This window comes from Rahnella rivi (assembly GCF_019049655.1).
In the GTDB taxonomy this organism is placed as follows: Bacteria; Pseudomonadota; Gammaproteobacteria; order Enterobacterales; family Enterobacteriaceae; genus Rahnella; species Rahnella rivi.
The window spans coordinates 459,264-510,635 of the sequence record NZ_JAFMOX010000067.1; the positions used below are offsets into that span (position 1 = coordinate 459,264).

The following is a 51,372-nucleotide window of genomic DNA, read 5'->3' on the forward strand; positions in this document are numbered from 1 at the left end:
AATAGGTGTCGGTGTGCGCATCGAAATGCACCAGCGCCATTTTGCCAAAGTGTTTGGCGTGTGCGCGCAGCAGTGGCAGGGTCACGAAGTGGTCGCCGCCGAAAGAGAGCATACGCTTGCCGGATGCCAGCACTTTTTCTGCATGCTGTTGCAGTTTGTCTGTCAAATCCTGTGCATCACCGAAGTTAAACACCAGATCACCGCAGTCGATGACATTCAGACGATCGCGCAGATCGAAATCCCACGGCCAGCGCTGACCTTCCCAGGCCAGATTTACAGAAACCTGACGGATAGCCGCAGGGCCAAGGCGTGCGCCTGAGCGACCAGATGTGGCCATATCGAAAGGAATACCGGTGATGACCCAGTCAGCTTCCGCAGTGTACGGCTGGAAGTTCAGCGGAAAACGCAGAAAACCAAATGCGTTGGAAACCAGAGAGTTATCAGGCTGATTGCCTAAGGTGCTCACTAATTTGCTCATAAACAATGTCCTCTTTTAACATCGTTGTGACGCCTGCTGCGACACAACGTGATGAAGTATAGATGAAAAAAAATCCCCATCGCGTCGTTAGCCCGACGAGAAAGGGATTTATGGAATTCATGCTGCGCAGCAAAAGACGCCCGTTGGCGCGAATTTTACCTTAATCCGGCTTAGCTTCAAGCCGGCTTACTTTCAAATCTGATGAGTGCGCACGCTTACTCGTCTTCTTCCAGATACGTGTAACCGTATAAACCGGCCTCAAACTCTTCAACAAACTGCGCCTGCAAATCGGCATCCAGATCGGTTTCTTTCACCTGATCGCGGAAACGGGCCAGCAGAACGTTCGGATCCAGCTGAACGTATTCCAGCATGTCGGCAACGGTATCGCCCTCATCGGACTGCTGCACCTCAATGCTGCCGTCAGGGAAGACGAACACGTCCACCGCGGCGGTATCACCGAACAGGTTGTGCATGTTGCCGAGAATTTCCTGATAAGCACCGACCATAAAGAAGCCGAGCACTGGCGGATTTTCCGGGTCATACGGAGGCATCGGCATGGTGGTCGCCACGCCGTCGCCATCGATGTAGTGATCGATAGTCCCGTCGGAGTCACAGGTGATGTCGAGCAGTACAGCGCGACCCACCGGCGGTTTATCCAGACCTTCCAGCGGCAGAACCGGGAACAGCTGATCGATACCCCACGCATCCGGCATTGACTGGAACAGCGAGAAGTTGACGTACAGTTTGTCCGCCATACGTTCCTGCAATTCGTCGATGATCGGACGGTGTGCACGGTTGCTCGGATCCAGCTGATCCTGAATTTTGTTGCAGATATTCAGGTAGATGTCTTCCGCCCAGGCGCGCTGCGTCAGATCCAAAATCCCGTGCGCATATTGCGAATGAACATCGTGCAGATCCATCTGGCTGTCATGCAGCCATTCACGCAGCGAACGACGGTTTTCCGGATCGTGCATTTCATTCCAGGTATCCCACATGCTGCTGAGCGCACGTGGCGCATCAGCTTCAGGCTGAACCGGATCTTTAAACTCGTTGCGCTCAACGCCGATGATGTTCGACACCAGCACGGTGTGGTGCGCGGTGACGGCACGGCCAGACTCGGTGATGACCGTCGGATGCGGCAGGCCGTGTTCATTACAGGCATCGCCGATCCCCCAGATCACGTTGTTGGCATATTCGTTCAGGCCGTAGTTCACCGAGCAGTCAGACTGCGAGCGGGTCCCTTCGTAATCCACACCCAAACCGCCGCCAACGTCGAAGCACTGAATGTTGACGCCCAGTTTGTGCAGTTCCACATAGAAACGCGCAGATTCACGCACGCCGGTGGAAATATCACGGATATTCGCCAGCTGAGAACCCAGGTGGAAGTGCAGCAGTTGCAGGCTTTCCAGACGCCCTGCGTCACGCAACATTTCAACTAGTTGCAGAACCTGAGAAGCCGCCAGACCGAATTTGGATTTCTCGCCGCCGCTGGACTGCCATTTGCCCGAACCTTGCGAAGACAGACGCGCACGCACGCCCAGACGCGGGATGACGTTCAGACGTTCAGCTTCTTCCAGCACCAGCTTAATCTCAGTCATCTTCTCGATAACCAGATACACCTTGTGGCCGAGCTTCTCGCCGATCAGCGCCAGACGAATGTATTCACGGTCTTTATAGCCGTTACAAACAATCACCGAACGGGTCATGCCCGCATGGGCCAGAACCGCCATCAGTTCAGCTTTCGAACCGGCTTCCAGACCCAGCGGTTCGCCGGATTCCACCAGAGATTCGATCACGCGGCGATGCTGGTTAACCTTGATCGGGTAAACCAGGAAGTAGTCACCCTCATAGCCGAACGATTCACGGGCGCGTTTAAACGCTGCGTTAATCGAACGCAGACGGTGCTGCAAAATTTGTGGGAAACAGAACAGCGCTGGCAGACGTTGGCCGTCCTGCTCGCGCATGTCTTTCACCAGTTGCGCCAGATCCACGCGTGCGGAAGGGACGTCCGGATCCGGGCAAACACTGATGTGGCCCAGTTCGTTGACGTCATAATAATTGTTACCCCAATAGGCAACGTTGTAAGTGCGCAGCATCTTGCTGGCATCACGATCGTTCACGGCAACCTCCTGCATGGAGCGCAAAGAAACGGTATCGCCCGCATGTGACGGACGGTGGGACTGGATGTCATCAGACATAGGTAAATCCTCTTTCTACACTGACAACATGGCCAGCCACTATCGCAGTAACAACAGGTGAGAACAACCCGCAAGGCTGGCTTTCAGACAGGATAAAAACCTGCGCGCCAGGGTTCGCAAACTGTTTTTCACTCATGTGATTATAGAATTCATCATTAGACTCCGTGGAACGGGTCAGAAGAAACCAATAGGAATAATGCCCCTAAGGTTGCAGGCTACGTCAGTTTTTATGGGGGAAGCGGCTGTTAACCGGCCCGATTTGGCTGAGTAGCGTCCGGATGTCGCAAACTGAGCTGTCTGTAGTCAGGCTGCATAAACGCGGCTGTCCGGCGGACAGAGTGTTTATAACATCGGATTGATGACAGAAATTTTTCAGAAAGGCGTGCAGCAGCAATGAACAGTGTCTGCCGGGGATGCTGTTGAAATGTAACAATCGGTAAAAAGTGGGTCATTAACCTAACCACCTCCACACGTGCCACGCATCACCCGCGGGCATTCGAGCTGAGAAAACAGTAATTACTGGGATACGCTGGCGTCGAGAAAGTGCCGGGCGCGCGCCGTTTATACCGGCAACCTGCTGTAAATGCAAAATGAAAATGCGGCCGGGATGGTTTCAGCACGTGAATATCACTGCCATGGCGCACAAAAACGCCATCTTCATCACAAAAATGACTGGCTTTCAGAACACCTGCTATCCTAAAATAGCCGTCCAGATGTTAATCCGTCCGTAACACCCCCCGACCATTCGCATTACAGGGGATCAAGGATTGACCGTCAAACTGCTTCAAGGCTTTGCCTTATGGGGACATGCAGGACGCATTGCGACAATGGCGAGCATAGCTCCTCATCTGCCAGTCTCCCCAGTGCTATGCAGTGATATCTAACCCGTCGTATGAAGGTAAAGAACATAATGGCTAAACACCTCTTCACGTCCGAATCAGTTTCCGAAGGACATCCAGATAAAATTGCTGACCAGATTTCCGATGCCGTACTGGACGCGATTTTAGAACAAGACCCGAAAGCACGTGTTGCATGTGAAACTTATGTCAAGACCGGCATGGTCCTGGTGGGCGGTGAAATCACCACTTCCGCCTGGGTCGACGTAGAGGAAATCACCCGTCAGACCATCCGTGAAATTGGCTACGTCAATTCTCAGATGGGCTTCGATGCCAATTCCTGTGCCGTACTGAGCGCTATCGGTAAGCAATCGCCGGACATCAACCAGGGCGTTGACCGTCAGGACCCGCTGGAACAAGGCGCGGGCGACCAGGGTCTGATGTTTGGTTATGCCACCAACGAAACCGACGTGCTGATGCCAGCACCGATCACTTACGCACACCGTCTGGTGCAGCGTCAGGCTGAAGTCCGTAAATCCGGCACCTTGCCATGGCTGCGCCCTGATGCGAAAAGCCAGGTCACTTTCCAGTATGACGAAGGAAAAATTGTCGGTATCGATGCGGTTGTGCTGTCCACTCAGCACTCTGAAGACATCGCGCTGAAAGATTTGCAGGAAGCGGTGATGGAAGAAATCATCAAACCTGTTCTTCCGGCAGAATGGCTGAACGCGGGCACCAAATACCACATCAACCCGACTGGCCGTTTCGTTATCGGCGGCCCTATGGGTGACTGCGGTCTGACCGGTCGTAAAATCATCGTTGATACCTACGGCGGTATGGCCCGTCACGGTGGCGGTGCGTTCTCAGGTAAAGATCCGTCTAAAGTTGACCGTTCAGCGGCTTACGCTGCGCGTTACGTTGCGAAAAACATCGTGGCTGCGGGTCTGGCCGATCGTTGTGAAATCCAGGTGTCTTACGCCATCGGCGTGGCGGAACCGACTTCCATCATGGTGGAAACTTTCGGTACCGGTAAAATTTCCAACGAGCAACTGACCTTACTGGTGCGCGAGTTCTTCGATCTGCGTCCATACGGTCTGATCCAGATGATGGATCTGCTGCACCCAATCTACAAAGAAACCGCTGCATACGGTCACTTTGGTCGCGAACATTTCCCTTGGGAAAAAACCGACCGTGCCGCTCAGTTGCGTGACGCTGCAGGTCTGTAATTCCCTTTTCAGACAATTCTGCCTGCCTGACCCTGCCCTTGTGGCAGGGTTTTTTATTGCTCTTTTTCCGGTAAAAAGTCTGAAAAAATCACCCACGCCCTGTTCAATGAAAACGGTTACAGATAATAATTCGTTATTAACCAATGCATTATTTCAATAGGTAAAAGTTTGAAACAGAATTTTGATTGATATATATCAATTTATGCACTATTAATTGGTCTGCTTAACCCCTTCCTGCTTTGCATCTCTTTGAATCCCTTCCAAAACAACAATCCTGAACATCGCCATTAGTGTAAACGATTACAACACTGTGACCGGGTTCACGTTAAGCTGGGAGCAGGGTTAATAACATAACAGCCTAAGCATTATTACAAACACTAAACGATTGCACTATTTTGGAGACCGGATGAACAACTCAACGTCGACCAAAGGAAAACGCTCAAACAAAAGCGTGACTTTCTTTGTCTGTTTTCTCGCTGCACTGGCCGGGCTTTTGTTCGGTCTGGATATTGGTGTCATCGCTGGCGCATTGCCCTTTATCAGCCATGATTTTCAGATCACTAACCATCAGCAGGAGTGGGTGGTCAGCTCAATGATGTTTGGTGCTGCGGTCGGTGCGGTCGGCAGTGGCTGGCTCAACTTCCGTCTGGGGCGTAAATACAGCCTGATGATCGGCGCAGTGCTGTTCGTTGTCGGTTCACTGTGTTCCGCCTTCGCGCCAAACACTGAAGTGCTGATCGTCGCCCGCGTGCTGCTGGGTCTGGCGGTGGGTGTCGCGTCTTACACCGCGCCTATTTACCTGTCAGAAATCGCTCCCGAGAAAATCCGTGGCAGCATGATTTCCATGTACCAGCTGATGATTACCATCGGTATTCTGGCGGCGTACCTGTCCGATACCGCTTTCAGCTACACCGGCGCATGGCGCTGGATGCTGGGCGTGATCACCATCCCTGCCCTGCTGTTGCTGGTGGGCGTGTTCTTCCTGCCGGACAGCCCGCGCTGGCTCGCCGCACGTGGCAATGACGACAAAGCCCGCCGCGTACTGGAAAAACTGCGTGACTCCACGGCGCAGGCAAAAAGCGAACTGGATGAAATCCGTGAAAGCCTGAAAGTTAAACAGAGCGGCTGGGGTTTGTTCATCAATAACAAAAACTTCCGTCGTGCGGTCTACCTCGGGATTTTGTTGCAGGTGATGCAGCAGTTCACCGGTATGAACGTCATCATGTATTACGCTCCGAAAATCTTCGGCATTGCCGGTTTCGCCAGTACCTCGCAGCAGATGTGGGGCACGGTGATCGTCGGTCTGGTCAACGTTCTGGCGACCTTCATTGCCATTGGTCTGGTTGACCGCTGGGGTCGTAAACCTACGCTGAAACTGGGCTTCCTGGTAATGGCTGTGGGCATGGGTATTCTGGGGACAATGCTGCATATCGGCGTGGAATCAGACTTTGCGAAATATTTCTCCATCGCGATGCTGCTGATGTTCATCGTGGGCTTCGCCATGAGTGCCGGTCCGTTGATCTGGGTACTGTGTTCTGAAATTCAGCCGCTGAAAGGCCGTGATTTTGGTATCACTGTCTCTACTGCGACCAACTGGATTGCCAATATGATCGTCGGTGCCACCTTCCTGACCATGCTGGAAAGCCTGGGCAACGCCAACACCTTCTGGGTGTACGCCGCGCTGAACGTGGTCTTCATCTTCATCACCATTGCGTTGATCCCTGAGACGAAGAACGTGTCTCTGGAACACATCGAACGCAATCTGATGAAAGGCGAAGCACTGCGCGACATCGGTAAGTAAGCGTCAAATTCCTCCCCTGCAAAGGGGAGGAATTCCATATTGCATCTCTCCCCCTGCAGATTTATCCTTCGCCAGATGAAAACCTCACGTCTCCCCATCGCCCTGCAACAAGCGGTTATGCGCTGCCTGCGGGAAAAACTCCTGATGGCAAATCAGTTTTTTGGCACCGACTATACGGAACCGGAAATCACCTACCAGCAACGCGGCACCAGCGCGGGCAGCGCGTACCTGCAACACTGGCAAATCCGGCTGAATCCGGTGTTATTACAGGAAAATCAGCAGCCTTTTATTGATGAAGTGGTGCCGCACGAACTGGCGCATCTTCTGGTTTATCGCCGGTTTGGCCGCGCGCCGGCCCCGCATGGCAAGGAGTGGCGCTGGATGATGGAGCATGTGCTTGGCGTCAGCGCCAGCCGCACGCACAAATTCGAAGTGGCGTCCGTACAGAGTAAAACCTATCCGTATTTATGCGCCTGTCGCGATCACCACCTGACCGTGCGCCGCCACAATAAAGTGATGCGTAAAGAGTCGGAATATCGCTGCCGTCATTGCGGCGAGCTGTTACATTTCAATGCTAAAGGCACCACTAATGGCTGAAATTTCAATCACTCAATAGCATCAATGTCCGATTGTCACGCCGCGCCGCATCCGTTACCCTTCCGACCTTTTCACATCAGGTCATTCAGAAACATGTTTCGCAAAACACTTTCAGCCTTTCTGTTTATCGCAGTACTCGCACCGGTCAGCGCCCTCAGCCAGTCCGGCAACGCCATCAATAATTTCAGCCAGGCCAAAGCCGCTGCGGTGAAAATCAATCAGGGTGCCCCCTCTTTTTATTGCGGCTGCGACATCAGCTGGCAGGGCAAAAAAGGCACGCCTGATCTCAAATCCTGCGGGTACGCGGTGCGCAAAAGCGAACAACGCGCCAGCCGGATCGAGTGGGAGCACGTGATGCCCGCATGGCAGTTTGGCCACCAGATGCAATGCTGGCAGGATGGCGGTCGTAAAAATTGTGCGAAAAACGCCGATTACCGTCAGATAGAAACTGACCTGCACAACCTGGAACCGGCGATCGGCGAAGTGAACGGCGACCGCAATAACTTCATGTACAGCCAGTGGAACGGCGGCGAAGGCCAGTACGGGCGCTGCGAGATGAAAGTCGATTTCAAAGCCAAGGCAGCTGAGCCGCCAGCCCGCGCCCGTGGCGCCATCGCCCGCACCTATTTCTATATGCGTGATCAGTACAAACTGAATCTTTCCCGCCAGCAAACCCAGCTGTTCACCGCGTGGGCCCGTCAGTATCCGGTGACGGCCTGGGAATGTGAGCGCGATAACCGTATCGCCCGTGTGCAGGGAAATCATAACCCGTACGTTCAGCAGGCTTGCGCTGAGCGAAAAGGCTAACTTAGTATTAAACACATCATCAGGGCACATTAGCTCGCGACAATGCGGGCTAATCACGACAAAATAGCCCGCTCAAACACGTTAAGGACAGCTGCCACACATGCGCATCCCCCGCATTTATCACCCGGAAACATTGACCGCCCACAGCGATATTGCGCTGTGCGAAGACGCCGCTAACCACGTCGGACGCGTTCTGCGTATGCAGCCCGGTCAGGCGATTCAATTATTTGACGGCAGCAATCAGGTCTTCGAGGCCAGCATTACGCAGGTGGATAAGAAGAGTGTGCGCGTCAGCCTGAGTGAAGGTGTGTTGTCGGACAACGAATCACCGCTGAATCTGCATCTCGGACAGGTGATTTCGCGCGGCGACAAAATGGAATTCACCATTCAGAAATCCATTGAGCTGGGTGCGAACACCATTACGCCGCTGTTCTCGGAACGTTGCGGCGTCAAACTGGACGGCGAGCGTCTGGAGAAAAAATTGCAGCAGTGGCAGAAAATCGCCATTGCCGCCTGCGAGCAATGTGGCCGCAACCGCATCCCGGAAATTCGCCCGGCGATGCAGCTCGAAGCCTGGTGTGCCGAGCAGGATGACAGCCTGAAGCTGAACCTGCATCCGCGCGCCAGTCACAGCATTAATACCCTGCCGCTGCCGGTGAAACATGTTCGCCTGCTGATTGGCCCGGAAGGCGGTTTATCCGCCGACGAAATTGCAATGACCTCCGGCTACGGATTTACTGATATCCTGCTGGGACCCCGCGTTCTGCGTACAGAAACCACAGCACTCACCGCGATAACGGCCTTACAGGTTCGTTTCGGCGATCTGGGTTAAGAGGAGACCAAATGATTAAGCTTGGCATCGTGATGGACCCGATTTCATCCATCAACATCAAAAAAGACACCAGTTTCGCTATGTTGCTGGACGCGCAGAGTCGTGGTTACGAACTGCACTACATGGAAATGAATTCCCTGTATCTGCGCGGCGGCGAAGGCCGTGCGACCACCAAAAAGCTTAGCGTGAAGCAGGATTACGACGGCTGGTATGAGTTTGGTACTGAGCAGGATATCGCCCTGCAGGAACTGGACGTGATCCTGATGCGTAAGGATCCGCCATTCGATACCGAATTCATTTATGCGACTTATATCCTCGAACGCGCGGAAGAAAAAGGCACGCTCATCGTCAACAAACCGCAGAGCCTGCGGGACTGTAACGAAAAGCTTTTCACCGCATGGTTCCCGGAACTGACGCCGGATACGCTGGTGACCCGCAACTCGGCCCAGCTGAAAGCCTTCCACAAAGAACACACTGACGTGATCCTCAAGCCGCTCGACGGCATGGGCGGCGCGTCTATTTTCCGTCTGAAACCGGAAGACGCGAACGTCTCTGTGGTGATCGAAACCCTGACCGAACACGGCAGCCGTTTCTGTATGGCGCAAAACTACCTGCCAGCGATCAAAGACGGTGACAAACGCGTGCTGGTGGTCGATGGCGAACCGGTGCCTTACTGTCTGGCACGTATTCCTGCGCAGGGCGAAACCCGTGGCAATCTGGCCGCCGGTGGCCGTGGTGAAGCGCGTCCGCTGAGCGAAAGTGACTGGGCGATTGCCCGCACCGTCGCGCCAATCCTTAAGCAGAAAGGCCTGATCTTTGTCGGTCTGGATATCATCGGCGATCGTCTGACCGAGATTAACGTCACCAGCCCAACCTGTGCGCGTGAAATCGAAGCCGCCTTCCCGATCTCGGTGACCGGCATGCTGATGGATGCCATTGAAAAGCGTCTGGCTGCGCGCTAACGTTCTTTGCTACACGATGGCGCGGCTGGCTGCGCCATCATTTTCCTGAGGTTAACCATCCTGCATACCATGAATCTACAACATCACTTTCTTATTGCGATGCCCGGGCTGGATGAACCCCAGTTCAAACGTTCTGTTGTCTATATCTGCGAACACAATGAAGATGGCGCAATGGGTCTGGTGATCAACAAGCTGGTCGATGATTTCACCATTGAAAATGTCCTCGATAAGCTGGATATCAGCCCGGAACCCCGCGACCCGACTATCCGCCTCGATCGTCCGGTGTTTTCCGGCGGCCCGCTGGCCGACGATCGCGGTTTTATCCTGCATACGCCGCGCGAAGGTTTTGGCTCCAGCATTCGCATCTCTGACAGCACCATGATCACCACCTCCAAAGACGTGCTGGAAACACTGGGTACGCCGGACCAGCCAAAAGATGTGCTGGTGGCGCTCGGTTACGCCGCATGGGAACAGGGACAGCTGGAAAAAGAACTGCTGGATAATGCCTGGCTGACCATTGAAGCCAGCAGCGATATTCTGTTTCGCACACCGATTGCCGACCGCTGGCGTGAAGCCGCAAAAATGATCGGCATTGATGTGAGCCAGCTCGCCACCCACGCAGGGCACGCATAATGGCTAACCGCACGGTTTTTGCCTTCGACTTTGGTACCAAAAGCATCGGCCTGGCCATTGGTCAGGAAGTCACGGGCACCGCACGTCCGCTGACCTCGTTTAAAGCGCAGGACGGCACACCCGACTGGCAGAAGATTGAAAAACTGCTGAAAGAGTGGCTGCCGGATGTCGTGGTGGTTGGCCTGCCGCTGAACATGGACGGCACCGAACAGCCGCTGACCGCCCGCGCGCGCAAATTTGCTAACCGTCTGCATGGCCGGTTTGGCGTCCAGGTAGAGCTGCACGACGAACGCCTGAGCACCGTGGAAGCACGCGCCGATTTGTTCGACCGTGGCGGTTTTCGCGCACTCGACAAAGGCAGCGTCGATGCCGCTTCTGCGGTGATCATTCTGGAAAGCTGGTTTGAAAAGCAATGGAGTCAGTCCTGATCTTGCGCCAGTAATCCGGCACTCTGCCGCTGCTGGCGGCTTTGTGCAAAAGTCTGCATTCCGGCCTGTGCGCCGGTTTGCAGGATGTCGGCCAGCTGATGCGTTTTCCCCTCCCGGATCAAATTGCACACCGCTGGCGTCGATGTCAGCACCTCAAATAACGCCACCCTGCCCGCTTTTTTATCTTCGCCGGCCTTTGTCAGCACCAGTTTCTGCGCAACCACCGCCCGCAAACTGCCCGCCAGCTGCGCCCGCACAAACGCTTTTTCTTCAGCCGGGAACACGTCAACCATCCGGTCGATAGCCTGCGTCGCATTGCGCGTATGTAAGGTCGCCAGTACCAGATGCCCGGTTTCCGCCGCCGTCAGCGCCAGCCGGATACTGTCGCTGTCCCGCAGTTCGCCGAGTAACAGCACATCCGGATCTTCACGCAGCGCACCCCGCACGGCTTCGCCGAAGGAACGCGTATGCAGCCCGAGTTCGCGCTGCTGGATCAGACATTGCCTGCTGGTGTGAATGAGCTCGATAGGATCTTCCAGCGTAATGATATGGCGCTTTACATGGCTGTTCAGATGATCAATCAACGCCGCCAGCGTGGTGGATTTACCGCTTCCCGTGGCACCGGTGACCAGAATCAGGCCATCCTCCTGCAAGATGATTTGCTGCAAGATTTCAGGCGCCAGCAGCATGTGCAGATCGGGGCAACGGGCGGGGATTGGCCGCAGCGCGGCAGACAGCCCGTGCCATTGGCGGAAAACGTTGAGCCGCATCCGTACGCCACCGCCCAGCGTCAGGGCTTTATCGACCTGTCCGGCCTGTTGCAGCGTCTCCTGTTGCGCGTCGTCCAGCCACTGGCCACTGAGCGCCTGCATCTGCGAAGCCTTAAGCACCGGCATGTCGTCGCAGCAACATAATTCGCCATCAATGCGCAACATCGGCGGATAGCCGGTACAAAGGTGCAGATCGGAGGCATTTTGCTTTACACTACGCACCACTAATCCATCAATATCCATGTTGAAATCCTCCTGAGTCCCTATGAGCCTTAGTCAGCAAAACGCTATTGCGCAGAATTTACAGAATGTCCGCGAGAAAATCGCAGCCGCTGCACAGCTTTGCGGCAGGCCTTCAGAAGAAATTACCTTGCTTGCAGTGAGCAAAACCAAACCTGCGAGCGCTGTCGAAGAAGCGATCGCTGCCGGTCAGTATGTGTTTGGTGAAAACTACGTGCAGGAAGGGGTGGATAAAATTGCCCACTTCGCCGGGCATCAGCCTGCGCTGACCTGGCACTTTATTGGCCCTCTGCAGTCGAACAAAAGCCGTTTAGTGGCGGAAAACTTCGACTGGTGCCACACCATTGATCGGCTGAAAATCGCCCAGCGCCTCAACGATCAGCGCCCGGCGGGCTTGCCGCCGTTACAGGTATTGATTCAGGTGAACATCAGCGATGAGGCCAGCAAATCCGGCATTCGCGTGGGTGAAATCACCGAACTGGCGACGCAAATCATGTCGATGCCCAACCTGACGCTGCGCGGTCTGATGGCGATCCCTGCCGCAGAAACCGATTATGCACGGCAAACCGAAGTCTTCGGTCAGATGCGCGACGCGCTGAACACCTTACAGGCTGTCTGCCCGCAGGCCGATACGCTGTCCATGGGCATGACCGATGATATGCCCGCCGCGATTGCCGCAGGCAGCACCCTGGTTCGTATCGGTACCGCCATTTTTGGGGCCCGTGATTACAGCGAAAAGCAATCACCGGCCTGAGGCGGTTTACTGCTTTACTCTTGAATGGCTCAATGAAGTCCCCATAAAACGAGGAGCACTTATGCAACACCGTAAACTCTGTTTCATCGGCGCAGGTAACATGGCTGGTGCGATCATTTCGGGTCTGGTCGAAAGTGGTTATCCGGCGACGCTTATCAGCGTCTGTGCCCCGTCGACCACACATCGCGATGCGCTGGCTGAAAAGTACGGCGTGAAGAGCAGCAGCGATAACAGTGGCTGCGCCAAAGAAGCGGATGTCATTGTGCTCTCAGTCAAACCACAAATGATGGCTGACGTGTGTAAAGCACTGCAAAAAGACGTGGATTTTAGCGGCAAACTGGTACTGTCGATTGCCGCAGGCGTCAGCGTCGCTCGTTTTTGTGAGTTGCTGGGAGAGGATCTGAACATTGTGCGCATCATGCCGAACACGCCATCCCTTGTCGGGAAAGGCATGAGCGGGCTTTACGCACCGGAACAGGTTTCACAGGCAGACCGCGATTACAGCGGTGAACTGATGACCGCGGTCGGCAAAATCTGCTGGGTCGATACCGAAGAAGGTATCAACCACATTATTGCCGCCGCAGGCAGCGCCCCGGCCTATTTCTTCCTGTTTATGGAAGCAATGCAGGCTGAAGCGCAGCGTTTAGGTTTCAGCGCAGATGCCGCACGGATGCTGGTTGAACAGGCCGCCAGCGGCGCGACCGCGTTAGTGGCTGCCAGCCCGGACACGCCATTGTCACAACTGCGTGAGAATGTGACCTCCAAAGGCGGCACCACCTTTGAAGCACTGAAAGTTTTCAACGATCGCAAATTACCGGAGATTGTCTCCGTGGCCATGCAGGCCGCCATTACCCGCGCGCAGGAAATGGAAAAACTGTTTTAATTTACATATCAAAGGTAACGCATGTTAACGCTGACTTTCCTGGTCAACACATTGATTGACCTCTACGTCATGGTTTTACTGCTGCGCATCTGGATGCAGTGGGCTCGTACTGATTTTTATAATCCGTTTTCTCAGTTTGTGGTGAAGATTACACAACCGGTCATCCGGCCATTGCGTCGGATTCTTCCACCGCTTGGGCCAATTGACAGCGCGAGCTTGTTGCTGGCTTTCATCATTACCACGCTGAAATTACCGTTATTTTTCCTGATCAAGTACGGGGTTTTCCCGTTAGAACCCATCATGTTACTTGTGGGTCTGATTAGCCTGGTGAAGGCTGCCGGGTTATTGGTCTTCTGGTTGATTATTATCCGCTCACTGATGAGTTGGGTAAGCCAGGGGCGCGGACCAATGGATTTTCTGCTGATGCAGCTTACTGAACCCCTGATGGCACCCATCCGCCGCGTTTTGCCGGCCATGGGCGGGATTGATTTTTCAGCGATGATTGTGATTTTGATTCTCTACATGCTGAACTATCTCGGTATGGATCTGCTCGGCGGGCTTTGGACGCAGGATTTCTTCACCTCGAATGCCCTGCTCGCTCAATGACATCAGGCCTCTCCCCGGTTTACTGGCAGTCAGACGACCTGGTTTTGCGGCTGGTTATCCAGCCCAAAGCCAGCCGTGACAGCCTGGTCGGTTTGCATGGCGACGAACTTAAAGTCGCCATCACCGCACCGCCGGTTGACGGACAGGCGAATACGCACTTGGTGAAATTTCTCGCCAAACAGTTTAAAGTCGCCAAAAGTCAGGTCAGTATTGAAAAGGGCGAGCTGGGCCGCCATAAACAAGTCCGCATTATCCATCCGCAAAATATCCCGACTGAGGTCGCGGTACTGCTCGCAGAATAACGTTTACGTCAGGACTCTCCCATGCAGAAAGTCGTATTAGCTACCGGCAACGCCGGTAAAGTGCGTGAGCTCGCACATCTTCTGGCCGATTTCGGGCTGGACGTGGTCGCGCAAACTGAACTCGGTGTTGAATCGGCAGAAGAAACCGGTCTGACGTTCATTGAGAACGCCATCCTGAAAGCCCGTCACGCCGCAGCCGAAACCGGTTTACCGGCGATTGCCGATGACTCCGGTCTGGCCGTGGATTTTCTGGGAGGCGCGCCGGGGATTTACTCCGCCCGCTACGCAGGAATCGATGCCAGCGATCAGCAAAACCTCGATAAGCTGTTAGTGGCGCTCAAAGACGTGCCGCAGGGCCAGCGCAATGCGCAGTTCCACTGCGTACTGGTTTACATGCGCCACGCAGAAGACCCTACGCCGCTGGTGTGCCACGGCAGTTGGGCTGGTGAGATTACTTTTGCCGAAGCAGGCGCGGGCGGTTTTGGTTATGATCCGATTTTCTACGTTCCTGAGCTGGGCAAAACCGCAGCGGAACTGACGCGCGAAGAAAAGAGCGCGGTATCTCACCGTGGTCAGGCGCTGAAACTGCTGCTTGCCGCGATGAAAGAGGCTGTCCAAAAGAATGCGTAAGTTACCGCCGCTGAGTCTCTACATTCATATCCCGTGGTGCGTGCAAAAGTGCCCTTACTGCGATTTCAACTCGCACGCGTTAAAGGGCGAAGTGCCGCACGACGATTATGTCGCACATCTGCTGGCCGATCTGGATGCCGATCTGCCTCTGGTGGGCGATCGCAGCGTAGGGACAATTTTTATCGGCGGCGGAACACCAAGCCTGCTGAGCAGCGAAGCGATGCAAAACCTGCTCGACGGCGTACGGGCGCGTTTACCCCTCGATGCCGATGCCGAAATCACTATGGAAGCCAACCCTGGTACCGTTGAAGCAGACCGTTTCAGCGCGTATCAGCGCGCCGGGGTGAACCGTATCTCGATTGGTGTGCAAAGTTTCGATGCCCTCAAGCTGGAGCGTCTGGGGCGCATTCATGGCCCGGAAGAAGCGCGGCGCGCGGCGCATCTCGCCACCGGCCTGAACCTGCGCAGTTTCAATTTGGATCTGATGCACGGCTTGCCGGATCAGACCCTGGAAGAGGCGCTGGATGATTTACGCCAGGCCATCGCGCTCAACCCACCGCATTTGTCGTGGTATCAGCTGACAATCGAGCCCAACACCCTGTACGCCTCACGTCCGCCAAAACTGCCGGATGACGACGCGCTGTGGGACATTTTCGAGCAAGGCGACAAGCTGCTCACCGCAGCCGGTTATCAGCAGTATGAAACCTCGGCGTATGCCAAACCGGGCTATCAGTGCCAGCACAACCTCAACTACTGGCGTTTCGGGGATTACCTCGGCATCGGTTGTGGCGCGCACGGCAAACTGACGCAGCCTGACGGGCAAATCCTGCGAACCGTGAAAACGAAACACCCGCGCGGTTACATGCAGGGGCGTTACATGGACAAACAGCATCAGGTTGAAACCGACGATTTGCCGTTTGAATTTTTCATGAACCGTTTTCGCCTGCTGGAAGCGGCTCCGCGTGAAGAGTTTGGGTTTTATACCGGACTTGATGAATCGGTGATCCGCGCGCAGCTGGATGAAGCGATCGCCAAAGAATATCTGGTGGAAACCGACACGCACTGGCAGATCACCCGCAAAGGCAAACTGTTCCTGAATTCGCTGCTTGAGCTGTTTTTGGCCGGGTAATTGATTCCGAATATTTATGATTAACATTAAAAAAGGTGAAGTCACTGATCTGACTTCACCTTTTTTTATGTTCAGGTACAAACAAAAATAAGCCTCTGTCCGCTGATAAGGGGCACATTTCATTAATACTTCCATACACTACGAATCATTTTGTCACCACCCTCTGTTTATATTGAAATTTTCCTTTCTCTGATATTTCCACTCTTTTATTTAAAAGAACTTCCGCCTGAAGGGCAATCAGTGAAACAGGGTAAAAATAAACAATTCAATATTTTAATATTAACCTCATGAAATTCATCCTTGCTAAAAATTACCGCCAACTTACTAATATAAATAACAAATGTGCTTGGTACTAATTTCAAATGTTATTATTATAATCAGAATTAGTAGTCGGCTAATCTTCTTAGGGGTTTTAGATCCTTAACAAATAAAACAGCTTCAATTAATTTAAGTGCCGCAATAAATGCAATTATCAATTTTGTTAAGGAATCAAATGAAAATATCAAAAATTGCGCTGGCACTGGCGCTGACAATCAGCAGTTACTCTGTCTTTTCTGTTGAATTACCAAAGGATGCCAGCTCATATACCAAAGCCTTAAATCAGGCAGTCTATAAGGGGTTGCCTTTTTCTGACCAGACGGATTTTCAGAACGCCAGTAAAGGTTTTATAGCAACACTGACGCCAACAGTGATTAAAGATTCTGCGGGAGGAATATCGTGGAATATGGAAAGCTATGGTTTTATTAAAGGTGATGCACCTGACACGGTTAACCCCAGCCTGTGGCGTATCGCTAAATTAAACTTACTCAACGGTTTATTTAAAGTTACCGACTCCGTATATCAGATCAGAGGGTTTGATCTTTCGGATATGACCATTATTGAGGCTGAAAAAGGCATTATTATCATTGATCCTCTGGTCACCACCGAGGTTGCCCGTGCCGGATTAAAACTCTACTACGCGCACCGTCCTTTTAAACCCGTCATCGCGGTCATTTATACGCACAGCCACGCGGATCATTATGGCGGCGTACGTGGTGTGGTGGATGAAAAAGATCTCGCGGCGGGTAAAGTCAGTATTATTGCCCCGGAAGGATTCATGAAAGAAGCCGTCAGTGAGAATGTCCTGGCGGGAAATGCCATGAGCAGAAGAACGCTGTATCAATATGGGGCGATGTTACCGCGCAGTGCTCACGGTCAGGTTGATGCCGGTTTAGGAAAAACCACGTCAATTGGAACATTTACGCTGATCCCTCCCACCGACACCGTCAGTAAAACCGGGGAAACGCGGGACATTGGCGGGATTAAGATGCAATTCCAGATGGCCGAAGATACCGAGGCGCCCACGGAAATGCTCATCTGGTTCCCGCAATTCAAGATGCTGGATACCGCCGAAGATGCCACCCATACCTTGCATAATCTCTACACGTTACGCGGGGCGCAGGTACGGGATGCAAGTGCCTGGTGGAAGGTTCTGAATTTTGCCATTAATGAACACAGGACTGACGTTGAGATCGTCATTGCTCAACACCAGTGGCCGACCTGGGGAAATCAGAACATCATAAAATACCTGTCTGATCAGCGGGATCTGTTTAAATTCATTCATGACCGGACGCTCAATCTGGTGAATAAAGGTCTGACGATGAATGAAATTGCTGAGACGCTGACCCTGCCACCCGGCTTGTCACAGGAATGGTATAACCGGGGTTACTATGGCTCCGTCAGCCACAATTCTAAAGCTGTGTACCAGCGATATATGGGGTGGTATGACAGTAATCCGGCTGACCTTGATCCTTTACCTCCCGTTGAAGTGGCGAAAAAATATGTCGAATTCATGGGCGGAGAAGATCAGGTACTGACCAACGCCAAAAAGTCGATCGCCGCCGGAGAATATCGTTGGGCTGCTGAAGTTTTAAAACACGTGGTCTTTGCCGATCCGAAAAATCAAACCGCACGTGACCTGCAGGCAGATGCTTTCGAGCAGTTGGGTTATCAGTCAGAAAATGCAACATGGAGAAATGAGTATCTGATGGGGGCCTATGAATTGCGTCATGGCATTCCCAATAATCCTCCGATCAGTACGGCCAGCGTAGATATGGTGGAGGCAATGGATCCTGAACTTATTTTAGATTATATGGGTGTTCGCCTGAACACGGATAAAGCACTCAATAAAAACATACATATAAACTGGAAACTGCCAAATGGTACTGAATATAGCATAGAACTGAGAAACTCAGTGATCATCTATAACATGAATAAATCGACGGCACCTGCGGACGCTGTATTAATGGCAGATAAAATGAGTTTTTCACGGTTATTCATGCAGGGTGAGCCACTGAAAAATGTGATGGCCAGTTCAGCAATGAAAATTTCCGGTGACCCGGAAAAAATCAAAGAACTTCAGGATATGCTGGATGTGTTCCCGGGAATGTTCAATATTGTTACGCCATAACTCTCTGTGAAATAGATTTTTCTGGTTAATTTCATCGCACAGAGGGGAATAAAAATGCGATATAAGTGGCAGTTAAATACCAAAGGGATTTTTTTAATTTTCTCTATTGTCTTACCTTGCAGCAGTTACGCAGATAACGCCCGTGACTGGCAGAACGTTCCTGATGATATTAATATTTTATTCGGCTACTACGAGAACATAAACAGTAATACATCTCTCGACTCTTCCTTGCCTGTCGATAATGCGTCAGTGGATGCCGATCTTTATATCATACGTTATGCGCGGTCTTTTGATCTCGGCGGGCACACTGCAGGTATTCAGTTGATTCAGCCCGTCGCGCACCTGCGGGCATCACTGGATGGTTCGCCTGTGCTGGATGATACGCATACGAATCAGGGGATGGGCGATTCACAACTCGCGCTGATCTATAACCTGTTTGGCGCACCCGCGCTTAATTCTCAGGAGTTCCGGCTCTGGACACCGGAGATGTTTTTGACCTCGGCGATATGGGTCACTGCGCCCACCGGGGATTACGATAAAACGAAAGCGCTCAATATCGGGGGAAACCGTTGGGTGATTAAACCGGAATTAGCTTTCGGTTACCCTGTCGGCCCTTTCTGGGTTGAAGTTAACCCGATGGTGACATTCTATCAGGACAATGATGACTATCTCGGTAGCCACCATCTGGCACAAAGACCGCTTTATGCTGCCGAAGGACATTTCAGCTTTACGTTCAATCCGGCGCTGTGGATATCGCTGGACAGCACCTTCAGTCAAGGCGGCGAGACGCGTATTGATGGCAGTCTGCAAGATAATAAGCAGCAGAACGTTGCTCTGGGGGCTTCGCTGGGATTTATGTTAACGCCTCAATTTGGCGGGGCTGTCGCTTATACCGATACCACCCACGAGGAGTCCGGCTCACCTGATATTTCAACCTGGATGTTCAGAATGCAATATGCCTGGTAATACAGAGTAATTGCTGTTTACTCGCACAGGGAGCTTAGCTCCCTTTCTTATCATATGATCCCGATGTATCAATGATTGCACTCTCAATCGCCTCTCCGGGGATCCGAAAAGGCGATGATTGTCAGAGCTTACTTCAAATCCGCCAGCAATGTTTTGTGCTGAGTGTCGAGCGCAGTTACACGTTTACAGACATCATCGCCAAAGGCTTTGAACTCTTTTTCCTGTTTGCTCCACTCATCCTGAACCGCCTGTTGCAGACCGCCCAGATTGCCCATCATCGCCTGCAACGGATTGCCGCCACTGGCCGCCTGTTTCAGGCCCATTTCATTGATGCTGTCCTGCATCACGCCGCCCATGGTTTGTTCCATCAGCTTCTGACCATTCTGCTTCACCTGATCAACCGCTTTGTGATGGAACGTCAGACCATCGGTGCGGTGTTCGATAATCAGATTCATCTGCTGCTTGAGCTGCTTGTCGAGGGTGACCAGACGGTTGCGCACGTTGCTGCTGCTGCCCAGTTTATCGACGATCACGCGGTCAACGGCCACACGGCCTTTTTCCAGATGCGCGGTAGCACCCTGATCGATCCAGGGCAGATCGCGACGCAGCGAGGCCTGATAATCAATGGCTTCCTGACGCTGTTTTGCGCTCAGGGTGATCTCTTTGCCGTTGAGTGTCACATTGCCGTTAGGTGTGATCAGCAAATCGCCGCTGTTACCCACAACCTGCACGGTTTGCGGCTTGATGATCACGTCATCTTTTGGCTGGACGGCGCATTCATAATCCGCCTGCGCGCTCCACGCACTCAGCGCCAGCAAGGCAGCAAGTCCGGTTTTTACCACTCCACTTTTTACAAACATGTACTCTCCCTAAAACAGCAAATTCAAAAAATTGAACGGCCAATACGTTGCGCCAGTAATTCTAAGGCAGCAATACCGGCCAAAGAGTTCCCTGCCGCGTCAAGTTCCGGTGACCACACCGCAATGCACATCTCTCCGGGCACCACGGCCAGAATGCCGCCGCCAACACCGGATTTTCCCGGCATGCCTACGCGATAGGCAAATTCACCGGCACCGTCATACATGCCGCTGGTCACCATCATGGCGTTAATCTGTCGCGCCTGACGGGCATCAATCAGCGGCTGTTCGCTGCCCAGCGGATGGCCCTTGTTCGCCAGATACACAAAGGTTCGCGCCAGTTCTTCACAGCTCATACGCAACGCGCAGTAATGAAAATAGGTATGCAACACCGTGATGACGTCATTCTCGAAATTGCCGAAAGACTTCATCAGGTACGCAATCGCAGCGTTGCGATCAGAATGATCGAATTCTGAACGTGCAACGTGCCGATCGTAGTTGAGATCTGCCGATCCGGCCAGCTGGCGCACCACTTCCAGCATTCTTTGCTTGGGCGCAGTCAGACGGGTTTGCAGCATATCGCAGACGACCAGCGCGCCCGGATTGATGAACGGATTGCGCGGTTTGCCCTGCTCCAGCTCCAGCTGCACCAGCGAATTGAAGGGCTGACCAGAAGGTTCTTTACCGACACGCTGCCAGATTTCACTTTCCTGATAACGGGTCAGCGCCAGCGTGAGGCTGAGCACTTTGGAGATCGACTGAATAGAGAATCGGGTATTGGCATCACCGGCACGAAAGATCTCTCCTTTCGTGGTACACACGGCGATTCCTAAATGATCGGGGCTGACTTCTGCCAGCGCAGGAATATAGTCGGCGACTTTGCCACGGCCAATAAGCGGCCTGACCTGCTGAAGAATATCGTCCAGCAAACTGTTATCAAGTTCGGTGCCCAACGTCCTGCCTCCAGATGTAACAAAGGTGCCGGAAGGCACCTTTCAAAGATTCAGAATTCATCTGACCGGCAGAATCAATCCCACCAGATATCGAATAACTCTGAAACTTCCACGTCTTCCATTTTATGGTCTTCTAACCATTTTTTGATTTGCGCGCGGTGTTCATCAGTGCAATGACCGATGTCCTGACGGCAAACCAGACCTTCCCACTGCAGATAACCACTGCCATCGAAGGCCAGTTTGTTTGGCTCGATCACACCTTCAATAAATTGATCCAGTGATTCGTCGATGGTTTCTACCGCGGTACCTTCCGGGAAACGCCATTTTACAGAGAAGCCCAGTTCCTGGAACTCGGCAATGTGTAACTTCTTACGTAAACGACGACTGCGATTTGTAGCCATTATTGCTTCCTCTCAAACATCAGATCCCATACGCCGTGGCCTAAACGCTGGCCACGCATTTCGAACTTGGTGACCGGGCGCGATTCCGGGCGCGGTACATAGTTGTTTTCCTGCGAGAGGTTTTTCCAGTTTTCTAAGCTGGTCATCACCTCAAGCATGTGTTCGGCATACGGCTCCCAGTCGGTTGCCATGTGGAATACGCCGCCCACTTTCAGTTTACTGCGCAGCAGTTCAACGAATGCTGGCTGGACAATCCGGCGCTTATTATGACGCGCTTTGTGCCACGGGTCAGGAAAGAATAGCTGCACCATGTCGAGCGAGCCATCCGGGATCATTTTTTCCAGCACTTCCACCGCATCGTGACACATCACGCGCAGGTTGCTGACGCCCTCTTCGTGCGCGGTAGCCAGGCAGGCACCGACGCCCGGCGAGTGCACTTCAATGCCGATAAAGTTCTGCTGCGGGTTGTTCTGCGCCATGGTCACCAGCGACGTGCCCATGCCAAAACCGATTTCCAGCACAACAGGCGCTGCGCGGCCAAACAGGGTAGCAATGTCCAGCGGTTCTGCCTGATATTCCACGCCCATCACCGGCCAGAAGTTGTCCAGCGCGTGTTGCTGACCTTTGGTCAGACGGCCCTGACGGCGGACAAAACTACGGATACGGCGCATAGCGCGACCGTTCTCGTCGAACTCCGGTGAAATGACGTCGTTTTTCATGGTGTTTCCACTCCGTTAGGCAAGACAGGGTATTCGGTCGCTGCGGTAATTTGGTCATTAACTATGAAGAATGGCGCATTATCCAAACTTACTCCCGATAAGCAAGGTTTGCGGACAGGAAATACGTCAATACAGTCCGGAAAGTTCCGGTTTACAGCCACTCGGCAACTGTGATGTGATCAGCCCCGTCTTTTAACCCTGCCGGACTGTAATTCACCCATGATGAAAGCCCCTGGTTTCCTGGAAGCCAACCGTTTCTCGCCCCTGGTACTCGACTGGTATCAGCGCTATGGCCGCAAAACACTGCCGTGGCAAATCGAAAAAACGCCTTACAAAGTCTGGCTTTCAGAAGTGATGTTGCAACAAACCCAGGTTGCGACGGTGATCCCTTATTTTGAACGCTTTATGCAGCGTTTCCCGACGGTTTCCGATCTCGCGGCCGCGCCGCTGGATGAAGTACTGCATCTGTGGACCGGCCTCGGGTATTACGCCCGCGCGCGCAACTTACATAAGGCCGCGCAGACCATCGCCAGCCAGCACGGCGGCGTGTTCCCGACGACCTTCGACGCGATCCTCGCCCTGCCCGGCATTGGCCGCTCAACGGCAGGAGCAGTGTTATCGCTGGCGCTGAATCAGCACTATCCCATTTTAGACGGTAATGTGAAGCGCGTGCTGGCCCGTTGCTACGCCGTGGACGGCTGGCCGGGCGAGAAGAAAACCGAGAACCGTTTGTGGGCGATAAGTGAAGACGTCACACCGGCTAAAAACGTTGCCCAGTTTAATCAGGCGATGATGGATCTCGGGGCGATGGTCTGCACGCGCAGCAAACCGAAGTGTGAGTTGTGCCCGGTGAAATCGGGCTGCGAAGCCTACGCGCACAACAGCTGGGCAAAATATCCCGGCAAAAAACCCAAGAAAACCCTGCCGGAAAGAACCGCGTTTATGCTGATGATTCAGCAGGAAGACAAAGTCTGGCTGGAGCAACGTCCGCCCGTTGGCCTGTGGGGCGGCTTGTTCTGCTTCCCGCAATTTGCCACGCAAGAGGAACTGGCGCAGGGGCTGAAAAAATACGGCGTGACGCAAAATCAGTTGCAGCAGCAAACCTCTTTTCGCCACACGTTCAGCCATTTCCATCTGGATATCGTCCCGATGTGGTTAAATCTGCGAACATCTGCGGGTTGCATGGATGAAGGTGCGGGTCTCTGGTATAACTTAGCGCAACCACAATTCGTCGGGCTGGCCGCGCCGGTTGAGCGTTTGCTGACTCAGCTGGCAAAAGAACCGTCCCCAAAAACGATCAATAAGGAATCAGTATGAGCAGAACCATTTTTTGCACTTTCCTGAAGCAGGATGCCGAAGGGCAGGATTTCCAGCTGTACCCTGGTGAGATTGGTAAACGCATTTATAACGAGATTTCGAAAGAAGCCTGGTCACGCTGGATGAGCAAACAGACCATGCTGATCAATGAGAAAAAACTCAGCATGATGAATCCGGAAGACCGCAAACTGCTGGAACAGGAAATGGTGAATTTCCTGTTTGAGGGCCAGGATGTGCACATTGAAGGCTATACGCCGCCTTCAAACTGATCACTGAGCATCATCAATAACAATAAAGCCGTCGCTTTCGGGTGGCGGCTTCTTTCACCAGAAATGGTTTCAAGATGAAGAAAATTTTAGCTTTGCTGGTTATCGCGCCAATGCTGATCTCCTGCTCCGGCAGTAAGAAAGACCAGTTCAACGAAGCTTACGTAAAAGACACCAATGGATTCGATATTTTGATGGGCCAGTTTGCGCACAATATCGAGAACATCTGGGGCATGAATGAAGTGCTGATCGCCGGCCCGAAAGACTACGTGAAGTATAGCGATCAGTATTACACCCGCAGCCACATCAACTTTGATGCGGGTACCATCACCCTTGAAACGATTTCCGGCACCGATCCGGCTGCCAGCCTGCGTCAGGCGATCATCAGCACCTTACTGGTGGGTGAAGATCCGGGCAACGTCGACCTCTATTCCGATGTCAACGACATTGAGATCAGCCGTGAACCGATGCTGTACGGGCAGGTGCTCGACAACACCGGTAAACCGATCCGCTGGGAAGGCCGTGCCGCCAGCTTTGCCGATTATCTGATTCAAAACAAACTGATGCGCCGCCAGTCCGGCCTGCACGTCATCTATTCCGTCACCATCCAGATGGTGCCGAACCACCTGAATCAGCGTGCGCATAAATACCTGCCAATGATCCGCGAAGCTTCGGCCAAATACGGCGTCGATCAGTCGCTGATTCTGGCGATCATGCAAACCGAATCCGCCTTTAACCCGTATGCGGTGAGCCATGCCGATGCGCTCGGGCTGATGCAGGTTGTGCAGCACACTGCGGGCGTGGATGTGTTTAAGTCCGAAGGAAAATGGGGCAAGCCTAGCCGCAGCTATCTGTTTGATCCGCAAAATAATATCAATACCGGTACTGCTTATCTGGCGATATTGCAGAAGGTGTATCTGAGTAACATTAACGACCCGACGGCACGCCGCTATGCGGTGATCACCGCCTATAACGGCGGAGCCGGCAGCGTGTTACGCGTCTTCTCCCGGGATAAAACGCAGGCCTTTAACATCATCAACAATATGTCAGCCGGTGATGTGTACGACACACTGACCACCAAACACCCGTCTGCGGAATCACGCCGTTATCTCTACAAAGTGAACAACACGCAACGCGGTTATCGTCGTATTGATTAAAATTCAGCGCATTAAGCATGAAAACGGAGATTCTCTGAGTCTCCGTTTTTTTTAGCTTAACGAACACTTTTCAGTCTTTGGCGAGAGCGCTTCATTTATTGCGTTCAGATAACGGCTGATAATGATGTGCTCGTCAAACTCACGCACCATTTTCTGCCTGCTCTTCGCCCCCATATCGAGCCGCTCGGCATGCGTAAGATTAATCATTTTTTCCATGCAGGCGACCAGGCTGTCCGTACTTTGCGGTGTGCACAGATACCCGTTAACTCCTTCGTCCACCGTTTCGCGGCATCCGATATTATCTGTGGTAATAATCGGTTTTCCGGCCGCCCCCGCTTCCAGCAAAGATTTCGGAACCCCCTCACGATAAAACGAGGGCAGTACCACGCAGTCAATCTGTCTCAGCTCATTTTCGACGTTGTCGGAAATACCCAAATAATGAATCATGCCCTCGGCAATCCACGACGTCATTCTCTCGGTTTTCACCGCCGCCGGATTGTTGCCATCGAGAAAACCCAGCAAACGGAATTCACACCGGTCGCCGTAAATTCTCTTCAGTCTGCGGGCTGCATCAACATAATGTTCCACGCCCTTTGAATAGAGCATCCGCGCAATCAGGATAAAACGCACCACGCCATCATCAGCCGCGGGCATCATCTCAAAGCGGGCCAGATCAACCCCCGATCCCGGAAGGCGCTCGGTACGCGAATAGCCAGGAATAATTTCCGTCAGAAACAGGGTGCGGTCGTCTTCATTCTGAAAGAATATTCTGGCCGCACTACGCTGACTGAATTTATACAGCAAACGGCAAATAACACAGACCGCCCCGCCGTTGATGAAAACATTTCCAAGACCTGCGACATTATTTATTACCGGTTTACGAAACAGCCACGCCACCAGAGAAAAATAGATATTATTTTTCGGGGTGAAATTCAAAACAAGATCACACTTCATCCTGAGAAATATGAAGAAAATTGACATTATCGTCAGCGAATCCTTGAATGGATTTATTCCTCCCGAATCGATGGATAAAGGGATAAATTTGCATCCCAGCGAAGAAAGCACACCGGAATAGCCGTCTTCCGGTGCTAATGCGATGACGTCGTAACCTTGTTCAAGCATCGCCTTAATGGTGTTCTTTCTGAAGTTGTAAAGATACCAACTACTATTAGCGGTAATAGCGATACGTTTAGCCGGGATTTTCTTCATAAACATTCCTTGTTTTCAATGATTACTGTGTTTTCTTCAAAATATAATTCAGGGAGAATTGTTTTACTGTCAGTTTCTCGGTGGTAAATTCCACCTGAAATGGGCTGGTTCTGCTGCTGTTTAAAAAACCAGGCCAGAATGTCTTTGCCAGACAGGTTATCGGGTTTTTATAAATACCTTGTTTAATGCTGCACGACGCATCCAGATAAAAATACTTATCCACCATCGTTTTCTCGAGGAAGGGTAATTTAAAGGCATAATTCAGGGACTCTGCCAGTAAGTATTTCTGCATTTCTCTGGCGGGTAATATTCTGAACATAAAAAGGTAGCGAATCACGAGATGGAAATCGTCAAGGTTTTTACTGAGTTCAGCGAGTTCACTCTCCAGATATTGTATAACTTCATTATCCGCCGGCAATATTATCGCGGTATCTTCTGCTAATGACTGAATTAACATCGCCGCAGGCGTGGGGGCGGCCAGACATTTCAACACTTTCGTGGCCCGGTAGATTTTTCTGCCCAGATGACTGCTCTTATTTTTCCATACGGGCAAAAACGTGCCGAATGTCGACAGCGCCCGGACTCCCCGGCGGCGATAGAGATCGTACAATTTATCGTGCGGAAGCCCGCAGAACAGGGAATCAGCCCCCTGCCCGTCGAGGACTGCAAGGCCGGTTTCGGCTTTTGCCGACGTGACCAGCGCCGGGATCACCAGTGCAATTTTGTCGGCAACAGGTTCAAGCGTCAGACGAATAAAATCACCGGCGACGGCACTCAGATCGCTTTCGACCGAAACGTGTTTAAATACTGTCGCCGTGTCTGCACACATTTTTTTCGCTTTGGTTGTTTCTTGCGGCATAGACGCCATAAAACAATGGATGGCACAGCGGGTTTTATTCAGCTGATTAGAAATCCCCAGTAACAGCGAGGAATCCAGCCCACCGCTAAATAAGACCTGATAATCAGATTCATTTTGCGCGAGCGAATGTTGCAGATCCGCCAGAAGTTGCGCACCTGTCTCAACCTGATGCTGCGCATTTTCATTGTCGAAAGAGTGACGGACAGGATAAAGCGTCTTAAATGTCAGCGGATTGGACATCACCACGCCAATATAAGGCGCCAGCAAATAAACGTTTTTATACAGCGTAAAAGGCGGTGCAATAAACCCATAACGCAGATAGAAATCCTGTGCATCAGCATTAATTTCCAGGTCTGAATCAGCATTTATTTCACTGAGATTATCAGATATCACAACATGATCATTACAACGCGTAATAAAACGTCGCGTCCTGATGTGCTCATTATAAATCACGTTATTGTCATAACGCAGTCCCAGAGTTTTAAGCACATTGCCCTGCAATATCTCACCAATACTTATTTTTAATAGCATAGATGTCCTTATTCAAAATCATTTAACTGTCCACAGGTGAAACAACCAGATAAAATCCCCGTCAAAATGGAACGTGAGCTTTAAGGCATTCAGGATGAAAAAAAATCTTCGGCTTAACGAGGTGGCAAAAAATCTGCTCAACCTCACCTCAATAAATGTACTTAATTTACTGGTGACATTAGTCACCATTCCCTTTCTTTCCCGTGTACTGGGGCCGGAGCACTACGGTTACTATTTTATTTTTATATCCGCTTCTCTCTTCGCCACCATTATGACTGACTACAGCACCCAAATAACCGGCGTGCGTGACGTGGCGAAAAACAAGGATCCCCGGCAGTTGCCGCGTCTCTACGCGCAATATCAGGCTGTACGGTTTGTCGCTGGCTTATTTTCTTGCCTGATTTTTACGGTATATACCGCCTGCGTTATTCCGGGCATTTCACTGCCGGTCATTGCCACCTATTATCTGATTGTGGTTTCCGGCCATTACCTGACAGCCAGCTGGTTTCATCAGGGTATTTCCCGGCTCAGCGCGCTGGCAGTGGCGACCCTTCTCTCCCGCCTGGTACACATTGTCGCGCTTTTACTGTGGGTCCGCTCCTCGGCGGACATGCTGCTGGCCGTCTTCATCAATGCCCTGGCCTATTTGCTTACCGGGCTTTACGCCGTCAGATGTCGTCATACTCAAAACGGCCTCAGAGAAAATGTAGAATTCACCGGATTGTGGTCACGCCTCTGTGCAGGCCGGGACAGCTTTATCGGTGACTTTGCGCCAAACCTCTACAGCAATATTCCGCTACTGATCATCGGATCGCTGGTCAGCCCCGCCGTTTTTGCCGGTTTCAGTATCGCGATGCGTCTGGTGGCCATTGCCGGTTCGGTGCAACTTATGCTCTCTAAAGCCGCTTACCCGATCATTGCGAAAGGCAAAGGCACTTTTGGCCGCCTGCTGCAGCTCAATGTGTTGCTTTCAGCGCTGCCGGTACTGGTGATCTTTATGTTCGGCGATCGTTGCGTCACGCTTTTTCTCGGCTCCGGTTACCCGGACGTCACGGGTTATCTCAAACTTCTCAGCGCGGGAATTTTATTCAACGGCATGCTGACCGCATATTCCTATGGCTATTTTCTTCCCCGTCACCTTGACCGCGAGTTCCGCAACATCTCTCTGTTCGTCTCACTGGTTTCTGCCGTGACCGGCTATGTGCTGATTTATCTCTTTTCTGTCACCGGCGCGATCGCCATGTTTGTTTTTGCCAGAATGCTTTTCGTCATGTGTTACGCGCTGACTCACCGGCGTCTATCCCGCCGGTGAAGTGTGCAATAACCGGCGATTCTCTTCCGCTATATATAAAATAAACAAGCACATAGGAAAGATAAAACCTGAGCGATAGCGCACAGCCGATCCCGGATTAAATAAACCGAACGGGTAATGTGCTATCAGCAGGGCAAAGGTAAAGGTGAAAACCAGCGTCAGACTCAGCACATTGATATAACCGCGATGAAATGCCGCTCTCGCGCACTGGAACACCACAAAACCCGCCAAAAAAATACCTTCAAGAAAGAACGGCAGCATCTTCGGCGCGGCCAGAGCTTCAAACAACGTCGGCCCGATAAACGACACCGGCAATCCCGCGGGTAAATAGGTAAAAAAGTCATACTCGTTCAGCCAAAAATCATTGGTGCGGGTGCTGCTGCTGTTGGCAGAAAAATGTAACGGTATGATCTGGGTGTACTCATAGATCAGATCCATGTAGTGAATCGCCACCGCCATGGTGCCAAGCAATGCTATGGTTAACAACGCCAGAAGAATCTCCCTTCTGAACCCCATCCGAAAAATGGTGATAGCCAGCGCTGAAAGATAAATACACACCGAATAATGCGGTTTCATAAAGGTCAGCAACGCCAGACCCAGCAACTGAAACAGCGAGAAAAACACCCTTCGCTGACTGAGAAGATCAATCAGCCCGCCGGTACACAGGCAGAACGAAAACAGAACAAACACTTCTTTTGACAGAATTGACGTCCAGACGCCAAATGAAGGCAGCATCATCAGCACAAAAACCAGCCGGATATTTCCCGATGAAAACTCCGCCTTCTCCAGCAGATACACCATTCCCCACACCGATAAAATCAGAGAAAAAACATAACTGCCGATATTCCCCAATGCAGCGCCGATAAGTGACATCAGGTAAGCGGTACTGGCCAGATTATTCCGCTCCAGATATTCGCCATTCAGGTAATCACCGGTATCGCCAAGCGAAGTGAACCGCGCAAAAACCAGTACGGCGAAGAACGCGTAGGCAATTTTTATCAGGCAAATTCCGCTGAGTTGCTGTCTGGATGTGTACATATCTTTCCCGGCTCAGCTTTTCTTATTCATGGCGTACTGGTAATTCTCATAATGCCCGTGTCGGAAGAACTGCGCGGCACGACGGTGCGTGGCGTTAAGCACCACGCCATTGACCTCATACCCTTCCTGGGCGAATTGTGTCAGGGAAATATCCAGTTCATCTGGCGTGGTGACTTCAAAACGCGCCACCATCAGGTTCACGCCGGAGTAATTAGCAATGATCATGGCATCCCCTACGGCCATCACCGGTGGCGTATCGAAAATCACCACATCGTAATGCTCGCTTGCCCACTGGCAAAAAGCCGGAAAACGCGGCGTCAGCAGCAATTCAGAAGGATTGGATGGCGCCGTTCCCCGCGTCATCATATCCAGATTGCTCACGCGGGTGTGATGAATGGCCTGCCCGAAGGCCAAACCTGACGACAACAACTCAGACAATCCGGGCGCATAACCCACATTGAAGATGTTGTGCAGATAGCCCCGTCGCATATCGGCATCCACCAGCAAAACCCGCAAATCAGACTGCGCAAACACAACGGCCAGATTACTGCTGATAAAGCTTTTACCAATATGGCTGGTGGCACCGGCCAGCATCAGAATTTTATTTTCAGCCTGTTTAAGCTGGAAATACAGGCTGGTGCGCAGGCTGCGGATGGCTTCAATGGCGCTGTCGTCCGGCGCGGAAATGGCCAGTAAGGGCTCACTGACGCCACTGCGTTCACCCTGCTGCTTTTTCGAATAAGGGATGCTGCTGAAAACGCTGAACCCCATTTGCCGGAGTTGATCCGAGCCGCTGATCCCGCGCCTGAAAACATTGCGAATAAAGACCAGCGCGATGGAAAGCACCAGGCCGAGCACCGCTCCCGTCAGCACCAGCTGGCGGTTTTTAGGGTAGATCGGCTGAGGTAAAACCTCTGCGGCATCAACAATATGGACATTCCCTACCGTGCTGACCGTGTCAATATTCAGCTCCTGCTGTTTATTGAGCAGCAACATGTAGATGTCCTGCGCTGACTGGACATCGCGGGTCAGGCGAAACACATTTTGCTGCGTTTCCGGCATGGCGCTGATTTTATTACTCAGCGCGGCTTTGGCTTTTTCCAGTGCCTGCTTTTTCTCAAGCAGGGCCCGGAAGGCCGGGTGTGCCGGCGTATAGCGTTTTGAGAGGTCCGACTGCTCCACTTTCAGCGCACTGAGCTGAGAATCGATTTCCACACCGGAATCCAGAATCGTGCGGGCTTCCATCGGTAAATCGATCGAACCCCTCTCTTTGCGAAAAAGGTTCAGCCGGGATTCTGCTTTTTCCAACTGAGCTTTGATGAGCGGCAGTTGATGCTGAACAAACGTCAGGCTTTTACGCGCTGATTCAGATTTTTTATCAATACTTTTATGCACATAGTTATCACTGATCGAACTTAATATCCGCCGGATAGTTTTGGGATCTTCGCCCAGCAGCGAGAGCCGCAGCATGCCGGTATCCTTCGACGATTCGACCACATTCAGGTTTTTCTCGAGGTTCTTTATTGCCTTAAACGGATTGATTTTGGTCAGCGTGAAACGGGTACCCGGCGAGGCATCACTCTGACTGACGACAATCGTCATACCCTCTGCATTCAGGGCTTCCCCGAACCGGCCATGCATCGCGACATTGTCGCCTGCCAGACTGAACCGGCCCTCATCCAGAATGGTCAGGGTGAAAGGCTGATCCAACCTTTCCTCGGGTACGTTAAACACAGGAACCGTGACCTGAACGTTTCTTTGCCCCAGTAACCGGGCACCGGCTTTGGCAAGATTAAGGAATTTCTCTTGCTCGATCTCGATGTCGAGCCCCATATCCTCCACCGATTTACCCAGGACTGAACGTGATTTTATCAGCACTATTTCCGTACTAGCCGACGAAGTGTCATCAGGCTGAAGGCCATACAACTTACTGAAAATATTCTCCGTGCCTTCTTTTTCAAGCTGGATTAATGCCTCTGCCTGAAAAACCGGGGGCGAGATGATGCCCCACATCAATGCCAGCACGATACCCGCTGCGGTCAAAACGACAATCAGCACTTTACTGTCGAGCAACACGCCCCACAGATAACGGACATCGACCAGATAATCTTCCCCTCTGATCGGCTTTACGACACCCCGCAACTTCTGCATTCTGGATCCTGTTTCTTTTCTATTTGTCATTTATGTCTAAGGCCCGGCCCCAACCTTGCGCAGAAGTGATGAGTTGCTGAGCGATGTGTTCATGCACCGCAAGGCTGCGGTTGAAAGGATCGGTAATATCTTGTTGTGAATCCCAGTAGCTAAAAAGCATGGTTTTCCCTTCAGCCTCCGGGACAATGCGCGCCAGCATGGCGATCTGATGTTTTTCCATCACCAGAATTAAGTCCTGACGACGGCATAACGCCGCATCCAGCTGCCGGGCGCAGTGCCCCCCGGTATCAATCCCGTAACGCGCAGCGACAAGGGCGGCATCCCGGTCAATGTCATGCCCTCTGAGCGCCATCAGCCCGGCAGACCGGATGTCGTGGCCGGGTAAATACTGGCGCAACAAGCGCTCCCCCAGCGGCGAACGACAAATATTGCCCACGCAAACCACCAGGATGCGCTGACAACTCAGTCTGCCCAATTTTGGGTCCAGCGCGCCGATTCCGTCATGTTGTGAACACCTGCGATAGTGGGCACCAGCTGACTGATCACGCGATTCCAGCGGGTCACCGGCGCGGTAGTGACATAGACGATGTCATAGGGCTGCAAACGGAATTCGGTGCCCAAAATCAGCGCCGTGGCATCTTTTGCGTTCAGCTGATAAATACTCGCTATTTTGGCGTTGTCGGGCTTCTTACCCCGCAGCGAACGGATAACAAATATCCCGCTGGCATCACTGCTTATCTGATCCAGGCCTTCGGCATTGCCCAGCGCTTCCGTCAGCGACATGCCACTGCGATCCATCTTCAGGGTCGCCTGCTTTTTCACTTCGCCCATCACAAACACTTTTAAGTCGTCATTGCGCGGGATGTAGAGAATATCGCCCGAGGTCAGCAGAGTGTTTTGGGTGAGATCGCCGTCTTGCAGCAACCCGGCCAGCGAAAGCGGCAACTCTTTTCCGTTGCGGGTTAATACCACATGGTTCCAGTCCGCATTTTCGCTGATCCCGCCCGCCTGATTGATGGCATCCATCACGGTCAACGGCACATTGGTAATCGAAACATTGCCACTCTGCGCAACGGCGCCGGTCACAAAGACTTTTTGCGAACGGTACTCCGCCACGCTGACATCCACCTGCGGGGAGGTAATGAACGTGGCCAGCCGCCGGCTCATCAACGTTCGCACTTCAGCGGCCGTTTTACCTTTCACCACCACGTTGCCCACGTAGGGATAGAATATTGTGCCGTCAGCGTGGACTGCGTTTCCGCTGCCGCCACTGTTACGCAGTTGCCCGTCTGGCTGAGTCAATTCAGGGTGCTCCCAGAGCGTAATATTCAGAACATCACCGACACCGATCAGGTACTGATAATGTTGTACAGCGTGATCGAGTTGCGGATTCGCTTTCGCGACAACGGGTATTGCGCGCTGACGGTCAATCAACTGCGGCGTAATGGGATAGACATCCACCAATGCATTAATTTCCGCGCCATATTCCGGGTCGTTGATAATATGTTTTCCTGACGTCGTTAAATGACTTCCGGGAGCCCACTGGCAGCCAGAAAGTAATAGCGCAGCCGACAGCAGCGCAGAAGAAATTTTATATTTTATTATTTCCATCAACCTGACTTATTTATCGAGAAGGACACCTTTACTTTTGATTTAATTCTTACAGAGTCATAAATAAAAACCATGGCATTAATAATGGCGAATAAAATGACACTCAAAAATTCTTTTTACGCCTTTGGGACAGGCAAAGACAATAAGCCTGGCCAACCGAAAACCTATACAAAGGAATGATTGTTGATAAACATTTTAGATACTGTAATGGCAGAAATGGCTTTATGAGCTTCTGTCAAAAGACAAAAACAAACCTTAAGTTCAATCACTTACATTTCAATTAAGCTATATTAAAAATCTCACGAAAGCAACTCCTCGAAAATTCATCGCGGATGAAGCACGCCTTAATATTTAAAACTTATCATGACAAATGAAAATAAATCGTTATCGAAAGGAGTAACATTGGCTGTTTTGTGATGAGTTCATGTCATTTAATCTTATAAAAAGAGGAGTTAATAAGCAGGATACGTGAGGATGTTCACAAATTTATTCAACATTGCAACAGAATATATAAATAAGAATTCTATTTAGATAATGATCTAAAAGTCTTAAAAGTCATGCCCGAATAAAAAAAGACTTTATTATCCGGGCACCTGGTTAATTACTCCGCAATCACATACCCCATCACACGCTTCCAGCCGACCGGTTTTTTCTCAATATACACACCCTGTAATTCCGGTGAGAAACCAGGCAGCAGGTTGATGCCCTCTTCCAGCGCCATAAAGTAACGTTGCACCGCTCCGCCCCACAGTTCGCCGGGCACCACACACAGCACACCCGGCGGATAAGGTAAGGCCCCCTCTGCGGCGATGCGGCCTTCGGCTTCGCCAATCGGCACCAGCTCGATATTGTCGCGGATAAACTCGTTGTGCGCGTCCTGCGCATTCATCACCACTGGCGGGAAACTCTTCTCGCGGAACATCTCTTTTTGCAGCTCTTTCACATCAAAACTGACGTAGAGATTATGCATTTCCTGACACAGCTGGCGGATGGTGTAGTTGCGGTAGCGGTCTTCGTTTTTACGGTAAACCGTCGGCAACACTTCGCTCAGGGGCGCATCTTCTTCGATGTACTGCTCAAAACGGGCGATCTCCTCAACCAGCAGCTGCATTTTGGCCGGGGTTTCCGCCGGGGTCAGCAGGAACAGAATGGAATTGAGATCGCACTTCTCGGGCACGATGCCGTTTTCGCGCAGATAGTTCGCCAGAATGGTCGCCGGGATCCCGAACCCGGTGTATTTACCGGTGGTCGCATCAATACCCGGCGTGGTCAGCAGCAGCTTGCACGGATCGACGAAATACTGCTTCTCAGCATATCCTTCAAAAGCATGCCAGCGCTCGCCCGGCACAAAGTCAAAGAAACGCACATCATTGGCCATTTGCTGCGTGTCATGGTTCTGCCATGCCACGCCGTCTACGACCGGCGGCACGAACGGCAAAATCATCGTGCACTGTTCGAGCAACATCTTGCGGGTTTCGATGCCGAGCTTCACACACTCCATCCACATGTGTTTACCACTGCCACCGGCGTGAATGCGCGCATTGACGTCCAGCGCGGCAAACAGCGGATAAAACGGGCTGGTGGAAGCGTGCATCATAAAGGCGTTATTGAGCTTTTTATGGCTGCAATGGCGTTTCTGGCCTTTGATGTGATTGTCTTTTTTGTGGATTTGCGACGTCTGCGAGAACCCGGCCTGCTGCTTATGCACCGACTGGGTGACGATGATGCCCGGATCGTTTTCGTTCAGTTCCAGCAGCAGCGGCGAGCACTCTTTCATCATCGGAATGAACTGCTCGTAACCGACCCATGCGGAGTCAAACAGGATGTAATCACACAGATGGCCGATTTTATCGACCACCTGACGCGCGTTGTAGACCGTGCCGTCGTAGGTGCCGAGCTGAATGATGGCCAGACGGAACGGACGTTTTTCGCCGGCACGTTCTGGCGCCACCCGCGTGATTTGCTGACGCAGATAGGTTTCATCGAAACAGGCGGCATCGATTCCGCCGATAAAGCCGAACGGGTTACGCGCCGTTTCCAGATACACCGGCGTCGCGCCTGCCTGTAACAGCGCGCCATGATGGTTGGATTTATGGTTATTGCGATCGAAAAGCACCAGATCGCCACGGGTCAGCAAGGCATTGGTGACCACTTTGTTGGCCGCCGAGGTGCCGTTGAGCACGAAATAGGTTTTGTCCGCGTTAAACACTTTGGCGGCATATTTTTGCGCATCTTTCGCTGATCCTTCATGGATCAACAAATCGCCCAGTTTGACGTCCGCATTACACATATCAGAGCGGAAAATGTTCGGGCCATAAAAATCGTAGAACTGACGCCCCGCCGGATGGCGACGGAAAAATTCCCCGCCCTGATGCCCCGGACAGGCAAAAGTGGCGTTCTCCATTTCGACATACTTTTTCAGCGTATCGAAAAACGGCGGGAACAGCGCTTCTTCATAAGCCTGCGCCGCAGATTCAATCTGCGCGGCATAAAACGCCTGATTCGCATCAGACAGGGTAATCACGCCTTTCAGCGCCGGTAAAAACTCAGGTGAAACCTGCTCAGTTCCCTGCACGGCAACAAACGCGGGGATGCCAAACCCCAGGCTTTCGATCTCCGCCAGCCTGCCGTGGTTCAGATCCCCGACAGAAATAATGATCGCCGCGACGTCGGCAAAATCGGCGCGACGCAGGTCAGCCACCAGACGCGCGGTCTGGAGGTAAGGGGAAACGGAGGTGCTTGCTGCAAGTTTTAAAAGTTTCATTCAGACTCTCAAACGGTTAAGTAAGAGGGTGTGCCACATGGCACGGCAATGAGCTGGTGCTTACGTCATAAGAGAAAATGCGCAGAGTCCAGCCCGGCAATTGACGCTGGCCTGAGTGAGACGGAACGTTGCCGTGAGGGCAATGGGGAGACAGTTCGCGTTTCATGCTCAGCCGCGTCTGACAGACAACAGTAAAATCAGAGGAGTGGCGGGTGTCATTCTCTGTTTTTAATCATGCCTGACAGCGAGCAAAGGGTAGGCTTACCGCATGAAAGGATCTGCAAAAGGAGGAAAACTGACATCGTGGTGTTGACAGCACCCGGAGATCATCATCAGATTTTTTCTGCACGAACATAAAGCCACTGCCGCGCGATGTGATAAACCAGCCATGCCGCAACCCTCTTGAGCTGTCGCGTGAAAACGGGATCAGAGTTGTTTAATAAATCGGCGCAATAATGTCATCTTTCTTATCCCTGTTCAACCCTGAACATTGGGCGAAATTCTTACAGAATGCGACATCCCGCCGCGGTCAATTGTGGTGTTTTTGCAGGGCATTCACGCGTGCCTGAAAGAGATGAAGGGAAAACCGGCAAATCGTCGTAAAAAACATCAGTCGGGTGACGAACCCGGCGGTTGTCACAAAAACCCGTTGACGACACATGCCCAATACGGTTTAATGCGCCCCGTTGCCCGGATAGCTCAGTCGGTAGAGCAAGGGATTGAAAATCCCTGTGTCCTTGGTTCGATTCCGAGTCCGGGCACCATATTTAAAGAAACCCGCCTATGGCGGGTTTTTTGCTTTCTGATGGAATCAACAAATCACGCCTTCCGCCATCCCCGTGTCAGGACCTTTTCTATCTCGACAATCACAAACAGCGCGACACCAATCAGCAATCCGATGATCCAGTAGATGAACGGCAGCGGACGTGTGCCGAACAGTGTGTTCATCAGCGGGACGTAGATGATGATCGCCTGCAGGGCGAACAGCACGACAGTGACAATCCAGATCCCTTTGTTTTGCAGCAGACCACGGCTGAGGGAGAAATTATCCGAATCGCGGCAGTTGATCATGTAAACCCATTGCGCGGTCACCAGCGTTTGCAACAACACGGTGCGGATGAATTCCGGTTCATAGCCACGGGGTTGCAGCCACGCCTCAAGGATAAATGCGCTGATGGAAATCAGTAAACCGACGAAGGCCACGCGCCAGATGGCGTATTTATCCATCACATGCGCGCTGACGTTACGCGGCGGGCGACGCATAACGCGGCTTTCCGCTTTCTCAAACGCCAGCCCGAAGGAGAGCGTGGCGGACGTTGCCATGTTCATCCACAGGATTTGTACCGGCGTCAGCGGCAAAAGATTGCCCATCAGGATCGCGATGATGATCAGCAACCCTTGCGCAAGGTTGGTCGGCATGATGAACAGAATGGTTTTCTTCAGGTTGTCGTAAACCCGACGACCTTCCCTGACCGCGTTGGCGATGGTGGCAAAGTTGTCGTCTACCAGGATCATATCGGCAGATTCTTTGGTGACCTCCGTCCCTTTTATCCCCATCGCAATACCGACGTTAGCCTGCTTCAGCGCGGGGGCGTCGTTTACACCGTCGCCGGTCATCCCGACGATTTCACCGGTTTCCTGCAAGGCTTTCACCAGCCGGAGTTTATGTTCAGGGCTGGTGCGCGCAAAGATATCAAACTGCACGGCGGCCGTTCTGAGCTGCGTGTCATCCATATGCTCCAGCTCATAGCCGGTGATGGAGTTGCCGCTGTTGCCAATCCCCAGCATTTTGCCGATAGCCATGGCGGTTTCCTGATGATCACCGGTGATCATCTTGACGCGGATCCCGGCCTGCTGACATTCAGCAATCGCGACAATCGCCTCAGGCCGTGGCGGATCCATCATGCCCGCAATGCCGATCAGCACCATGCCCTGATTCAGCTCCGGGTGATCAAGCGCGGTGACCGGTTGATCGACCGGCTTCCAGGCCGCCGCCACCATACGCAACCCTTCGCTGGCATATTGCGTGATCGCCGATTCCCAATAAGCGCGATCCAGCGGTTGTGCGCCTTCCGGTGTTTGCTGGAACTGGCAGAGTTTGAGCAGCACATCCGGCGCACCGGTCAGCATCACTTGTGACTGGCCGTTTCTCTCGCAGGCGATGGCCATGTATTTATAGAGTGAATCAAACGGGATTTTACTGCTGATCTGATGCGCCACCTCCGGCAGATGCGCCTTGGCGGCCAGCACTTTCAGCGCGCCTTCGGTCGGGCCGCCGGTAATTTTCCAGTGCCCCTGCGCATCCTGCGACAGCGTGCTGTCATTACACATATCCACTGTGCGCAGAAACTGGGTCAGCAGCGGCGAAGAGTCCGCAGGCTGCGGAGTCGCCTGCCCGGCAAGGGTGAAACTCCCCATCGGCTCATAACTGCTGCCTTCCACCGTCCAGACGTTGTCCGCCAGAATCACCGCTTTGACGGTCATCTCGTTCATGGTCAGCGTGCCGGTTTTATCTGAACAAATCACAGACATCGCGCCCAGCGTTTCCACCGTCGGCAGTTTGCGGATGATGGCTTTGGAACGCGCCATCGCCTGCACACCCAGAGAAAGAATGATCGAGATGATCGCCGGTAACCCTTCCGGCACCGCGGCCACCGCCAGGCTGATGACAGAAAGCAGCAGTTCACCGAACGGAATATCGCGCAGCAAATAACCGAAAATCAGCAACGCCGCCATCATGAACAAAATGATGACGAAAATGGATTTCCCCAGTTTGTCGATCTGTACCAGCAGCGGCGTTTTGTTGTCTTCTATCGAGGAAAGCATCTCATTGATATGGCCGAGTTCGGTGTGGCCGCCGGTGGCAAAAACCACCCCGCTGGCGGTACCGGAGCTGACCGTGGTGCCCGAGAAGGCGAGGTTCTTGCGATCGCCGATGGATTTCTCCCCCTCCAGCGAATCGGTTTTTTTCGAGACAACGGTCGATTCACCGGTGAGAATGGCTTCTTCAACACGCAGGTTATGGACGTCGATTAAGCGCAAATCGGCAGGGATTTTGTCACCGGGACGCAGCAGAACAATATCTCCCGGCACAATTTCATCGGTCCCCACGGTAACTTGTTGTCCGCTGCGTAATACCAGCGCTTCACTGGAAAGCATATTCTGAATGCTCTTCAATGATTTCTCAGCATTATTTTCCTGAATAAAACCGATCAGGGCATTAATGACTGCCACGCCTAATATCACCAGCGTGTCTACCCAGTGCCCCATGATCCCGGTCACCACGGCGGCGGCAAGTAATATATAAATAAGGATATCTTTGAAGTGAGAGATAAACTTTATAAATAAAGACTTACCTTCTTTTTGAGGCAACACATTCGGGCCATATTGCCTGAGTTTATTTTGTGCTTCCTCGGCAGTCAGCCCTGAGAGCCCGGATTGCAGGCCGGCGAGGCTTTCTTCTACGCTCAGCTGATACCAAAGTTTATCCGATGACGACGGTTGTGCAGCCTGTGGCGTTGTATTATCCATAATCCTTTGACCCCTGAAATGGTTCACGAATAAGAGAATAACAAACGAATTATCGTGCAGGTTTCTGGCAAGATACGTAAAGCTGTATAAACTATAATATACCGTGTTAAATAGTGTTAATTACCTGCCCGGAAAAACGAATAAACAAATAAAAACAACAGCTCACACCCGTCATAAGGGAATGCAGACATGATGAAATAAGTCAGTAAGATTACATGTAAATCCCTGCATATATTGTTTGTATTTATTATTTCGCGCGTTGTTCAATGAGGGGAAGTATTTTGAAAACTCGTTTTTCTCTCACGCTGGTCATCGCTTTACTGATAAGCGCCTGCGATCAGAAAACCCCGGATGCGCCGGTCTTACCGCGCCAGGTCAAAGTGGCAACGGCAGACGCCGTGAGTCTGGCCAGTACGCGGGTCTTCCCGGCACGGATCCTGGCCGGTGATAACACCGACATCGCCTTCAAACGCCCCGGCCAGCTCGATGCCTTAGACGTACGCGAAGGCCAGGCGGTGAAACAGGGGCAAATTCTCGCCCGCCTCTCCAATAATGATGCCCGCCAGCGGCTCAACGATCGCCGGAGTGCGTCCACGCTGGCCCAGCGCCAGTTCGAACGTTACCAGACGCTGGCCCGCCGGCACGTGGTGTCACAGGCCGAACTGGAAGTTCACAAAGCCAGCCGGGATTCTGCCCTCGCCGCGTTGAAAATTGCCCAGGAAGAACTGAATGATTTGAATCTGGTCGCCCCGTTCAGCGGCGTTATCGCCCGGCTGAACGTGCGTAATCATCAGGTGATTGCCGCCGGGCAACCGGTCGCCACGCTCAGCCGCGCCGATGTGCTGGATGTCATTTTCAGCGTGCCGGAAAACCTGTTCACCAGTCTGGATATCCGTAACGCGCAGTATCGCCCGTTAGTGCGCATCAACACCCTTCCCGGCCGCGATTTCACCGCCAGTTATAAAGAACACACCGCCAGCAGCGAGGCCAATACTTTAACGTGGCAGGTCACGCTGACCATGCCGCGCCCGGAAAACTTCCCTGCGGTGGCCGGGCTGAGCGGCACGGTGACCGTCAATCCGGCAAATCTCGCCACCGCAACGCCTGACAACACGCTGGTTGTGCCGGTGGAGGCGGTCTTTAACCCGGACAGCCAGCAGCGCAATCAGGCACACGTCTGGCTGATTGCCGGAGAAGGCGACAAACTGCACGTCGAAGACCGAAAGGTGACAGTGGGTGAGATGACGTCGCGGGGGATTGAAATCACCGCCGGGCTTGAGAAAGGAGACAGGGTGGTAGCCGCCGGCGTGGGTGAATTACACGCGCAGCAACCGGTACGCATCTGGACGCGGGAACGGGGTCTGTGATGGGCATCAACGACAGCTTTATCAATAACCCGACGCGCGTATGGCTGGTGATCCTGCTGCTCGGCGTGGGCGGGTTGATTGCATTGTTCAACATCGGGCGGCTGGAAGATCCGGCGTTTACCATCAAAACCGCCGTCGTCTCGGTGCAGTATCCCGGCGCCTCCTCGCAGCAGGTGGAAGAAGAAGTGACCTTGCCGCTGGAGAACGCCCTGCAACGCCTGCCTTACGTCGATAACATCACGTCAATTTCCGCCGTCGGTTTATCGCAAATCACCGTCAACATTGACTCCCGCTATCACTCCTCCGAACTTCCGCAGATTTGGGATGAACTGCGCCGCCGGGTGAATGACGCCACGCTGCAATTTCCGCCGGGCGTCAGTGCGCCCTTTGTGAATGATGATTTTGGCGACGTGTACGGCTATTTTTTCTCGATTTACGGCGACAGTTTTACCAATCCTGAGCTGCGCAAATACGCCGAACAGCTGCGCAGGGAACTGGTGCTGGTGCCGGGCGTCGGCAAGGTCGCCATCGGTGGCATCCTTCCTGAACAGGTCACGATTGAGATTTCCCGCGCAAAAATGGCGGCGTACGGCGTCACGCTGGCGCGCCTTTCGACCGTGCTTAACCAGCAGAACAGGGTGTCGGATGCCGGCAGTATGACCGTCGGCAGTGAGTCGATCCGCCTGCATCCCACCGGCGGATTTCAAAACATTGATGAGCTGAATAATGTCCTCATCAGCCCGGCGGGGTCGACGCACAGCATTTATCTGCGCGACATCGCCGTCATTTCTCAGGGTGTCAGCGATCATCCGGGCAATATTTACCATGCTAATGGCCGTAATGCACTGACCCTCGGCGTCTCTTACATTCCCGGCGTCAATGTCATGAATATCGGTCACGCCATCGAAGCCAAAATGAAGGCTTTGCAGGCGGAAAAACCCGCCGGGATCCAGCTGAAAGTCTTCTACGATCAGGCTGCCGAAGTCAAAAAATCCGTTGACGGATTTATCATTAACTTCCTGATGGCGCTGGCGATTGTGGTCGGTACGCTGCTGATTTTTATGGGGCTGCGCAGCGGGATAATTATTGCGGTGTCACTGGCGCTCAATGTGCTCGGCACCTTACTTATCATGTATTTGTTTGGTATCGAACTTCAGCGTATTTCCCTCGGGGCGCTGATCATTGCGCTGAGTATGCTGGTGGATAATGCGATTGTGGTGGTGGAAGGCGTGCTGATTTCCCGTCAGCAGGGCAATCCGCTGCTGAACGCCATCTCACACATCATTAAGCGCTCCGCCCTGCCGTTGCTCGGGGCGACAGTGATCGCCATTCTGGCCTTCGCGCCCATCGGGCTCTCGCAGGATTCCACCGGCGAATACTGTAAATCGCTGTTCCAGGTGCTGCTCATTTCGCTGATGCTCAGCTGGGTGACCGCCCTGACCCTCACGCCGGTGCTGGTGAAATGGGCGTTTGCCAATATGCCGGTGGCGCAGAAAAAACCCGATGAACAGGCAGACCCTTACGGCGGCTGGATATTTCGCGTTTACCGCCGCCTGCTCAATGCGTTGCTGATCCGCCAGACCGTGACGCTGGTGGTGCTGGCGGCGCTGCTGGTGGCTTCCGTCTGGGGCTTTAGCTTTGTCAGGCAGAACTTTTTCCCTTCCTCGAACACGCCGATTTTCTTCGTCGACCTCTGGCTGCCTTACGGTACCGATATCAACTACACCGCAAAAATTGCCGGTGAGATCGAAAAAAACATCAACGGGCAGGAAGGCGTAGAAAACACCGTGACCACCGTCGGCCAGGGAGGAATGCGGTTTATTCTGACCTACAACGGCCAGCGCCAGTACTCTAATTACGCGCAAATCATGGTACGGATGGACGATCAGCGCAAAATCGCCGGGCTTGTCCAGCGCACCGAGCAGGAGATCCACCAGAATTTCCCTGAAGTGAATGCCCGCCTGAAACGCATCATGTTTGGCCCTTCCGGCGACAGCGCGATAGAAGTGCGGATCAAAGGTTCTGATCCCGACACATTGCGCAATATCGCCAGCCAGGTGGATCAGATAATCCTGGATGACGGCGCAGCCGACGGCGTGCGTAACGACTGGCAGGATCGCAGCAAAATGGTTCGCCCGACGTTCTCACCGTACCTTGGCCGCGAGCTGGGCGTTGACAGAGCGGAAGTCGACAGTGCGTTGCAGTTGAATTTCAGCGGCAGCACGGCGGGGATTTACCGCGACGGTTCCACGCTGATGCCCGTGGTGTTACGCCCGCCGGCGGATGAACGGCTGGATGTGGATCACATGGCCAATATCATGGTGTGGAGCCAGACGCGTCAGCAGTTTATTCCGCTGAGCAATGTGGTGAGTGAGTTCCGCGTGGAGTGGGAAGATCCGCTGATCATGCGTCGTGACCGTATGCGCATGCTGACGGTGCAGACAGACCCGGATGCGGCCACCGGGGAAACCTCCGGCGACATGCTGGCGCGCATCAAACCCAGCGTCGAGGCCCTGAAACTGCCGCACGGCTACAGCATTGAGTGGGGAGGTGATGCGGAGAACTCCGCCGAGGCGCAACAGGGGTTATTCACCACGCTGCCGATCGGCTTCCTGATGATGTTTATCATTACCGTACTGATGTTCAGCTCGCTGAAAAACGCCATCGCCATCTGGCTTACGGTTCCGCTGGCGCTGATCGGCGTCACCTTTGGTTTCCTGCTGACCGGCATTCCGTTTGGATTTATGGCGCTGATTGGTTTGCTGAGTCTGAGCGGCATGTTGATCCGCAATGGGATCGTGCTGGTCGAGGAGATCAATCAGCAGAAAAAAGTGAAGAGTCAGGCCGAAGCCATTGTTTACGCGGCCACCTCGCGCCTGCGCCCTATTCTGCTGACCGCCTTTACCACCGTGCTGGGGCTGGCGCCGTTGTTACTTGATGTATTTTTCCAAAGCATGGCAGTTGTTATCATGTTCGGGCTGGGATTCGCTACAGTGCTGACACTTCTGGTTCTGCCTGTGATTTACAACTGTTTTCATCGTGAAGGACAACGCAGCAAACAATGAATACCACGGGACTCAACATTATTAAAACCCTCGGCTGCCTGACCGCCGTCACCTTTTTCACCGTGTACAACACTTACGACGATTACAACTATAACTACGACACCGTATTGGCCTTTCTGACCTTTATCTCCACCATCGCCACACCGTTATTTTTTGTGGTCAACGGCTACATGGATGCCGGTTCCTGCTCTGAGGACACCACCTCTGAATGGCAGATGAGAAAGATCCGCGGGATATTAACCCTGTTTATTTTCTGGTTCTCCCTCTATTACCTGTGGGAGCCGTATCAGAAAGGGTATCTGATCCAGCCATGGTTTATCTTTTCGCTGGTGATCATTTACACCTTCCACACGCTGGTGGACTGGCTGGCTCAGCGCACGCGCGTGCTGGCGTGCGTGATAGCCGTCTTACTGATTTTCTCTTTCGCTTACGATCTGCTGGCGCTCTATTATCCGGCGCATCAGGCGTTATCCGTGCCCGCGCAGTTCCGCATATGGACGTGGATCCTTTATTACCTGACCGGCCAGTTGCTCTTCGACCCGGCGGTTTCCAGGCTTTATGGCCGCCCGCGCGTGGCGACCTTCGCCGCAATCGCCATTCCTTTCGTGTATATCTTCACCTGGCTGTATGAGAAGCACTTTTTCTTCTCGCTGTTCAGGCTCGAGCGTAACAGCTTCATCCTGACCGGTTCGCAGGTGTATCTGCTGGTGGTACTGATCATCATTGCGGCCAACGGCGTGAAAGCAGACGCGGTGAAAAGGCCGGTCGGCGAAATGGTCGGCGCGCTCGGCAAAACCATGACCGGCGTGTATATCCTCCACTACACCTTTTTCAACATCCTGATCCAGTGGATCCCGATTCACTCACTGACCGCGAAACTCTTCGTCATCCTGCTGACGTTCCTGCTCTCGGTGGTGTCTTCCACCTTGCTGCTGAAAAATAACCTGACGAAAAAGCTGATTACCTTCTGAGAACATCCCCGTGAAACCGGCTGAACGGGCATAAAAAAAGCCGAAGAATGTAGGTGCATTCTTCGGCTTTTGAACAGGTTCGCTGAGCAGTCAGCGTGCTTCATCCATAGAGTTTAAGCCGGGCCATGGCTTTGGCAGAGGCCAGATCGGCCTGTACCATCTCAATCACCAGATCCTGCAATGAGGTTTCCGGCCCCCAGCCCAGCTTGTGGCGCGCCTTCACCGGGTTGGCGGAAGCTTTGCACTTTTCCGCCGGGCGGATATAACGGGGGTCAACGGCCACGACCACATCCCCGACTTTTAACGCCGCGGCAATCGGGCTGATAATGGCCGCAATCACCCCTTTCTCCTCGGTGCCTTTCCCGACAAAACGCAGTTTAATACCCAGCTCCAGCGCCGCGAAAGTGACGAACTGACGCACCGTATACTGAACGCCGGTGGCGATCACAAAGTCCTCCGGGCTGTCCTGCTGCAACATCGACCACTGCATTTTGACGTAATCTCTGGCATGGCCCCAGTCACGCAACGCGTTCAGATTACCGAGATACAAACACTGCTCCAGCCCCTGCGTAATGTTCGCCAGCCCGATGGAGATTTTACGGGTGACAAAATGTTCGCTGCGGCGCGGGGATTCATGATTAAAAAGAATGCCGTTGCAGGCATACATGCCGAACGTTTCCCGGTAATTCACCACGGTCCAGAAATCAGAGATCAGCGCAATGGTTTGTGGCGCACAAAGGCCGGAGGTCACCATTTCATTGATCGTCATGGCGTTAACCAGGCCGCACAGTTCAGAGGGCGAGGCATGATAATAACGGGTTTTATTCGCCAGTCCCTGAGAACGGATACCTTCCAGCATGCGCAGCGCACTGATATTCGCCCTCATGGGTGGATAACAGGCGCGCAGACATTCCGCGGTGGTCTGGCGCAGACTGCCCAGATTATAAATTTCATCTGGCCGCAGGGTGGCTAACAAATCATTCAGACTGGCATCATCAGAAAAATTTTCATCGTGAAGATGAAAATCCGGGGACTGAAGCATCAGCCCTTCAGCGGGAAATTCATTTTGCTCTCCCGCCACTACAGGAATATGTCGATTAATACCATGGACTGTATAGCCTTTTTTTAATAAAAGCTCAGCCAAATAAGAACCATCTTGTCCAGCTATACTGGTAATAAGTGCAACTTTAGACATACAGGATCCTTGGATTACAATTAAAAAGAACACATCTTTTTGGATGCACGATTAGAATTGTAAGGTCTTAAAAATAACAAATACAAACCAGACGTAAGAGGTGAAATAAGACAAGGTGAACGTAATAAAAAACCTAGTAGATTATTTTTTTGCTCTCGCTAAATTCATTCCATTTCCCTTTTATATATTCCTCCAGCTCGCGGTGAAAACGTTCTGCAGAAAATCGCATTGCATTGTCCCGGCAGTCTTGCGCAAGAATAGAATTTCCAATCATCTCGAACTGCCGCACGACCTGTATCAGCGATGTCACACTCTGTTCGGCATAAAACAGCCCGGTCGCCTTCGTTTCGCCGTAAGGTCTGATGGTTTCGAGCACGCCGCCTTTGCCAAAGGCAATAACCGGTGTGCCACAGGCCTGGGCTTCCACCGGCGTAATGCCAAAATCTTCTTCCGCAGCAAAGACAAATGCCTTGGCGCGCCGCATATGATCCTGCATAACGGCATCGGGCTGATACCCTAAAATCTCGACATTCTTTTCGGCCTTAGCCTTAATTTTTGCCATTTCCGGGCCATCACCGATCACCACCAGCTTTTTATCCGGCATCTGGCTAAACGCCTCAACAATCAGATCAATACGCTTATAAGGCACCATGCGGGACGCGGTAAAATAAAAGTCCTCTTTCTCTTCCTGCAACAGAAAACGCGTCACATCAACCGGCGGATAAATAACATCCGCATCACGCCCGTAGACTTTTTTTATCCGGCGGGCAATGAACTGTGAGTTCGCCAGAAAGTGATCAACGCCGTTAGCCGTGCGGTAATCCCAGATCCTTATCTTGTGTAAAAACCAGCGGGCCAGTTTACCTTTCAGCCCCTTGTTTAACCCCGCCTCACGTAAATACTGATGCTGAAAATCCCATGCGTAACGTATCGGAGAATGCACGTAGCTGATGTGCAACTGGTCAGGGCCGGTTAATACCCCTTTTGCCACCGCATGGCTGCTGGACAAAATAATGTCATGCTTGGTCACGTCGAGTTGTTCAATGGCCAGAGGCATTAAGGGCAGATAGTGTTGATACTTTGTTTTGGCGAAGGGTAAACGCTGAATAAAAGAGGTAGTGGAGTCTTTGCCATAAAATAACTTTCTCGACTCATCGGATAAAAAATCCACCACGGAATAGAGTTCAGACTCCGGGTATATTTTAATAAATTCCGCGATAACTTTCTCTGCCCCGGCAAATGTCACCAGCCAGTCGGCGACAATTCCAACACTTACATCATTTGACATAATCAAACCTCAGAATTTTTATTATTCTTTGCACAAAATAGCCAGAATACTTTGTGTCTGCTTTTGCATCAGGGCGATATTGCCGCGCGACTCCACATTCAAACGCACCACGGGTTCAGTGTTTGAACTGCGAAGATTAAAACGCCACTCTTCAAATTCAAGGCTGATACCGTCGGTATAATCGACGTGCAGTGCGTCGCTTTCATACACGGCCAGTACCCGGCCAATGGCTTCTTTCGGCTGAAGGATAACGCTGTTAATTTCCCCGGAGGCAGGATAGGCCTTGATCCGGTCATGAATCAGGGTTCTTAATGACTGGCCTTTCACTAACAATAATTCAGCCACCAGCAGCCACGGAACCATGCCGCTGTCGCAGTAATAAAAATCCCTGAAATAATGATGGGCGCTCATTTCACCGCCGTAAACGGCATTTTCAAGGCGCATACGCTCTTTGATAAAAGCATGTCCGGTTTTAGACATCACCGGCACACCGCCCGCCTGAGTGACAATATCAATGGTATTCCAGCTTAAGCGCGGATCATGAATAATGCGCGAACCGGGGTGTTTTTCCAAAAATGCATCGGCGAGCAAGCCGACGATATAATAACCTTCAATAAATTCGCCTGTATGGTCAAACAAAAAACACCGGTCAAAATCACCATCAAAGGCGATGCCCATGTCAGCCTGATATTTGATAATGGCATCTGTAGTATCCTGACGGCACTCCGGCAATAACGGGTTAGGAATGCCGTTGGGGAAATTGCCATCAGGGTTGTGATGAACCTTAATAAACTCAACCGGCACACCCGCCGCGATAAAACGTTGTTCAATCGCATCCACCACATGCCCGGCAGCACCATTGCCTGAATTGAGCACTAATTTGAGCGGGCGGCGAAAATGGGAAAAATCGATATAGCCGATCAGTTTATCGACATAAGCATCAAGTACCGATGCCTGTTCATAAGTGCCGCGTTTTTCAGGGGGAATATCACTGAACTGATTCACCTCGGCAAGACGCTGTATTTCGTGAAGCCCGGTATCGCCGCTGACAGGTTTTGATTCTTCGCGTACCAGTTTCATGCCGTTATAGTTCATCGGATTATGGCTGGCGGTCACTTCAATGCCGCCATCAAGGCTGAGGTATGACGTTGCGAAATAAATTTCTTCCGTCCCCGTTACGCCAATATCCACCACGTCCGTACCTGAATCTTGTAATCCCCTTGCCAGAGCCAGTTTTAAGGCTTCGCTGGTTAAACGGACATCGCCCCCCACTACCATTTTGGTCGGCTTTAAATATTGCCCGTAAGCCCGTCCGATGCGGTAAGCGATATCTTCATTTAATTCAGTACCCAGTTCGCCCCTGATGTCATACGCTTTAAAACACGTCAATTTCCCAGACATAATTAACCCTCAAATTAACAACGGCCATAATGGTCTTTGATACGAATAATATCGTCGTCTTCCAGATAGGCGCCGGACTGTATTTCTAATATTTCCAGAGGGATCTTTCCGGGATTTTCCAGCATATGTTGCGAACCGATAGGAATAAACGTGGACTGGTTTTCGGTCAGTAAATATGTTTTATCATCCAGCGAGACTTTTGCTGTTCCGGAAAGAATGACCCAATGTTCAGCGCGATGGTGATGCATTTGCAAAGAGGACTTGCCGCCGGGTTTTACGGTTAAACGGTTTACGTGATAACGAAGTGTATTCACCACATTGTCATTTCGTCCCCACGGGCGATATGACTCGCGATGCACACGATATTCCCTGCGCTCCTGATTTTTTAAAAACTCAACGACTTTTTTAACGTCCTGCACCTGAGATTTATCAATAATCAATACGGCATCTTTGGTATTCACAATCACCAGATTCTCAACACCAATGGCCGCAATAAATTTCTCATCGGTATTGATATAACAATTTGTGGCGTTATGAGTGAAGACATCACCGGTCACAGCATTGCCGTTCAGATTCTTATTATTGACCTCCCACAGCGCCGCCCAGGAACCTACGTCGTTCCAGCCTGCATCCAGCGGCACAACGATAGCCTCGGTGGTTTTCTCCATCACGGCATAATCGACAGACTCGTCCGGGCAGGAGATAAAGGCTGCTTTATCCACACGGATAAATTCTTGCTGCTCATCAGGTTGCGCTGTTTCAATGGCTTTGAGACAGGCATCGAGAATATCCGGCCGGTATGTTGCCATCTCTTCCAGAAAGCGTTTCGCGCGGAACAAAAACATTCCGCTGTTCCAGTAATATTCGCCGGTTTCCAGATATTGCAGAGCGGTCTGTAAATCAGGTTTCTCAACAAAACGCTGCACCCGAAAAACGGGGGCAGACGGGTTGTTAAATTCCGTGCCGCGTTGAATGTAGCCATAGCCGGTTTCAGGCCCGGTGGGAACAATACCAAAGGTGACTAATTTCCCTTGTTCGGCAAAAGGAATGGCGTTGTTAACCGCCTGATGAAAGGCTTCGATATTCTCGATAACATGGTCAGCCGCCAGTACCAGTAATAAAGGGTCATAATCCTCATCTATAGCGCTAAGTGCCGCCAGTGTAATAGCAGGCGCCGTATTTCTTCCGACAGGTTCAAGAATAATATTATTCGACAGCTGATTAATTTGTCGTAATTGTTCCGCCACCAGAAACCGATGCTCTTCATTACAGATCACCAGGGGGTTAGAAGTCTCTAAACCTTTTAAACGGGTAACTGTTTCCTGCAACATAGATTGCTCGCCATAAAGGCGTAAAAATTGTTTGGGATAAAGCTCGCGGGACATTGGCCATAAACGGCTACCGGTACCACCGGCCATAATGACGGGAAGGATCATGATTACCCCCAGAATTAATTCAACTACAAACTAATGACAGTGCAAGCTGAAGTGGTAATAAAATAACTAAGAAAAAATTAATTATTAATTAACAATACTATTATCTTTAAATTTCATCTCAGCGGTAGATCCCCATTTGAGATTATCTGTTTGATAATCCCTAGATACCGGAAGTATGCTTTTCGAGGATTGGAAATCATTATCCTCAATAACTAATTGCTCATCACACTGAACCACACTAATATAATATCCTTTAAAATTGCCAACATGTTTTTCGTTTACAGAAAATTTATTTCCAATAATAAATAAATTGGATAATCGTTTTGATCTGTCATAAGCCAATGTTGAAACACCAAGGAGACAATTAACGATGGTATTGTTTTCAAAAACAACATTATCAATTTTTGAAGATGCATTTGGTTTCGGCCAAAAACGAACTCTTAAAG

General features: G+C 52.0%; 42 protein-coding genes, 1 tRNA gene and 1 pseudogene (1 of these 44 cut by a window edge). 24 read left to right on the plus strand and 20 right to left on the minus strand.

The window, feature by feature from the left end:
* Positions 1 to 466: the 5' portion of an agmatinase gene (gene speB / locus J1779_RS25195; protein ID WP_217205065.1), read on the minus strand. Its footprint begins 458 nt before the window's first position; only the first 466 of its 924 coding nucleotides appear in the window; it begins with the start codon at positions 464 to 466; its stop codon lies off the left edge, out of view.
* 227 nt (positions 467 to 693) lie between these two features.
* A complete protein-coding gene (speA, locus tag J1779_RS25200) occupies positions 694 to 2,676 on the minus strand; it encodes a biosynthetic arginine decarboxylase (RefSeq protein WP_056773221.1) in 1,983 nt (660 codons plus the stop codon).
* A gap of 910 nt (positions 2,677 to 3,586) precedes the next feature.
* Between speA and metK the strand changes: the two genes are divergently transcribed.
* The 8 genes from metK to ruvX all read left to right on the plus strand — a co-directional run bounded on the left by metK (position 3,587) and on the right by ruvX (position 10,798).
* Entirely contained in the window at positions 3,587 to 4,738 is a 1,152-nt protein-coding gene (gene metK / locus J1779_RS25205; RefSeq protein WP_136375437.1) for a methionine adenosyltransferase, read from the plus strand.
* 406 nt (positions 4,739 to 5,144) lie between these two features.
* Positions 5,145 to 6,539 (plus strand): sugar porter family MFS transporter, encoded by a 1,395-nt coding sequence (locus J1779_RS25210; protein WP_056773228.1) that lies wholly within the window; start codon positions 5,145 to 5,147, stop codon positions 6,537 to 6,539.
* Between the two features lie 75 nt (positions 6,540 to 6,614).
* The gene (locus J1779_RS25215) at positions 6,615 to 7,136 is read left to right on the plus strand and encodes a SprT family zinc-dependent metalloprotease (protein ID WP_056773229.1); all 522 of its coding nucleotides are present in this window, start codon (positions 6,615 to 6,617) and stop codon (positions 7,134 to 7,136) included.
* Positions 7,137 to 7,229: 93 nt separating this feature from the next.
* Positions 7,230 to 7,943, plus strand: a complete 714-nt coding sequence (endA, locus tag J1779_RS25220; protein ID WP_217205042.1) for a deoxyribonuclease I — start codon at positions 7,230 to 7,232, stop codon at positions 7,941 to 7,943.
* Positions 7,944 to 8,043: 100 nt separating this feature from the next.
* The gene (gene rsmE, locus J1779_RS25225; protein ID WP_056773235.1) at positions 8,044 to 8,775 is read left to right on the plus strand and encodes a 16S rRNA (uracil(1498)-N(3))-methyltransferase; all 732 of its coding nucleotides are present in this window, start codon (positions 8,044 to 8,046) and stop codon (positions 8,773 to 8,775) included.
* Between the two features lie 11 nt (positions 8,776 to 8,786).
* Positions 8,787 to 9,737, plus strand: coding sequence for a glutathione synthase (gshB, locus tag J1779_RS25230; RefSeq protein ID WP_056773236.1), 951 nt, complete (start codon positions 8,787 to 8,789; stop codon positions 9,735 to 9,737).
* A gap of 69 nt (positions 9,738 to 9,806) precedes the next feature.
* On the plus strand, positions 9,807 to 10,370 hold the full coding sequence (locus J1779_RS25235; protein WP_056773239.1) for a YqgE/AlgH family protein: 564 nt from the start codon (positions 9,807 to 9,809) through the stop codon (positions 10,368 to 10,370).
* Positions 10,370 to 10,798 (plus strand): Holliday junction resolvase RuvX, encoded by a 429-nt coding sequence (gene ruvX / locus J1779_RS25240; protein ID WP_056773242.1) that lies wholly within the window; start codon positions 10,370 to 10,372, stop codon positions 10,796 to 10,798. Before J1779_RS25235 ends, ruvX begins: the two co-directional genes overlap by 1 nt.
* Here the strand turns inward: ruvX and J1779_RS25245 are convergent.
* Positions 10,789 to 11,811 (minus strand): type IV pilus twitching motility protein PilT, encoded by a 1,023-nt coding sequence (locus J1779_RS25245; protein WP_056773245.1) that lies wholly within the window; start codon positions 11,809 to 11,811, stop codon positions 10,789 to 10,791. The two genes, ruvX and J1779_RS25245, sit on opposite strands and share 10 nt — an antisense overlap.
* Before the next feature lie 22 nt (positions 11,812 to 11,833).
* On the opposite strand from J1779_RS25245, the gene J1779_RS25250 reads away from it, so the two are divergent.
* From J1779_RS25250 to J1779_RS25285, 8 genes are all read left to right on the plus strand, one after another.
* Positions 11,834 to 12,562, plus strand: coding sequence for a YggS family pyridoxal phosphate-dependent enzyme (locus J1779_RS25250; protein ID WP_217205043.1), 729 nt, complete (start codon positions 11,834 to 11,836; stop codon positions 12,560 to 12,562).
* A gap of 61 nt (positions 12,563 to 12,623) precedes the next feature.
* Positions 12,624 to 13,445, plus strand: coding sequence for a pyrroline-5-carboxylate reductase (gene proC / locus J1779_RS25255; RefSeq protein WP_217205044.1), 822 nt, complete (start codon positions 12,624 to 12,626; stop codon positions 13,443 to 13,445).
* A gap of 21 nt (positions 13,446 to 13,466) precedes the next feature.
* Entirely contained in the window at positions 13,467 to 14,051 is a 585-nt protein-coding gene (locus tag J1779_RS25260) for a YggT family protein (RefSeq protein ID WP_122096078.1), read from the plus strand.
* Entirely contained in the window at positions 14,048 to 14,353 is a 306-nt protein-coding gene (gene yggU / locus J1779_RS25265; protein WP_056773258.1) for a DUF167 family protein YggU, read from the plus strand. The genes J1779_RS25260 and yggU overlap by 4 nt, the downstream gene beginning before the upstream one ends.
* Before the next feature lie 21 nt (positions 14,354 to 14,374).
* The gene (locus J1779_RS25270; protein ID WP_122096080.1) at positions 14,375 to 14,983 is read left to right on the plus strand and encodes an XTP/dITP diphosphatase; all 609 of its coding nucleotides are present in this window, start codon (positions 14,375 to 14,377) and stop codon (positions 14,981 to 14,983) included.
* Entirely contained in the window at positions 14,976 to 16,112 is a 1,137-nt protein-coding gene (gene hemW / locus J1779_RS25275; RefSeq protein WP_217205045.1) for a radical SAM family heme chaperone HemW, read from the plus strand. The genes J1779_RS25270 and hemW overlap by 8 nt, the downstream gene beginning before the upstream one ends.
* A 493-nt stretch (positions 16,113 to 16,605) precedes the next feature.
* Complete coding sequence (locus tag J1779_RS25280; RefSeq protein ID WP_217205046.1) at positions 16,606 to 18,561, plus strand: alkyl/aryl-sulfatase; 1,956 nt, start codon at positions 16,606 to 16,608, stop codon at positions 18,559 to 18,561.
* A 54-nt stretch (positions 18,562 to 18,615) separates the two neighbouring features.
* The gene (locus J1779_RS25285) at positions 18,616 to 19,527 is read left to right on the plus strand and encodes a transporter (RefSeq protein WP_217205047.1); all 912 of its coding nucleotides are present in this window, start codon (positions 18,616 to 18,618) and stop codon (positions 19,525 to 19,527) included.
* A 128-nt stretch (positions 19,528 to 19,655) separates the two neighbouring features.
* Here the strand turns inward: J1779_RS25285 and J1779_RS25290 are convergent, their stop codons facing one another.
* The 4 genes from J1779_RS25290 to trmB form a co-directional block, all read right to left on the minus strand.
* Positions 19,656 to 20,387, minus strand: a complete 732-nt coding sequence (locus J1779_RS25290) for a YggN family protein (RefSeq protein WP_056773277.1) — start codon at positions 20,385 to 20,387, stop codon at positions 19,656 to 19,658.
* Positions 20,388 to 20,410: 23 nt separating this feature from the next.
* Positions 20,411 to 21,337: a glutaminase B gene (gene glsB, locus J1779_RS25295; protein ID WP_056773280.1), complete on the minus strand. Its 927-nt coding sequence runs from the start codon at positions 21,335 to 21,337 to the stop codon at positions 20,411 to 20,413.
* A 74-nt stretch (positions 21,338 to 21,411) separates the two neighbouring features.
* Positions 21,412 to 21,738, minus strand: a complete 327-nt coding sequence (locus J1779_RS25300) for a YggL family protein (RefSeq protein WP_056773283.1) — start codon at positions 21,736 to 21,738, stop codon at positions 21,412 to 21,414.
* Complete coding sequence (gene trmB / locus J1779_RS25305; RefSeq protein WP_056773286.1) at positions 21,738 to 22,457, minus strand: tRNA (guanosine(46)-N7)-methyltransferase TrmB; 720 nt, start codon at positions 22,455 to 22,457, stop codon at positions 21,738 to 21,740. The genes J1779_RS25300 and trmB overlap by 1 nt, the downstream gene beginning before the upstream one ends.
* Before the next feature lie 222 nt (positions 22,458 to 22,679).
* Between trmB and mutY the strand changes: the two genes are divergently transcribed.
* From mutY to mltC, 3 genes are all read left to right on the plus strand, one after another.
* A complete protein-coding gene (gene mutY, locus J1779_RS25310; protein ID WP_238485308.1) occupies positions 22,680 to 23,774 on the plus strand; it encodes an A/G-specific adenine glycosylase in 1,095 nt (364 codons plus the stop codon).
* Positions 23,771 to 24,043, plus strand: coding sequence for an oxidative damage protection protein (locus J1779_RS25315; RefSeq protein WP_056773291.1), 273 nt, complete (start codon positions 23,771 to 23,773; stop codon positions 24,041 to 24,043). The genes mutY and J1779_RS25315 overlap by 4 nt, the downstream gene beginning before the upstream one ends.
* Positions 24,044 to 24,117: 74 nt before the next feature.
* Positions 24,118 to 25,197 (plus strand): membrane-bound lytic murein transglycosylase MltC, encoded by a 1,080-nt coding sequence (mltC, locus tag J1779_RS25320; protein WP_056773294.1) that lies wholly within the window; start codon positions 24,118 to 24,120, stop codon positions 25,195 to 25,197.
* Between the two features lie 51 nt (positions 25,198 to 25,248).
* On the opposite strand, the gene J1779_RS25325 is transcribed toward mltC, so the two are convergent.
* Complete coding sequence (locus J1779_RS25325; RefSeq protein ID WP_183848714.1) at positions 25,249 to 26,406, minus strand: glycosyltransferase family 4 protein; 1,158 nt, start codon at positions 26,404 to 26,406, stop codon at positions 25,249 to 25,251.
* A 22-nt stretch (positions 26,407 to 26,428) separates the two neighbouring features.
* Complete coding sequence (locus J1779_RS25330; RefSeq protein ID WP_217205048.1) at positions 26,429 to 27,658, minus strand: asparagine synthase-related protein; 1,230 nt, start codon at positions 27,656 to 27,658, stop codon at positions 26,429 to 26,431.
* A 232-nt stretch (positions 27,659 to 27,890) separates the two neighbouring features.
* Here J1779_RS25330 and J1779_RS25335 point away from each other — a divergent pair, with 232 nt between their 5' ends.
* Entirely contained in the window at positions 27,891 to 29,108 is a 1,218-nt protein-coding gene (locus tag J1779_RS25335; protein ID WP_217205049.1) for a lipopolysaccharide biosynthesis protein, read from the plus strand.
* Here the strand turns inward: J1779_RS25335 and J1779_RS25340 are convergent.
* From J1779_RS25340 to speF, 5 genes are all read right to left on the minus strand, one after another.
* Positions 29,094 to 30,146 (minus strand): hypothetical protein, encoded by a 1,053-nt coding sequence (locus tag J1779_RS25340; RefSeq protein WP_217205050.1) that lies wholly within the window; start codon positions 30,144 to 30,146, stop codon positions 29,094 to 29,096. The two genes, J1779_RS25335 and J1779_RS25340, sit on opposite strands and share 15 nt — an antisense overlap.
* Before the next feature lie 12 nt (positions 30,147 to 30,158).
* Positions 30,159 to 32,297 (minus strand): polysaccharide biosynthesis tyrosine autokinase, encoded by a 2,139-nt coding sequence (locus tag J1779_RS25345; RefSeq protein ID WP_217205051.1) that lies wholly within the window; start codon positions 32,295 to 32,297, stop codon positions 30,159 to 30,161.
* Between the two features lie 19 nt (positions 32,298 to 32,316).
* Positions 32,317 to 32,772, minus strand: coding sequence for an arsenate reductase/protein-tyrosine-phosphatase family protein (locus J1779_RS25350; RefSeq protein ID WP_238485289.1), 456 nt, complete (start codon positions 32,770 to 32,772; stop codon positions 32,317 to 32,319).
* On the minus strand, positions 32,760 to 33,908 hold the full coding sequence (locus tag J1779_RS25355; RefSeq protein ID WP_238485290.1) for a polysaccharide export protein: 1,149 nt from the start codon (positions 33,906 to 33,908) through the stop codon (positions 32,760 to 32,762). Before J1779_RS25355 ends, J1779_RS25350 begins: the two co-directional genes overlap by 13 nt.
* Before the next feature lie 601 nt (positions 33,909 to 34,509).
* Complete coding sequence (speF, locus tag J1779_RS25360) at positions 34,510 to 36,672, minus strand: ornithine decarboxylase SpeF (RefSeq protein ID WP_136377455.1); 2,163 nt, start codon at positions 36,670 to 36,672, stop codon at positions 34,510 to 34,512.
* Between the two features lie 688 nt (positions 36,673 to 37,360).
* Between speF and J1779_RS25365 the strand changes: the two genes are divergently transcribed.
* Positions 37,361 to 37,436 (plus strand) — tRNA-Phe (locus tag J1779_RS25365).
* 55 nt (positions 37,437 to 37,491) lie between these two features.
* On the opposite strand, the gene J1779_RS25370 is transcribed toward J1779_RS25365, so the two are convergent.
* On the minus strand, positions 37,492 to 40,203 hold the full coding sequence (locus tag J1779_RS25370) for a cation-transporting P-type ATPase (RefSeq protein ID WP_056773314.1): 2,712 nt from the start codon (positions 40,201 to 40,203) through the stop codon (positions 37,492 to 37,494).
* Between the two features lie 281 nt (positions 40,204 to 40,484).
* Here J1779_RS25370 and J1779_RS25375 point away from each other — a divergent pair, with 281 nt between their 5' ends.
* From J1779_RS25375 to J1779_RS25385, 3 genes are read left to right on the plus strand one after another with little or no spacing between them, the layout of a single operon-like run.
* Complete coding sequence (locus J1779_RS25375; RefSeq protein ID WP_122096358.1) at positions 40,485 to 41,570, plus strand: efflux RND transporter periplasmic adaptor subunit; 1,086 nt, start codon at positions 40,485 to 40,487, stop codon at positions 41,568 to 41,570.
* On the plus strand, positions 41,570 to 44,635 hold the full coding sequence (locus tag J1779_RS25380; protein ID WP_122096357.1) for an efflux RND transporter permease subunit: 3,066 nt from the start codon (positions 41,570 to 41,572) through the stop codon (positions 44,633 to 44,635). Before J1779_RS25375 ends, J1779_RS25380 begins: the two co-directional genes overlap by 1 nt.
* Positions 44,632 to 45,606 carry an acyltransferase gene (locus J1779_RS25385; protein WP_136375276.1) on the plus strand — a complete coding sequence of 325 codons (975 nt, stop codon included), beginning with the start codon at positions 44,632 to 44,634 and terminating at the stop codon, positions 45,604 to 45,606. Before J1779_RS25380 ends, J1779_RS25385 begins: the two co-directional genes overlap by 4 nt.
* Before the next feature lie 100 nt (positions 45,607 to 45,706).
* Here J1779_RS25385 and J1779_RS25390 read toward each other — a convergent pair whose 3' ends face one another.
* The 5 genes and pseudogenes from J1779_RS25390 to J1779_RS25410 form a co-directional block, all read right to left on the minus strand.
* Positions 45,707 to 46,801, minus strand: a complete 1,095-nt coding sequence (locus J1779_RS25390) for a GDP-mannose 4,6-dehydratase (RefSeq protein ID WP_136375275.1) — start codon at positions 46,799 to 46,801, stop codon at positions 45,707 to 45,709.
* Positions 46,802 to 46,934: 133 nt separating this feature from the next.
* Positions 46,935 to 48,089, minus strand: a complete 1,155-nt coding sequence (locus J1779_RS25395; protein WP_217205052.1) for a glycosyltransferase family 4 protein — start codon at positions 48,087 to 48,089, stop codon at positions 46,935 to 46,937.
* A 21-nt stretch (positions 48,090 to 48,110) separates the two neighbouring features.
* On the minus strand, positions 48,111 to 49,490 hold the full coding sequence (gene cpsG, locus J1779_RS25400) for a phosphomannomutase CpsG (RefSeq protein ID WP_217205053.1): 1,380 nt from the start codon (positions 49,488 to 49,490) through the stop codon (positions 48,111 to 48,113).
* 14 nt (positions 49,491 to 49,504) lie between these two features.
* Positions 49,505 to 50,926 (minus strand): mannose-1-phosphate guanylyltransferase/mannose-6-phosphate isomerase, encoded by a 1,422-nt coding sequence (locus J1779_RS25405; protein ID WP_217205054.1) that lies wholly within the window; start codon positions 50,924 to 50,926, stop codon positions 49,505 to 49,507.
* A gap of 84 nt (positions 50,927 to 51,010) precedes the next feature.
* Positions 51,011 to 51,372: pseudogene (locus tag J1779_RS25410) on the minus strand (hypothetical protein); the annotation flags it as partial.

Excerpts from the sequence above, each read along its gene's own strand:
- yggU (WP_056773258.1), top strand. The coding sequence starts at position 14,048 with ATGACATCAGGCCTCTCCCCGGTTTACTGGCAGTCAGACGACCTGGTT.
- mltC (WP_056773294.1), top strand. The coding sequence starts at position 24,118 with ATGAAGAAAATTTTAGCTTTGCTGGTTATCGCGCCAATGCTGATCTCC.
- rsmE (WP_056773235.1), top strand. The coding sequence starts at position 8,044 with ATGCGCATCCCCCGCATTTATCACCCGGAAACATTGACCGCCCACAGC.
- J1779_RS25315 (WP_056773291.1), top strand. The coding sequence starts at position 23,771 with ATGAGCAGAACCATTTTTTGCACTTTCCTGAAGCAGGATGCCGAAGGG.
- J1779_RS25290 (WP_056773277.1), bottom strand. The coding sequence starts at position 20,387 with ATGTTTGTAAAAAGTGGAGTGGTAAAAACCGGACTTGCTGCCTTGCTG.
- J1779_RS25370 (WP_056773314.1), bottom strand. The coding sequence starts at position 40,203 with ATGGATAATACAACGCCACAGGCTGCACAACCGTCGTCATCGGATAAA.
- speF (WP_136377455.1), bottom strand. The coding sequence starts at position 36,672 with ATGAAACTTTTAAAACTTGCAGCAAGCACCTCCGTTTCCCCTTACCTC.
- J1779_RS25335 (WP_217205049.1), top strand. The coding sequence starts at position 27,891 with ATGAAAAAAAATCTTCGGCTTAACGAGGTGGCAAAAAATCTGCTCAAC.
- speA (WP_056773221.1), bottom strand. The coding sequence starts at position 2,676 with ATGTCTGATGACATCCAGTCCCACCGTCCGTCACATGCGGGCGATACC.
- J1779_RS25250 (WP_217205043.1), top strand. The coding sequence starts at position 11,834 with ATGAGCCTTAGTCAGCAAAACGCTATTGCGCAGAATTTACAGAATGTC.
- J1779_RS25280 (WP_217205046.1), top strand. The coding sequence starts at position 16,606 with ATGAAAATATCAAAAATTGCGCTGGCACTGGCGCTGACAATCAGCAGT.
- trmB (WP_056773286.1), bottom strand. The coding sequence starts at position 22,457 with ATGAAAAACGACGTCATTTCACCGGAGTTCGACGAGAACGGTCGCGCT.
- J1779_RS25340 (WP_217205050.1), bottom strand. The coding sequence starts at position 30,146 with ATGTACACATCCAGACAGCAACTCAGCGGAATTTGCCTGATAAAAATT.
- J1779_RS25385 (WP_136375276.1), top strand. The coding sequence starts at position 44,632 with ATGAATACCACGGGACTCAACATTATTAAAACCCTCGGCTGCCTGACC.
- J1779_RS25235 (WP_056773239.1), top strand. The coding sequence starts at position 9,807 with ATGAATCTACAACATCACTTTCTTATTGCGATGCCCGGGCTGGATGAA.
- J1779_RS25355 (WP_238485290.1), bottom strand. The coding sequence starts at position 33,908 with ATGGAAATAATAAAATATAAAATTTCTTCTGCGCTGCTGTCGGCTGCG.
- mutY (WP_238485308.1), top strand. The coding sequence starts at position 22,680 with ATGAAAGCCCCTGGTTTCCTGGAAGCCAACCGTTTCTCGCCCCTGGTA.
- hemW (WP_217205045.1), top strand. The coding sequence starts at position 14,976 with ATGCGTAAGTTACCGCCGCTGAGTCTCTACATTCATATCCCGTGGTGC.
- J1779_RS25260 (WP_122096078.1), top strand. The coding sequence starts at position 13,467 with ATGTTAACGCTGACTTTCCTGGTCAACACATTGATTGACCTCTACGTC.
- J1779_RS25210 (WP_056773228.1), top strand. The coding sequence starts at position 5,145 with ATGAACAACTCAACGTCGACCAAAGGAAAACGCTCAAACAAAAGCGTG.
- J1779_RS25300 (WP_056773283.1), bottom strand. The coding sequence starts at position 21,738 with ATGGCTACAAATCGCAGTCGTCGTTTACGTAAGAAGTTACACATTGCC.
- ruvX (WP_056773242.1), top strand. The coding sequence starts at position 10,370 with ATGGCTAACCGCACGGTTTTTGCCTTCGACTTTGGTACCAAAAGCATC.
- proC (WP_217205044.1), top strand. The coding sequence starts at position 12,624 with ATGCAACACCGTAAACTCTGTTTCATCGGCGCAGGTAACATGGCTGGT.
- J1779_RS25215 (WP_056773229.1), top strand. The coding sequence starts at position 6,615 with ATGAAAACCTCACGTCTCCCCATCGCCCTGCAACAAGCGGTTATGCGC.
- metK (WP_136375437.1), top strand. The coding sequence starts at position 3,587 with ATGGCTAAACACCTCTTCACGTCCGAATCAGTTTCCGAAGGACATCCA.
- endA (WP_217205042.1), top strand. The coding sequence starts at position 7,230 with ATGTTTCGCAAAACACTTTCAGCCTTTCTGTTTATCGCAGTACTCGCA.
- J1779_RS25380 (WP_122096357.1), top strand. The coding sequence starts at position 41,570 with ATGGGCATCAACGACAGCTTTATCAATAACCCGACGCGCGTATGGCTG.
- J1779_RS25395 (WP_217205052.1), bottom strand. The coding sequence starts at position 48,089 with ATGTCAAATGATGTAAGTGTTGGAATTGTCGCCGACTGGCTGGTGACA.
- J1779_RS25245 (WP_056773245.1), bottom strand. The coding sequence starts at position 11,811 with ATGGATATTGATGGATTAGTGGTGCGTAGTGTAAAGCAAAATGCCTCC.
- cpsG (WP_217205053.1), bottom strand. The coding sequence starts at position 49,490 with ATGTCTGGGAAATTGACGTGTTTTAAAGCGTATGACATCAGGGGCGAA.
- J1779_RS25345 (WP_217205051.1), bottom strand. The coding sequence starts at position 32,297 with ATGCAGAAGTTGCGGGGTGTCGTAAAGCCGATCAGAGGGGAAGATTAT.
- J1779_RS25285 (WP_217205047.1), top strand. The coding sequence starts at position 18,616 with ATGCGATATAAGTGGCAGTTAAATACCAAAGGGATTTTTTTAATTTTC.
- gshB (WP_056773236.1), top strand. The coding sequence starts at position 8,787 with ATGATTAAGCTTGGCATCGTGATGGACCCGATTTCATCCATCAACATC.
- J1779_RS25270 (WP_122096080.1), top strand. The coding sequence starts at position 14,375 with ATGCAGAAAGTCGTATTAGCTACCGGCAACGCCGGTAAAGTGCGTGAG.
- J1779_RS25390 (WP_136375275.1), bottom strand. The coding sequence starts at position 46,801 with ATGTCTAAAGTTGCACTTATTACCAGTATAGCTGGACAAGATGGTTCT.
- J1779_RS25325 (WP_183848714.1), bottom strand. The coding sequence starts at position 26,406 with ATGAAGAAAATCCCGGCTAAACGTATCGCTATTACCGCTAATAGTAGT.
- J1779_RS25405 (WP_217205054.1), bottom strand. The coding sequence starts at position 50,926 with ATGATCCTTCCCGTCATTATGGCCGGTGGTACCGGTAGCCGTTTATGG.